The organism is Bradyrhizobium sp. LTSPM299 (genome assembly GCF_000938235.1).
Classification (GTDB): domain Bacteria; phylum Pseudomonadota; class Alphaproteobacteria; order Rhizobiales; family Xanthobacteraceae; genus Bradyrhizobium.
Map to the genome: position 1 here is coordinate 57,672 of NZ_JYMU01000072.1, position 57,671 is coordinate 115,342.

A 57,671-nucleotide genomic window follows, 5' to 3' on the forward strand; every position below is an offset into this window, starting at 1 on the left:
GAAAACGAGCGTGATCACCGTGAGCGTTCGCAACGTCTCGGTGTCGAGGCCGAGCACGAATTTGCCGACTGCAAGGCAGCTGACGCAGAATATCAGATCGACCAGGCCGAGAACGATGCCCGCTATCGTAAGATTGCGAATCCGCCAAGTATCCGGCTTCGGGGATGGTCTGACATTATCGGTCGATGAAGACATGGCCAGGAAATCGCCTGTCACCATCATTAGCACCATCAGCGTCGGCGTCAGGATGGCGTGACCGGTTACAACCAGTCCAACTCCCAGAAAGAGCAGTTGCATGATTTTGTGCGCGATCGATCGAAGCGTATAGGTCAGGATGCGCTGGAAAGTCCGGCGCCCCTCCTTGATCGACGTGACGATGCCGCCAAGGCCCGGCTCGGTCAGAACAATTCCGGCGGCTGATTTGGCGACGTCGGTCGCGGTGAACACCGCGATTCCCATCTGCGCCTGGCGCAGCGCCGGCGCATCGTTCGCACCGTCGCCGCACATCCCGACCAAATGCCCGTTCTTCTGCAGCGCCTTGACCAGGCGATATTTGTCCTCCGGCAGGACCCCGGCGAAGATCGAATAATCGCCGGTCCGCAGATCTTCCGGAAGCGGACTTGCCGCCCATGCTTTCCCCGAAATTCCGACCAAGCCGGCGACGACTTCCGCCGTTACCCGGGCGTCACCCGTGACCATCACGGTACGCACCCCCAAGCCTTGCAGCTCGGCCACCAACGCAGCCGAATCCTTGCGCGGTGGATCACTGAGGGCTATGAGCCCCATCATTTTCAAAGCCCCTTCGGGCCCTGCGGCCACTGCGAGGACCCTGAACCCCTTCGCCTGCAATTCGTCGACCATTGCCGTCGCTTCCTGAGGCGATTGCGAAAGACCGGCTATGACGGCGAACGCGCCCTTGAGTATCCTTATGGTCTCTCCGTTGCCCTGTCGTGCTGTCGCCTCGGATCGCTTCATCGCGGGATCGAACGGCACGAACCTCACGAGGTCCAATTTATCGCGAGCCGGCAATCGCAAGGCCGCGCCGCGAATGGCAGCGTCCACGGGATCCTGGCCACCATCGGAGCTCGCCAACGCCGCCAGCGCCAACACGCGGCTTTCGTCGAACGTCGGCATCGGGCGAACCGACATCACGGCAAGCTCATTGCGCGTCAACGTCCCGGTTTTATCCGCACACAGGATGTCGATACCGGCAGCCTCGTCTACCGCCGAGAGACTGGTCGGCAATACACCCCTCCGTGACAGAGATCGGGCGCCTACCGCCGCCGCCAGCGTAAACATCGACGGCAGCGCCACGGGAATCGAGGAAAGAACAGCCACGAGTAAAAGCGGCACGATCTCGGACAGTGGCATGGCAAGCCACATGGCGTAACTGGCGAGCAGGACGGTAACGGCCCCGTTGAAGATCACCAGGTTCCGGACGACGCGCAGAACGGTTTTCTGCTGCGAACTCTCCACCATCGCCGTACGGACAAGCTCCGCGGTACGCCCGAACTTGGTACGCGCACCCGTCGCGGTGACTTCCGCTATGGCTTCGCCTCGGCGCACCAGCGCACCGGCGTAGGCTTCGGTTCCGGGTACCGCATCGACCGGGCGCGACTCGCCGGTAAGCATGGATTGGTCGATCAGGATCGTTCCCTCGATCAAGCGCATGTCCGCCGCAACAACCGCCCCCAACGACAGCTTGACGATATCGCCGGGAACTAATTCGGCGGCTTGCACGGCCGTCCATTTTCCATCGCGCCGTGCCGGTGCGACAAGCGCCAACCTCGACTTCAGCGCATCCAGCGTCGCTTGCGCACGGCCCTCCTGAAAATACCCCAAGCCCGCATTGAACAGCAGCAAAAGGGCGACCACTGCGGCCTGGACGTAATCTCCAAGTCCGAGTTGGAGCAGAATCGCGGCTTCGAGCATCCAGGGCACAGGCGCCCACAGCTTGTTGATGGCGCGTCGAACAGGGTGCTGAGCGACATCAGCGACGGCGTTCGGACCGTCATGCGCAAGGCGCCGGCGAGCTTCACTGCTCGTCAGGCCGACAAGCGAATTGGCTGACGTCACGGCCGTTATTCCGGTATGCTGCGTTTCCGATGTTGTATACCGAGCCGTGGCGTTCGATGTCACAGATTGACACCCTTTCCCGGCTCCATCACGTGCAACGCCGGCTCGGCAATTACACCGAACCGGATCAGGGCCATATGCCGCTCATGTCCGTTGTCGTAAGGGACATCAGCTCCTTGATCTTGAGACGCTGATCTGCCTTGTCACCGGCGGCGATCGCATGTTCCACGCAGTGGGCGACATGATCCCGCAACAATTCGTTTCTGACGCGCTGCAGACCATCACGCACGGCCGATATCTGCTTCACGATGTCGATGCCGTAGCGATCCTCATCCACCATCCGCGACAGGCTGCACATCTCATCCTTGATCGTACCGAGGTGCTTTTGGCAGGATGCCTTGGTGCTTTTTTGCATTTCACAACGTTTCGCCGAGCCTAGGTCGAACCTCATTCGCACGGTTCCGTTACCTTGCGTTACGTGCAGATTTAACTGGCGTTGGGCGCGCCGGAAGGCTCGGAAAATACTCAGTGCCCCTGTCGTTTATCCCGGTTTCAAATCGAAGCCGTACCCACGCCTAGGTAGTTTCCGATCCTTCGAACGCCGGTTCACCGCGGCTATGGTGATAGAAGCGGGCTGGGCCGTTCAGGACCACAGGAGCGGGAATGACCGCACGTTTACCAGGAAGTCAGCGCAGATCATGGTCGGCGCGCTCGATACGCCAAGTCCGCTCGTTCCTTCCGTCGATCCTCACACTCTGCTTGATGGCCATCTCTGGAATCGGCTTGGCTCACGCGCAAGGAATAGGTGACCCTGCCGACGGACGGCGCATCGCAGCGAGCACATGCAGCAGCTGCCACCAGATCGACATTCAGTCGCGCGATTCGAAAAACGACCCGGTTCCGAGCTTCCAGGCCATCGCCGCCATGCCGTCAACGACGATGCTCTCGATCAACGTTTTCCTGCGCACGTCGCATAATGTCATGCCGAATATCCAGCTCAGCGAAACGCAGATCACGGATATCGGCGCATACATCCTCAGCCTGCGCGAGCAGTCGCCGAAATAGATTGGCGCATCGCGATCATGAACATAGCCAATCATGTCGAACTGCTGGTGAACCGCACCTACGATGAGCTGTCGATTGGCGAAACGGCATCGCTGGTTCGCCTCGTCAGGGCAGACGATGTCAAATTGTTTGCCGCGGAATCCGGTGACGTTAATCCAGCGCATCTAGACCCGCACTATGCGGCAACCGCTATTTTCGGCCACATCGTCATCCACGGGATGTGGACCGCCGGATTGATCTCGACCCTGCTCGGCACCAAACTGCCGGGCCCTGGAACGATCTATCTCGACCAGAACCTGCATTTCCGCAAGCCGGTCGCTCCCGGCGACACCATCACCGCGAATGTGACGGTGCGGGAGAAACGTTCGGAAAATGGCATCATTCTTTTCGATACGTGCTGCACAAATCAGCGCGGCGAGGAGGTGCTGACCGGGATAGCCACGGTGATCGCTCCGGCAAAGAAGCTCTCTTTGCCGAGAGTTCCGCTACCCGAAGCGATACTCCGCAATCACGATCACTTCGACCGCTTCCTGCGCGAGGCGCGTCTACTGCCACCTATCCTGACTGCGGTTGTTCATCCCTGTAGCCCGGAAGCCATCGGCGCGGCCATGGAAGCCCGCGACGAAGGATTGATCACACCGGTTCTGGTTGGGCCGGAGCACAAGATCCGCGCCGCGGCCGAATTGGCCGCCGTATCTCTCGCCGGCTTGCAGATTGAGGCAACGGAACATAGTCACGCGGCCACGGTACGCGCCGTTGAACTTGCCTCGACTGGCAAGGTTGAGGCCCTGATGAAGGGCAGTCTCCACACCGACGAACTCCTGGGTGCTGTGGTGGCAGGCGGGTCCGGACTTCATACCGACCGGCGGATCAGTCAGGTTTATGTGCTTGATGTGGCGGCCTATTCAAAGCCGATCGTCATTACAGACGCCGCCGTCAACATCGCGCCGACGCTCGAGCAGAAGCGTGACATCTGCCAGAATGCCATCGACTTCCTCCAGCTTCTTGGCGTCGAAAAGCCCCTAGTCGCCATCCTTGCAGCGGTTGAAGTGATCAATCCATCGATGCCGGCAACCCTGGACGCCGCTGCGCTGACGGTCATGGCGATGCGCGGCCAGATCACCGGCGCGGTGGTCGACGGTCCGCTTGCGTTTGACAATGCGATCAGCTTCGATTCGGCCAGGATCAAGGCGATTGTCTCGCCAGTTGCGGGACAGGCCGACATTCTGGTCGTGCCCAATCTCGAAGCGGGCAACATGCTTGCAAAGCAGCTGATCTATCTCGCCGGCGCGGACGCCGCCGGCCTGGTTCTCGGAGCCCGGGTACCGATCATCCTGACCAGCCGGTCGGACGCGCTGAAAGTGCGGCTGGCTTCCGCCGCGCTGGCGAAGCTTGTGGCCGAGCGCGGCAAGGCGAAAATAGCCAAGTTGAAACTGGCCCAATCATGAGCGGATCGATTCTGCTGACGTTCAATCCTGGATCTTCAACGATCAAGCTTGGTCTGTTCGCCATCAAGCAAGGTGTACCTCACCGTCTCGGCACCGGCTCAATCGACCTGCGGCACGTCCCTCTGTCGCTTCACATCGTCGAAGGATCTGCAATCACCGACATCCCGATGAAGGCCGCCATCACTGACGACCTTCACGAGGTGATCGACGAGACCCTTGGCTGGCTGGCGAGCCATTTCCAGCTGGGCGAACTTGCCACCGTCGGTCACAGGGTTGTCCACGGTGGGGACCGCTTCACGGGTCCGACCCTGATCACCGGCGAAACCCTCGCCGCAATCGAGGCCCTCGTGCCACTGGCGCCGATGCATCAACCGCAAAGCGTCAGGCTGATCAAGGCCGTCAGCCATTTGCGTCCCGATCTGCGACAGATCGCATCGTTCGATACGGCTTTCCATCGCACCCAAACAGATATCGTCAGACGATTCGCGCTGCCGCGCGCGCTATTCGACCAAGGCGTCAAACGTTACGGTTTTCACGGCCTTTCATACAAGTTCATCGCGGGTCAACTCGCGCGCGTCGCGCCCAATATCGCGCGCGGCCGAGTGGTGGCGGCGCATTTGGGCAGCGGTGCAAGCCTGTGTGCGCTCGAAGACGGCGTCAGCCGAGACACCACCATGGGTTTCTCGACCATCGACGGCGTTCCAATGGCGACGCGCTGCGGTGCGCTGGATCCCGGTGTCGTTATCCACCTCGTCAAACAGCTCAATTGGCCGATCGAGCAAGTCGAAGACGTGCTCTATCACCAATCAGGCCTGCTCGGGGTTTCGGGAATCAGCGCGGACAGCCGGGATCTTCTCAAGAGCGTAGCGCCCGAGGCTCGCGAGGCGCTCGATCTTTTCGCGTTCCGGATTTCCCGGGAAATAGCGGCACTCGCCAACACGCTGGGCGGGCTCGACGGCATCGTGTTCACCGCTGGGGTCGGCGAGCACCAACCGGAGGTTCGTGCGGCCATCTGTCATTATCTCGGCTGGTTGGGCGTCGCCATCGCTGACCGCGCCAACAGAGCCAATGCGCTGCGGATCGATGCCGGCGGCAAGGTTGTCGTTCTGGTCATCCCCACCGACGAGGAACAGGTCATCGCCGAAGAAGCCTGGTTCATGCTCAGGGCAGGAGCCGACGTCTGATGGTGCCGACCTGAAGCGAAGACGTGACTCTGAAGCAAAGCGTGGCCTCACCGTCGGCAACGCCCGCGCCGACCACGGCTTTCATATCGTCCCATAACCGGAGGAGCGCCGTGAAAGCGATCGACAAGATGATCCCGGAAACACGTGCGACGGATTTGCGGACCTTTTGGACGCTGACGCCCGAGCATATCTATGCCGCGCTCCACTGCGGCAACAGCGGCTTGAATTCGCAAGACGCCGAACTCCGGCTCGCGCAATACGGATCGAACAGCGACGCCCAAGGCAAAACCGACAGCCTCGCGCGCGCGGTTTTCCGCCGGCTGCTTGAGCCCTTGTCATTGATCCTTCTCGCCGCAGGAATCGTCTCGGTCGCAACCGGCGACGCGGTCGGTGGATCAATCATCGTCGCTATCCTGGCGATATCCGTTGGCCTCGATACCTTCCAGGAAGGGCACGCCGTAAAGGCCGCCGAGGCGCTGCGACAATCCGTGGCGCTGAAGGCCGAGGTCAAACGAAGCGGAGCGTTTTGCCAGATCGATGTCGATAAGGTCGTTCCTGGCGACATCCTGCGTATCAGGGCTGGGGACATCATTCCTGCCGATGCGCTAGTCATCGAAAGCACGGCGTTTACCGCCGGTGAAGCCGCCCTCACCGGAGAGCCCTATCCCGTCGAGAAGCGCCCCGGCGTTGTCACGTCCGCAAGCCCGGGTGAGGCATCGAACGCGCTGTTCCGGGGCGCGGTCGCCCAGACCGGAGAAGCGATCGCGCTGGCCGTCAATACTGGCCGGGCGACGGTTTTCGGTGCCGCCGCGTCTGCACTGGCCGAAGCCCAGGCGCCTTCGCCGTTCCAGCGCGACTTGCATGAGTTCGGGCTCGTGATCGCGCGGCTGACGCTGGCTCTCGTGGTCGTCGTTCTCGCAGTTCGGGTTGTTTTCGGAAGGCCGGTGCTGGATTCGTTGATGTTCGCAGTCGCGCTGGCGGTGGGCCTCACACCCGAATTGTTGCCGATGATCACGACGGTGACCTTGTCACGCGGCGCGATCCGCATGGCGCGCCGCAAGGTGATCGTCAAGCGCCTCGCCTCAATCCACGATCTCGGCTCCATGACTGTGCTTTGCACCGACAAGACAGGCACGCTGACGTCGGCCGAGATCAACCTCGCGCGAAGTCTCAATCCCAGCGGAGCCGACGATCCACGCGCCTCGCGACTTGGCGCAATCGCCGCGCAGCTCGGCGGCGATCGCGGCTCGCTCGACGCTGCACTCACCCATTGCGCCGAGAACGCGGCTGAGGGCTGGACGCTCTCCGGCCGGCACGCGTTCGATTTTTCGCGCCGGCTCGGATCGGTGCTCGCAAAAGGACCTGAGGGTCTACTTCTGATCGTCAAGGGCGCGCCGGAGAGTGTCCTTCCCCTCTGTACAATGAGGCGGGACGGTGCAGTAACCTCGCCATTGGGGTCTCAGCAACAGTCTGACGTTTCGGCGCAGATCCGTACGCTTGCCGGGGACGGGCTCCGCTGCATCGCCGTCGCATCGCGTCCGTGGTCGGGTACAACCCACGAGATCGATGTAAAAGATGAAACAGAGCTTGTCTTCGAAGGGCTGTGCGCCTTTGCCGATTCACCCAAGGCGACCGCCGCCGCCGCGATCGCCCGGCTCGCGAATGCGGGAATCCGGCTCAAGATCCTGTCTGGCGACGCCCCCGTTGTCGTGAAGCGGCTCGCCGGACTCGTCGGCTTGAGAGCCGACACGGTTCTTTCCGGTACCGATATTGTCGCGCTGAGCGATGACGCACTTGCTGTCCAGGTGCAGTCTGTAGACGCCTATGGACGTCTGGCGCCGGACCAGAAATCCCGAATTGTGAAGGCCCTGCAGGCCAGAGGCGCGATCGTTGGATTTTTGGGCGACGGCATCAACGATGCTCCCGGGTTGAAGGTTGCGGACATTGGCCTCTCGGTGGATGGTGCGACCGGCGTGGCGCAGGCGGCCGCGGACATGATCCTTCTTGAATCAGACCTGGGGGTTGTCGCCGACGGCGTCGAGGAAGGCCGGCGAACCTTCGCGAACATCCTCAAATATGTTCGCATGGGCGCCAGCTCGAACTTCGGCAACATGCTGTCGATGGCGGTAGCCTCGATCGCGCTGCCGTTCCTGCCCATGTTGCCAACGCAGATCCTGTTGAACAATCTGCTCTATGACCTTTCCGAAATCGGGATTCCGTTCGATGGCGTGCGTCCGGAAGCCACAGCTCGACCGCAGGTCTGGGACATCCGCGGGCTGATTCGTTTCGCGGCGATCATGGGCCCGATGTCGTCCCTGTTCGACTTTCTGACTTTCGCAACCTTGCTGCTTGTGTTCAAGGCAACGCCGGCCGAATTCCAGACCGCATGGTTCCTCGAATCGATGGCGACCCAGATCCTCGTCATCTTCATCATCCGCACCAACGGCCGGCCGTGGCGGGATTTTCCGAATCCTGCCCTCACCGCGTCGTCATTGATCGCATTGGTCGTGGCGATGGCGCTGCCTTTCACTCCCGCCGGACGTTGGTTTGGGTTCGAAACACCGCCTCCCTTGATGCTGGCCGGCATCGGCCTGGTCGTTGTGGCCTATCTCGTATCGGCCGAGCTGCTCAAGCACGTCGCCATAACCCATATCGCAGCCCGCACCGATCAAAGGCCGCGAAGTTGAAATAGCCCGACAGGCCATCTGGATTAGGTCGATTGCGCCGCAACCGCACGAAAGCGCAGAATTGCAAAACCGAAAAACAGGCCGCCCACCACGGCCACCGCCAGGAATTGCGGCCAAACCACGCCGAAGCCAGCACCGCGATAAAGGATCGACTGTGCAAACAGCACGAAGTGGGTGGAAGGCGACACCTGCATCACAGTCGCAAGCCATGGCGGCATGCTTTCAAGCGGCGTGTTGCTTCCGGAGAGCATGTTCATCGGCAGATAGACCAACATGAAAAGCAATCCCATCTGCGGCATCGACCGCGCCACGGTCCCCAGAAAGATGCCGATCGCCGTGGCGAAAAACAGATAAATGACGACGCCAACCATAAACAGCGGGATTGAACCCGCGATCGGTATTGCGAGCATCCAGCGAATGATCACGTAAAGCGAAAGGCCTACCGCCACCGTAATCACCAATCCATTGGCCCATACTTTCGACATTGCGATCTCAAAGGGCGTTAGTGGCATGACGAGGAGATGATCCATGGTGCCGTGTTCGCGCTCCCGGATAATCGCCGCACCGGCGAGAATGATCGCCAGCATGGTCACATTATTGATGATACCCATCACGGTCGTGAACCATGCCGTGGTGATGTTCGGGTTGAACGCAATCCGGACGTCGAGATTGACCGGCGACAATGCCTGCCCTTCCGAATGGGAAAGAAAGCTCGCCACCTCGGTTGTGATGATCTGTTGGGCATAGCCCGATCCAAGGCCGGCCTGAACCATCGCGGTAGCATCAACATCGATCTGGATCACGGGCTGTCGTCCGCCCAGCACATACTCCTCAAAGTTCGGCGGAACATCGATGACAAAGGTGTATTTTCCCTTGTTCATCGATGGCACGATATCCTTCTCGACGATCTGCTGCGGCGGCTGGAAGTAAGGCGGCAGGAATGCATGGGCGATGCGGCGTGAAAGCTCGGAATTGTCCTCGTCGACAAAAGCGATCGAGGCATTGTGCAACTCCTGGGAATTGCTCCGCGCCTGCATGATCACCGCAAGTGAGAACGCATAGACCACGAACCCCAAAAGCACGAAATCATGGGTAAAGCTGCGCAGCTCCTTTAGTCCCAGCCAGAATATGTTTCCGAGCTTGCGCAAGATCTAGCGCTCCTGCTTGCGCAGCATGAGCACGCTGAGCAGCGCCAGAACAGGGACGAATATCGCCAGTCCTGCCACGTCGGTCCATAGATCCAGAATTCCTAATCCTTTTGTGAAGGTGCCAACGCTGATCGGAACAAAGTAAGTCATCGGAAATGCGTGGCCCATGATTTGGGCCTCCCTGGCCAGGGAAGAGACTGGCGTCATCATGCCTGCAAACTGGGTCGCTGGTAGAACTGTGAGGATAGCGGTTCCAAAAAGTGCTGCGATCTGCGTGCTTGTGAAAACGGAGATCAGCATGCCGTAGGCCGTCATCGCGGTAACGTAGATCAGCACCCCCAGCAGCAGCGTTGGAAAACTACCTTTCAGAGGAACGTGAAACACAAACAGCGCCATCAGCAGCATCAACGTGAAATTCGCCATGGCCACCGCGATGTAAGGCAGCTGCTTGCCCAGAAGAAACTCGATCCGCGTTACCGGGGTCACGTAAAGGTTGGTGATTGACCCGAGTTCCTTCTCCCGGACGATGGCGAGCGCCATCAGGATCGCTGGAAACAGGCCAAGCAGCAGCGCGATATTCGATGGAACCATCGCAAAGATGCTGTCGAAATCCTGATTGTATTTGAATCTTATCTCGATCCCGGAAGGCGCAGGCGCAACGGCTGTCGATGTCGTGATGGTCGGATCTGCAAGGTACAGTTGATGCATGCCTTGCAGGTAGCCGCGAATGGTTTCCGCCCGGAACGGCATGGCGCCGTCGACCAGCGCGCTGACCCAGGCAGGGTTGCCCCGCTTGATGTCGAGGCCGAAATTGGGAGGAATTTCAATCCCGGCCTTGATATCCCCGCTCTTGAGACGGCCGATCAGTTCCGTTTCGCTGCCGATCGTGGCCTTTTCGACGAAGTAGGTCGAGCCCCTGAGTTCCTCGAGGTACGCACGGCTTTCGGGGCTCTGATCCTGATCCAGTACCGCGAAGGACAGATTGTTGACGTCCGTCGAGACCCCAAAGCCGAACACCAGCATCAGCAAGGTCGTTCCGAACAGGCTGAAGCCGAGTCGGATCGGGTCGCGCAGAAGTTCGAGAGCTTCACGGATCGTATAGGCGAGCAGCCGCTGCGGGCTGAACCAGGCCCCCCGAGCCGGCGTCGACGTCACGTGCTCCACGGCCCTGACCGGCATCGCGAGCGCTCTCGTTGCCGCAGACCGTTCCCGGCTTGCCTCTTCAAGATAGTTGACAAAGGCGTCCTCGAGGGTCGCCACGCCCCGGGCTTTCACCAGGCCGGCTGGCGTATCGGTCGCCAGCACACGCCCGGAATCCATCAGCGATATCCGATCGCAGCGTTCCGCCTCGTTCATGAAATGCGTGGAGACGAAAATCGTCACGTCCTGGTTACGCGACAGATCGATCAGAATCTCCCAAAAGCGATCTCGCGCCAGCGGGTCGACACCCGAAGTCGGCTCATCGAGAATGAGGATCTCGGGTTCATGAACGATGGCGACCGCAAGCGATACGCGCTGCCTGATACCAAGGGGCAGATCCAGCGTTCGTTGATCTACGTATTGCTCAAGGCCAAAGCTATCCACCAGTTGCGCGATGCGCGCCCGCGCCTTCCCGGCCGACAGATGGAACAGGTGCGCGTGTAGATCGAGGTTCTGCCGGACGGTAAGTTCCGTATAGAGGGAGAACGACTGTGACATGTACCCCACGCGGTAGCGTGAGCTCATATCACCGGCTTCGAGCGGCTTTCCGAACAGCAGCGCCTCACCATCGCTGGGAGGCTGCAGACCGGTCAGCATTTTCATGGTGGTCGACTTGCCGCAGCCATTCGACCCGACAAATCCGAATATCTCACCACGCTCGATGGTGAAGTTTACCTTGTCGACCGCCGTGAAATCACCGAACCGACACGTGAGATCGCGCGCGACAATGACCGGCTCCGCGTTGATGATGCGGCGCGGTGGGATCTGCAACGCCTTGTGTCCGCGGCGCATGTCTTCAGGAAGCAGCGCGATGAACGCGTCCTCCAGGCTTGACGTTTTGGTCGCAGCCTTCAACTCGGAAGAAGAGCCGGTCCCCAGCACCCTGCCGCCGTTGATGGCCACGAGCCAGTCGAAGCGCTCCGCTTCTTCCATGTAGGCGGTCGCGACCAGCACGCTCATTCCCTCGCGGCGAGAGCGCATCTGGTCGATCAACTCCCAGAACTTGCGACGAGACAGCGGATCGACGCCGGTGGTCGGCTCGTCGAGGATCAACAGATCGGGATCGTGAATCAGGCAGCAGCAGAGCCCGAGCTTCTGGCGCATGCCGCCCGATAGCTTCTTCGCCAGCCGGTCGGAGAACGGCGCCAGGCCGGTGCTCTGCAAAAGCTCGGAAATCATTGCGTCCCGCTTGATTCGGGATTGCCCGAACAGGCGGCCAAAAAACTCGATATTTTCGCGGACGCTGAGATCGGCGTAGAGATTTTTGCCCAGTCCCTGCGGCATATAGGCGATCCGCGGGCAAATAGCGGCCCGGCGCGTCGCATCGGCCATATCGTTATCAAGAACAATGACGCGGCCCGACTGAATCTGGCGGGCGCCCGCGATCATGCTCAGCAGCGACGATTTTCCAACGCCGTCCGGCCCGATAAGCCCGACCATGCAGCCGGCAGGCAATTCGAGCGAGACGTGATCGAGGGCGAGCATCTTCCCATAGCGCTGCGTAACATCGTCAACGATCGCGACCGGGCCTCCGCGAGCGATCATGGACCCGCGCTTCCTTGCAATTTCGCCGGCCACGCGATTTTCGGGTCGAGCAGAAAATAGCTGATACCGGGCAGACCACTTCTCACCCTGTCGGCGTGCGCGCGGAGCCGCTCGGGATCAATCTTTGCCCTGATACGAAACATCAGTGTGTCGCGTTCGCTCTGGGTCTCGACAGTCTTGGGGGTAAACTGCGCCTGGGTCGCGACAAATGACACTTTCGCGGGAATAGCGAGTTGCGGAATGGCATCGAGCACGATGCGCGCGTCGGATCCAATCTTGACCTTTCCCGCTTCGGTCGTGGGCAGATACACGTCCATGTAGACATAGGAGATATCGAGCGTTGTGAAGACCTTGCCGCCCGCCGGCAGCACCTCGCCGATGTTGGCAATTCGGTATTGAATGCGCCCGTCTTTTGGAGCGACGAGTGTATTGTCGGCGATATTGACTTCGTAGAGTTCAACGTCGTGGGTACTGGCCTCCATCGCATGCTCGGACTCGACGACCCTGAATTGCGCGGCTTTAAGCCCAGCCGCTGCCGCGTCCAATGACTGCTGACGCTGGTCAACCACTTCCTGGGTCTGATACCCCTTCTGGACTAGGGTCGTGGCCCGATCCAGTTCCTGCCGGGCCAGCAATGCCATGCTGGTCTGCTGGACTACATTGGCGTTGGCTTCGTCGATCGCCCTCTGCGCTTGCGCGACCGCTGATTGCGACTTCTTGAGCGACGCCGAAAGATCCCTGGTATCCATCCGCGCAACGACCTGCCCGGCTTTCACCATGTCGCCGGCATCGGCTGATATTTCCGAAATGCGCCCCGCGAATTTGGTGTCGATATCGATCTCTTCGGCTTCGATGCGGCCGTTACCGAAAGCGATACCGACCGGCAACACGGGCTGCCGATGCTGCCAATAATAGAGCCCCCCTCCAGCACCGCCGATGACGACAGCCAGAGCCAGCGCGATGCGAAGCCAGCGCCGAGGTGTGGATTTCGGTCTGCTGATCGGCATTACGGCTGGCAATTTGTTTCGTTGCTGATCGGAAGCGAGGTCACGCTTCTCGGATGACGGAAGCGCGGCTCCTTCGGCGGCCCGCAGGGCGGAATTGACCTTATCGTCCATTTGATTTCCGGCGTTGATGGGCAGGCGCTTTATTCACCCAGGAGTGGGCGGACTGGAACAGCGAGACCGCCGCGTGACGCAGCTATCTCCCGGGTCAACCGAAGTGCTGTCCAAGTTACGCTATTCTAGGTCATCAACCCGGCAGTAAGGCACCATCGGAAAGTACTCAGCTGCCGAAAAGAGGAAGCGATCGCGGCAAGTCGGATCCAATTCCGAATCTCATCCCAAAATGCGGACGGCGGTTTCCGCTTCTTTCGGCTTACTATCCGGTGTTTTTCAACCAAAATGCCCATGAATGTAGTGTTGCGTCCGCTTGTCAGCGGGGCTGGTGAACGTCCGGGCAGGCGCGTCGAATTCGATTCGTTCGATTCCCTCTCGGCTGGGCGACATCCTGCTCGGGGAAGGTCCGGTCAGGCGATCACCGAGCTACCCAATGGTCTGCGCGCAGAATAAGGCAGAGCTGGACCATAGCCGAAGCGCATGACGAGGTCCGGCCGCCGTCCCGGTAGGCCGAGGAGGCTGGCGAGCTCCGGCCGAAGGCTCGGAACCTCTATCGGCTGGTTGACGAAGGCGTGTTTGATGCCCAGCGCGGTCGCTTGCAAAGCAAAACGCTGGCAGGCCCGGCCGGCCAATACCCAATGCGCCTTGTCCTCCACCTGAGACACGAAGACCGCTATCCCAGACGAGGAGGCAAGCTGGGGGGCGTATGTGTCGTTTTCCGACTTTGCCGTGACAACCCAGTCGAAGACATGCGGTCCGAGCCAGGCCGGAAGCGTTGGAAGGCCGCTCGATGCGGTGAACAAGCCGTCGCCGGTGGCCAAAGCCTGGAGCGGGCTGAAGCGCAGCCAGTATTTAAGCTCGCGTACGAACGCGGCGTCGTCCATCTGCGCGCTATTGCCCGCAACGACGAGGTCCCGAACGCGGTCGATCTGCGCACGATCCGTGATTAGTACCAGGTCGACCCCAGGGATAGCGGCGCTTTTGGCCAGCAACTGCAACTCCGTCGCGCTGACGGCTCGGCCGTCATAGACGCTGCGCGTCGATTGGCGTTTCGGAATCGCATCGCAGAGATCGATATCGCTGGTACCGCCGTTGCCGAATGTGACCCCGACCGAACCGCCGTTGGCGGGGTCGAAAGCCACTTCGCCCGGCCGCCCTCTGGCCCCGGCGGCGATAGCCAGGGTCTCGGCGCTGCATCCGAGCCCGACGAAAAGATGGTGATCGTCAGGGTCTACCACTGGCGTTCGTCGGGAGATGTCGGGCAGAATATCCACGCCCCCTTCGCCGGGACGAAATTTCCATGGCTGCGTATTGTGCCCGCTCGGCGCGAGCGTGGCGTAGCGGATGAAGTCTCTAATCTCCGGCGTCTGCTTCAACGCGGCACGGGCTGCTGCAACAGCGGCGTTGTATTCCTCCATGGAGCCCATATTTCGCACGGCGAGGTAGCTCGCGCCCACGCTAGCAACCGCCAAGCCGCCACCGGCGGCCAATAGGCTGCGCCTGTTCATGATTTACACCGACTTGCATTGGTCGCGGGCGCCATCTCGACATAAGCCCGCGCCGGCCAACCCGATTCAACGGATTAGCGGGCGCGGCTTCCGTTCAGCTCACGCGGAGGTCGTTCTCGACGGACGTCGTCCCGGGAGCCGCCCAAGCGGTCGAAGCGGCTGTCTGCCGATCAGACCATGAGTCTACGGTGCCGGTCAGACGAACCTTGCCGCCTTCCGCGCTCACCTTGATGTTGTTCTCGTCGAAGAACCATGAACGGTGAAGGGCATGCGTGATGTCGTCGCTGATCGTCGCCGTGTTTGGCCGCACCTTGATCGAAAGCTGGTTTGAGACGCCGGTCACGCCACCCAGTGAACGGATCATGGAAGCGGCCGATTGCAGCTGATAGTACCAATCGACTTGGCCGGTCAGCGTCACATATCCCTTTTCGACCTTGACCTTTACGGTATCCGTGGGAATCGAACTGTCCCAGAAAAGGCGGCTCAGCGCAGCCGCCGCGATCTCATCGTCCGCCCGCTTAAAATGAATGGGCAGACGGATTTCGATCTCCTCGGCCAGGGCTTTAACACCCTGCACGCGACCGGCGGCGGCTTCGGCGGCGTGCTTTTGCCAGTAGGTGTTTACATGGCCGGTCAGCGTGACGACACCATCTTTTGCCGTAACACCGATGTGATCGGCAGTCACGCTCGGCTCCCAAGCCAACTCAGCAAGGACGTCGGTCTTCAGTTTGTGGTCGTTATTCATGATCTTCTCCTGAGTGGCTGGGATGAGTTGCCACGCTGATTTCGGGAACGACTGGATCGAACCGTGCAGTCGTATTGCAGCATCCGACCGACCGCATGGGGTTCTGACTTTTTCGCCTGCCCTTTGAAGGGTAAGCTCCGCCGCAACGACTGTAAGGATCGGAAACTACCCAGATGGGTTCGCTGGCATAGCGCCTGTCGTCGATTTCTTCCCGCACCGCCGCCTAACCAACGACGATCATGGGACTATAGCGTAGGCATGGTGCTCATCTGCACCTGCCGCTTTTTCACTGAACGATGGAGCGACACGGAAACGTGCCATTCGCTGGCTTGGGACAAGGTGGCGACGGGGCGCCGGGCAAAGGCCGCATCTTGAAAACCGGCCGGAACAATTCAGCTTAGCGCAGCTTGTTGATGCAATGCGGATGTCAGCGCTGTCCCTCGGTGGCGTCCGACGACTCTGGACGGCCTCGGTGTCCCCCGCACAGGGGCCGCCTTCTTAGCTTGGCAGGGTCTCTTAAGTCACAATTGAAGCGTGGCAGCGGAAAACCTCTAATTTCCGACGTGCGGCAGCGTACCATGAAGAGTCGGCTTGATTTCTCCCCAGGGTCACGTTCAATTTTCACTTTCGCAGAAGCGATGTTTTTCAGCCAAACCGCCCATGAATGTAGTCGTGGGTCCGCTTATCCCGGGGATTTGTGAACATCTGGGCGGACGCATCGAATTCGATGAGTTCGCCGAGATACACAAAGGCGGTGAAATCGGATACGCGCGCCGCCTCCTGGATATTATGAGTCACGATCGCCATCGTATGGTCAACCTTGAGATCCTCGATCAATTCCTCGATCTTGGCGGACGATGTCGGGTCAAGCGCCGAGCAGGGCTCGTCGAACAGAATGATCTCTGGCTTGATCGCCAACGCGCGGGCGATGCAAAGCCGCTGCTGCTGTCCGCCTGAAAGGTCTAATGCGCTCGAGGCCAGAATATCCTTGACCTCATTCCAGATAGCGGCGCGCTTCAGCGCGCCTTCGACTTGCGCGTCGAGATCGGAGCGATGCAAGTTCTCGTACTGCTTGATCGCAAGAGCGATGTTGTCATAGATCGACATTGGAAATGGGGTCGATTCCTGAAACACCATGCCGATGCGCGCCCGCAGTTCGTTAATGTCCTGCCCAGGACCTAGAATATTCTTGCCATCCAGCAATACCTCGCCGTCCGCCCGCTGCTCGGGATAGAGTTTGTAGATTCGGTTCAGTACCCTGAGCAGAGTTGATTTTCCGCAGCCCGATGGCCCGATTATGGCCGTGACCTTGTTGGCATAAAGCGTCAGAGAAACGTCTTTCAAGGCCTGGGTCTGACCGTAGTAAAAGTTCAAGTGACGAATGCATACCTTCTGAGCCAGACCGGTTGTTGCGATTACCCCGTGCATGACGTTGGGCACGGTGATCCTGACAAGGCTGGTCATGGCTCTCTATCCCGCGCACGCGCTTGAAAGCCCGCAGCCCCGTTTGAAGGCTGCCAGCGCGAGTCTTCACAACTGCCCCACGATAGCTCGCGACCGTCTTGCTCCAGAGGGTCGGAAACTACCTAAGCGCCGCTTGAGAAGCGTCACGCCTACACCATCGCCCGCGCCACCTTTATGTCGGAAATATTACGGCTGCGCCGATGAGTAGATTCCGAGCCTAGATCATCGAGCGTCACGCCACCTACATTCGAGTCGTCAGCGATCGACGCTACATGCCGCGTTCACGCAGGCCGTTGAAAGGCAAGACAACATGCCAGACCAATCGGCAAGACCCAGTTCCGAATTCCATTGGCCCTTCATCGCGGCATGGGCCTTCTGCGTCGTTTTCTATTTCCTGCAATACGCCTTGCGCTCGGCGCCCGGCGTCATGATCCCCGAACTGACGTCATCGTTCGGACTTACAGCCTTGGGCGTAAGCGCGCTGATCGGACTGTACTATTATACATATTCAACATTCGCGATCGTATCGGGAGCGTGTTTCGATCGCTACGGTGCCAAATATGTCGTTCCCGTTGGCCTCGCGTTGCTTGCGATCGGCGCCATTCTGTTCGGCATGGGCTTAGCGGCGGCTGCCGATGCTGGTCGACTCTTCCAGGGAGCCGGCTCTGCTTTTGCCTTCACGGGAGCGGTCTACCTGGCATCCCACGGGTTTCCGGGGCGCTATCTGGCGACAGCCATCGGCTTCACCCAATGTTTCGGGATGCTCGGAGGCTCGGCCGGGCAGTTTGCCGTCGCGCCGTTGATCCACGGCGTGCTGCCGTGGCAGCAATTCTGGATCTATGGCGGCCTGGCGGCAGCAGCCCTCGCGCTCATAGCGCTCATCGTCACGCCCGGCGGTCATGCCGAGCGCACGCCGGCCCAGCTCTCGATCTGGTCGATGTTTACGCCCTACAAGTCCGTGCTCAGCAACCCTCAATCCTATCTCTGTGGCTTTGCCGCCGGGCTGCTGTTCCTGCCAACAACGGTCGGCGACATGATCTGGGGCGTGTCCTTCCTGCGGGAGGGCTGGCATATCGGCTATGCCGAGGCCGTCAACCGCGCCGCCATGGTGCCGCTGGGCTGGGTCATCGGCTGTCCGTTGCTTGGATATATCGCCGACCGCTTCGGACGCCGCAAGCCGGTGTTGATCGGCGGCGCGACGTTAATGCTGATCGTCGCGCTGACCATCTTGTACATGCCGCATGACATCATTCCCCCCTATCTCGAAGGGCTGCTGCTCGGCATCGGGTCTGGCGCTGCGATGATCCCCTATACGATCATCAAGGAAGTCAACGCGGACGAAGTAAAGGGCAGCGCCACCGGCGCAATCAATTTCCTGGTCTTCACGCTGAGCGCCCTGATGGCTCCAATCTATGGCTGGGTGCTGGTCAAGGTCTCAAATGGTGGCCCGCTGGATCTGCCGGTGTTCCAACAGGCGGGACTTATCGGCGTCGGCGGCATCGCGCTCGCCATCGTGCTGTCCTTCTTCATCCGCGAGACGGGTTCGGCGGCGCAGGCCAGCAAGCCCAAAACCCTTTTGCCGCTCAAGCCCGCACTCGGAGGTGCCCTGTGAACATCGTCGCCCGCGACATGACTCCCAGGGTCGATCTGACCCAGCGGCACGGAACCGGAGCGGTCCGCGATCAACACCCGGTGTATGTCGATCTGCTGCCACCCTGCAATTCGGCCTGCCCGGCCGGCGAGGACATCCAGAAATGGCTCGGGCTGGCGCAGGCAGGCCAATTCAAGGCAGCGTGGGAAGCGCTGATATCGGACAATCCGATGCCGGCGGTGCATGGCCGGGTCTGCTATCACCCCTGTGAAACCAGTTGCAATCGCAAGGATCTCGACAGTTCCGTCAGCATCCACGCGGTCGAACGCTTCCTCGGCGATCAGGCAACCGTGCAGGGCTGGAAAATTCCGTCTGCGGCGGCCTCCAGCGGCAAGCGCGTGCTGGTGGTCGGCGCTGGCCCGAGCGGATTGTCAGCAGCCTATCACCTCGCGCGACTTGGCCATCAGGTAGAGATCCATGACGCCGGACCATTGCCGGGCGGCATGTTGCACTTTGGCATTCCCGCCTATCGCCTGCCGCGCCAGGATCTGATGAAGGAGATTGCGCGGATCGAGCAGATAGGGGTCAAGTTCGTCGCCAATCACCGTGTTGATGACGTGTTAGCCGAGCAGAAAGCTGGCTCGTTCGACGCCGTGTTTATCGCGATCGGCGCTCAGCTCTCCAAACATGTCGATATTCCCGCGCGCGACGCCATCAAGGTTTTGGACGCGGTATCCTTGCTTCACGATGTGGAAGCCGACGCCGCACCCCGGCTCGGACGCCGCGTGGTGGTTTATGGCGGTGGCAATACCGCGATGGACGTCGCCCGGACGGTCCGCCGGCTCGGCGCCGACGAGGCGATGATCGTTTATCGTCGGGATCGGGCTCACATGCCCGCTCATGATTTCGAAGCCGGAGAAGCCCTCGCCGAGGGCGTGAAGATCAAATGGATGACTTCGATCAAGGCCATCGAAGGCGCCGATCTCACGATTGAGGTGATGCGCATCGACGAGGCCGGTCACGCACAGCCCACCGGCCAATTTGAAACGCTGAAGGCCGACACGGTGGTGCTGGCACTAGGCCAAGACGCCGATAGCGGTTTTCTCAAAACGATTCCCGAAATCGCGTTCGACAAGGACGGCTCCGTGATCGTGGCCCCCAACATGATGACCGGGCGTCCCGGCATCTTTGCCGGCGGCGATATGGTGCCGAGCCAACGCTCGGTGACGATCGCCACCGGACATGGTAAGAAAGCCGCGCGCCATATCGATGCCTGGCTTCGCGGCAGCGAATTGCGTCATGCCGAGAAGCATCCGGGAATCACATTCGCCGGTCTCAACCTGCCGATCTATGCGGACGCGGCTCCGTCGGTGCAGCACGAACTCGCGTTGAGCGCACGCGCAAAAGGCTTCGATGAGGTCGTCGATGGATTGAGCGAGGCGCAGGCGCTGCACGAGGCCAAGCGATGTCTGTCCTGCGGCAATTGCTTCGAATGCGACAATTGTTATGCCGCCTGTCCGGAGGACGCGATCATCAAGCTCGGGCCGACCAATGGCTATGAGATCAAACTCGATCTCTGCACGGGGTGCCAGGTGTGCGTCGAGCAATGCCCCTGCCACGCCATGGAGATGGTTCCCGAGGCGACTGAGGTCCGGACATGAACGCCTTGATCAAGCTGAACGCGAGCGACGCCCCAAAGCCGACGACAGCGTCCATCGCCAAAAAGACTGTCAGAACCACGATGGACGGCAATACGGCCGTCGCCCATGTCGCCTATCGGGTCAACGAGGTCTGTGCGATCTACCCCATCACCCCCTCTTCCACAATGGCCGAACTGGCGGACCAGTGGTCGGCCAAGGGTATACCTAATATCTGGGGCAACGTGCCGGTCGTGCAGGAGATGCAGAGCGAAGGCGGCGCGGCGGGCGCCGTGCACGGCGCACTGCAATCGGGTGCCATGACGACGACCTTCACGTCATCGCAGGGCCTGATGTTGATGCTGCCCAATCTGTTCAAGATCGCGGGCGAATTGAACGCCACGGTCTTTCATGTCGCGTCGCGCTCGCTCGCGACGTCGGCGCTCTCTATCTTTGGCGACCATTCCGACATTCTCGCCTGCCGCACCACGGGTTTCGCGCTGTTGTCATCCGCCAATGTGCAGGAGGCGCACGACACTGCACTGATCGCCGAGGCGGCGACGCTGCGCGCGCGGGTGCCTTTCATTCATTTCTTCGACGGCTTCCGTACCTCGCACGAGCTGAACACGCTCGACCTTGTCGATGACGATACGATGCGGGCGATGATCTCGAATGATCTGGTGCGCGCGCACCGCGACCGCGGGCTGAACCCCGAACATCCCTTTATCCGCGGCACGGCGCAGAACCCCGACACGTTCTTTCAGGCACGCGAGGCCGTCAGCCCTTATCACGCCGCGGTTCCCGGCATTCTGGCGGCGGCAATGGATCGCTTCGCCGAATTGACCGGACGACGCTATAAACTATTCGAGTATGAGGGCGCGCCGGATGCGACCCGCGTCCTGATCCTGATGGGAACAGGCGCGGAAACTGCGCGCCAAACGGTCAAGGCGCTGGTCGCCGCCGGCCAAAAGGTCGGTGTTGTGCAGGTTCGGCTCTACCGCCCGTTTTCAGCGGCCGATCTCCTCGCGGCGATCCCCGCATCCGTCTCCGCCATCGCTGTGCTCGAGCAGGCCAAGGAGCCGGGCAGCACGGGCGAGCCCCTCTATCTCGACGTCATCGCAACCCTGGCACAGAGCTTCGCAGCGGGCACGCGCACCGCAATGCCGCGCGTAATTGGCGGTCGTTACGGTTTGTCCTCGAAGGATTTCACGCCCGCGATGGCAAAGGCCGCCCTGGACGAGCTGGGCAAAATCGGCGCCAAGGGCGAATTCGCGGGGCGCAACGGATTTACGCTCGGCATTAATGACGACGTCTCGCATACCAGCCTGACGATTGATCCGGAGTTCTCGATCGAGGATGCGAACACGACCCGTGCCGTCTTCTACGGCCTCGGTGCGGACGGTACGGTCGGCGCCAACAAGAACAGCGTCAAGATCATTGCTGAGGACGCCGGACGCTACGCACAGGGCTACTTCGTCTACGATTCGCACAAATCGGGCGCCCAGACCGTATCGCACCTTCGCTTCGGACCCGATCCGATCCGGGCCCCCTACCTGATCGCATCCGCAGGATTCGTCGCATGCCACCAGTTTGCATTCCTCGAACGCCAGGATCCGCTGCGGATCGCGGCTCCCGGCGGGGTTTTCTTGCTCAATAGCCCTTACGGCAAGGACGATACCTGGGCTGAACTGCCGCGTTCGGTGCAACAAAAGATCATCGACAAGAAGCTACGCTTTTTCGTCATCGATGCTTCGAAGGTCGCTCGCGATGTCGGGCTCGGCGTTCGCACGAACACGGTGCTCCAGACCTGCTTTTTTGCAATATCGGGCGTGCTGCCCCGCGAGCAGGCGCTGAACCACATTAAAGAGTCGATCCGCAAGACCTACGGCCGCAAGGGCGAGGATGTGGTGAAGATGAACTTTGAGGCCGTGGACGGTACCCTCAAGCAGTTGTTCGAGATCAAGGTTCCCGCTACCGCAACAAACCCGCACGACCTGATACCCCTCGTCGGTGACGACGCACCCGACTTCGTCAAGCACGTGACCGCACCGATGCTGGTCGGGCGTGGCGACGACATTCCGGTCAGCTTGATCCCGGCGGACGGTACCTTTCCGTCCGGTACCGGCGCCTACGAAAAGCGCAATATCGCCGAAGCGGTCCCGGTATGGGAAGAGGATCTCTGCATCCAGTGCGGCCAGTGCAGTTTCGTCTGCCCCCACAGCGTGATCCGTTCGCGAACCTATGACGAAAGCGCGCTGGCCGGCGCGCCCGCGTCGTTCAAGTCCGCGCCCGTGAACGCGCGCGGCTATCCGGAAGAGCGATTCACCCTGCAGTTCTATGTCGAGGATTGCACGGGCTGCGGGCTCTGCATCGAGGCCTGCCCGTCGATTAGCCCACGCGAGCCGGGCAAGAAAGCGATCAATCTGGCCGAGAAAGCTCCGCTGCTGGAGACTGAGCGAACCAGCCTGGCATTCTTCGAAAAACTCCCGGTCAATGATCGCTCCCGGGTCGATTTCGCCAATGTACGGGGCGTCCAGCTCCTCGAACCGCTGTTCGAATTCTCCGGCGCCTGCGCCGGCTGTGGCGAGACGCCCTATCTCAAGCTTTTGTCTCAACTGTTCGGCGATCGTGCCCAGATCGCCAACGCGACAGGCTGTTCCTCCATCTATGGCGGCAGCCTGCCCGTGACGCCTTGGACGAAAAATCATGAAGGTCGCGGTCCTGCCTGGTCGAACTCGCTGTTCGAGGACAACGCCGAGTTCGGCATGGGCTTCCGGATCGCCGCCGACAAGCACGTCGCGATGGCACATGCGCTCTTGCAGAGGCTGGCACCGATCGTTGGCGACAGTCTTGTGCAGGACCTGTTGAACGCACCGCAAATTCAGGAATTCGAGTTGCGTGCGCAACGTAACCGGGTTGCCGAACTGAAAACACGCCTGCTGACGCTGCAAACAGACGACGCGCGGGATCTTTTGTCGGTGGTTGATCATCTGGTCCGGCGCAGCATCTGGATCGTCGGCGGTGACGGCTGGGCCTTCGATATCGGCTACGGCGGCCTCGATCATGTTCTGGCAAGCGGGCGCAATGTCAACGTGCTCGTATTGAACACAGAACTCTATTCCAACACAGGCGGTCAGGCTTCGAAGGCAACGCCACTCGCCGCGGTCGCGAAATTCGCTGCTGCCGGAAAGCGGGTGCCCCGTAAAGACCTCGCGTTACTCGCCATCGCCTACGGCAATGTCTACGTGGCGCAGGTCGCGATGGGCGCCAACGCCCAGCAGACGCTGGACGCCTTCCGCGAAGCGGAGGCCTATGACGGTCCCTCCATCATCATCGCTTACAGCCAATGTATCGCCCACGGCATCGACATGCGCTTTGGCATGAAGCAGCAGGACCTCGCGGTTGCCTGCGGCTACTGGCCGCTCATCCGGTTTAACCCGGCCATGCGGACGGTAGGACGCAGCCCGTTCCAGCTCGACTCGCCGCGCCCCACCATTCCGTTCAAGGACTATGCCTATAACGAGGTTCGTTACTCCTCGCTGGCCCGTTCGTTGCCCGAAGACGCGGCCGCACTGCTCGTCGAAGCGCAGGCGGGGATCACCGCGAAATATCGAAAATACGAACAACTCGCGGCCCTCGATGGCGGCAAGTTCGTGCCCGGCACCGCCATTCTCACGGCAGGAGATAATTGATGGATCTCGCGACACGCTATATGGGGCTTCAACTCAAGAACCCGCTGGTGGCGTCCGCGTCGCCGCTGACCGGTGAACTTGACTCGCTGCGGCAGATCGAAGACGCCGGCGCTGCGGCCGTGGTCCTGCCATCGCTTTTCCAGGAAGAGATCGAAGCGGAAACAGCGCGCCACGATCATCTGACCAGTGCCCATAACGATAGTTGGCCGGAGGGGTTGAGTAATTTTCCAACTCTCGCGGGTACCCAACATGGGCCGCATCGATATCTTGAACTGATCCGTCGCGCAAGCGAGGCCCTCGAAGTGCCGGTGATCGCCAGCCTGAACGGGATTTCCAGCGAAGGCTGGACCTCCTACGCCAGACAGATCGAGCAGGCCGGTGCGGATGGGCTCGAACTCAACATCTATTTCATCGCGTCCGATTTCGGGGCGGCGGGCGAGGAGGTCGAACGCCGATACCTGGATATTCTGCGGGCCGTGCGGGACGCAACATCGATACCGTTGGCGATCAAGCTCAGCCCGTATTTCAGTTCAGCCGGCCATATGGCCCTTAAACTCCAGGAAGCAGGCGCCGACGCCTTGGTCCTTTTCAACCGGTTCTACCAGCCCGATATCGATCCGGTGCGATTGCAAGTTCTTAACGACCTCAAGCTCAGCGATCCGAGCGAGATTCGCCTGCCTTTGCTATGGATCGCCATTCTCGCTGGTCAAACAAAAGCTTCGCTTGCCGCAAGTTCCGGGGTCGCCGGCACCGACGAGGTGGTGAAGTATCTTCTGGCAGGGGCCGATGTCGTCATGACAACGTCGGCGTTGCTGCGCAATGGACCCGGTCATATCGGAACAATGCTTGCCGGACTGCATGCGTGGCTCGACGCGAGGAAGTTCACATCTCTCGAGCACGTCAGGGGGATCATGAACCAACGTAATCTTTGGGACACTCAAGCGTTCGAGCGCGCCAACTACGTCAAGATACTGCAGGGATACCATCCCCCGGAGTTGTCAATCATCGGGCGCAACGAGCATTCCAAAAAAATGAACCACAATGGAGCTGGCCGACCTCCGTGTTGAACGTGACGGTTTCTATACAGGATCGTTCGGGGCTGTCGAGGTTCCAGAACTTCTCTTCACTCGGTAGCTTCCGTACGCCTTGGTAGGATCATGAAAACACAGATCTTGGAAACGATGGGAGAAGAAGGGCTGGCGTTACCCTCCCAAATCGAAGCAGGTCTCGCCGCCAACGATCGGCTCAAATATTACTTCTCGCTGCTGCAGGTTTCCCGCAGTCATGCCGACAACCCTGATCAAACCTCGCCATCGCTCAGGCAGGAGCGGCTCGTCGCCGGGATTGCCAAGAGTGCTCTGGATCAAACGGTTGCAGGCGCCCGCAAGGAAGGAACGTCGTACCGACTGTCCGGATGCCGCGAACTGCTGGCCGCGATCGCAAGCGATGCGCGCGTCATGACGGCGCCGGCTGATACAGTGGCAAAGCAGCGCCTCGAACTCCTGCTCAAGCAATTGCCCAAGTCCGAAGGCGACACGATTGAGGGCCGCATCATCGATCAAATCACGCGTGCCAACCGTAGCAAGGCCGACAGCCTGCACCGGTTGGTGATGGACTTGCACAAGCAACTCAACGCGCTGCAAGTGGGACTGGCGGAAGAACTGATCGACGGCGCCGCAACCTACGGACTTGGCAAGGGCGACGACGCTCTGGTGCACGCCTTTATGGCAGGGCTCAACCGCACCGCCCCGCTTAAGTTCAACCATCCCGGCCTCGGCACCACCGCGACCAGATCCGGCCACAGACTGATTATCCAAAACGACATCGGAACCACGGATGCCCACGTGATTGTCGTCCATGTCGAAGCCAAACGCGTCACCCTCACCTACAGCGACGTGCATCTCGAGCGATTGCAATTCTTCTGCGCGCTGTTTGCCCGCTTCGCCGTGACATGGTCGAATCCGAACAGTAGTCACAGCGCGGCCCTGGCGGACGACGCGCCATTCTTCCTCACGACCGGTGCCTTCGAGGCCAAGGATCACAAGCAGCTGCTCGCCTATCTCGATCATCTCGGCTCCCGGCTGGTGTTCCTGATCGACTGGAACCGGGCCCGCAAGCAGCTTCGCGGATTTATGAAGCGTCAACAACGACTTTTGTTGCTGCGCTGGGCCGCCGACGCTGACATTGGTCATCGCGGATTTCTTGAGCTCGGCGGCGCCCAACTGATCTGGGACGCGGTCGAGACCACGGCGCCCACGACCATACGCCTTGGCGATCGCCTCTGCGACGTGCTCGGCGAGGACAAGGCTTTCGCCTTCATTCAGTTCACGTTCAAGACCGCGACCGAGGGTCTGCTCGCTCGCCAGTCGGACGGCCTCATCCGCGATCGCGTTCGCGCCGAACTGCTGGATCATCTGACCACGGTGGGTACGCGGTTCCTCGGGACCGCTACCGCGCATGCAGGCCTGGTTTTCGAAATCGCAACTGCGATCCGCGATCACCTTTTCGGACCGCACGATGATCCTGTCGGGCTTAAAAAATTGGCCAAGCGGGCTCGGCACTGGGAACATGACGCCGACCAATTGGTGAGCGAGATCGCGTTGTCGGTTCGACATCGCCCGGAATTGGTACCGTTCCAGCAATTGATGGCCGCGGCGGATGACGCCGCCGATGAAATGGAGGAGGCGGCCTTTCTGCTCGGCCTTCTCGGCAGCTCAGCCAAGCATAACGCCTGGGAATCGCTGCAGCCGCTGGCGAGCATCCTGGCGGAAGCCTCCCAGCAATGGGTGAAGGCACTCGCGAATGCGCAGCATGTCCACCGGCACGGGGCGCGCGACGACGTCGACGATTTCCTCACCTCAATCGATCGGCTGGCCTCTCTGGAACATGACGCCGATAACGAGGAGCGGGCCGTGACCGTCGCCGCGCTCTCAAAGGCAACAGACTTTCGCGAACTTCACCTGATTTCAGAGATTCGGCAGAGACTGGGCAACGCCTCGGATAGCCTGAAGCGCGCAAGCCTCATCCTCCGCGACCAGATGGTGAGCGATGTCCTTGCACCCTAAGCGCGCGCCCTCGCGGCGCCTCCTCTACGCTATTTCGCGAGATGGGCTACTGCCGCCTGGCGAAGCCGAAGAGGTCGGAAATAAGGCCTGGAATCTGATGCGGATGGCGGCCGCCGGATTGCCGGTGCCATCCGGCTTCGTTTGCCGACGACGTGGAGCCAAACACTCCGTACGCCGCAGACGACCGAGGCGGCGCAATGCGACGCGCTCCGTGAGGGAATTGCGCAGCTTGAGGCTGCGACCGGGCTGGGCTTCGGGTCCTCGAGGAAGCCGCTACTGGTTTCGGTACGCTCAGGTGCTGCAATCTCGATGCCGGGAATGATGGAAACCGTGCTCGACATAGGCGTCAACGACGAAACCACCGGCGGATTGATGCGTTTGACCGGCAATCCTCGCCTCGCCTGGGACAGCTACCGACGGCTGATTCAAGGGTTCGCCGAGGTCGTTCAGGGGTTGCCGACCGAACCGTTCGATACCCTCACGCAGGAAGCGATCGCGGTCGAAGGCGTCGAGAACGAACGCCAGCTCGATCATCGCGCATTGCAGCGACTCGTCCTCGCGATGTTGGCTCGCTTCCACGAATTGAGCGGTCTTCTGTTCCCGCAATCGCCCATCGACCAGCTTGAGCAGGCAACGAAGGCCGTTTTTCGATCCTGGGAGGCACCGAAAGCGGCGGAATATCGACGCCTCAATCATATCGACGATCGTATCGGCACTGCGGTGACGGTGCAGACGATGGTGTTCGGCAACGCTGGAGGAACGTCAGGCGCCGGCGTCGGCTTCACCCGCAATCCCGCAAGCGGTGAAAACCAGCTTTATCTTGATTTTCAGTTCAACGGCCAGGGCGAAGACGTCGTCGCTGGGCGATTGGCCATCCGCGACACCAATAGATTGCAATCGACGCTACCCACGGCCTGGAAACAGCTCGAGAAAGTCCGGCGCCAACTCGAAGCCATGTTCGCCGACGTTCAAGACTTCGAGTTCACGATTCAGACTGGTCAACTCTATTTGCTGCAAACCCGCACCGCGAAGCGGACGCCTTGGGCAGCCCTGAAGATTGCCTGCGATCTCGTGGAAGAAGGGCTTATTCAGCCCAAGCAGGCTTTGAGCCGCCTTGATGCCATCAATCTCGATACGGTTGCGCGAAGCCATCTGTCGGGAAAGCAGAACGTGCAACTGGCTCAAGCGACGATTGCCGGCATCGGCGTTGCTGCTGGGCGGATCGCGCTGGATGGCGAGGCCGCCAAGCGCCTCACCGACAACGGCGAGGCAGCCATTCTGGTACGACGGGAAACGACAACCGCAGACATCACGGGCATGGCGAATGCGGCGGGAATACTTACCGCGCTCGGCGGGCGCACGTCGCACGCGGCCGTCGTTGCGCGCCAACTTGGGAAGGTCTGCCTGGTCGGTTGTGCGGAACTTTCGGTCGATACAGGAAACCGAACCTGCCGAATAGCCTCGCAGGATTTCGCGGAAGGCGACTGGCTAACGCTCGATGGAAATTCCGGCGCCGTCTATGGAGGGCGCTTCGAGGTGACCTTGGAGCGTCCCGAGATCACACTGGCTACTATCGCACGCTGGCGCGCGACCAGCTGCGCCAATCCGACCAAGGCACGTTTACACATCTAGCCGGTATCGCGGAGGGAGCTACGAGATTTCCGGAACATTCGAAGTCGCGGCGACTTCGTTCAATCGATACTCCCCTCACCACGCGGATATCTTGAAAGGATAACGCCATGCGAAAATCTCTGATCTTTCTCACGAGCGCAGCACTGCTGACCGGCTCTGCACTATCAGGCTCCGCCGTCGCGCGTGATCGCTCGGAGCATACCGAGTTGACCGCCAGCCAAATAGTCGATCGCGCGGATGCGCGGACCGCCAAGATGAAAGTCGATCTAAACCTTACCGCGGACCAGGAAAAGAACTGGTCGGGTTTTGCCAGCGCCATGCAGGATATGAGCAAGAAGCGGGCCGATCGGCGGATTGCGGTACGGGATGCTCTCGCCCAGCAACACGGCACGTTCGATGCGCTAGATGAAATGCGCAAGAGCGCCGATGCACAGATCGAGCGTTCCAATGATCGAAAGAAACTCGCCGACGCCGCCCAGCCATTATATACGAGCCTCACTGAACAGCAGAAAATCCGCTTTGCCGAGATTCTGTTTGGCGGCGAACGTGAGCGCGACACTTATTAGGCCGATCGAACTGGCGATAATAAGCGTCGGAAGATACCTGGTTCGTCACTTTTCTCTCAAGGCCGCTCGACTTGCTTGCGGCTATCCGCGACGGGAGAGCCGCGGACGACCGGTTACTCCGATCCCTGCCACGTGGCGGCTAGCGCCAATCTTGCCAACGCCGGCAAAGACCTCGAACCTGTCTTCTTCATGATAGAGGCGCGATGATTTTCGACGGTGCGCTGGCTGATGCCGAGATCCGCCGCGATGTTCTTGCTCGGATGCCCGGCAAGAACCATGTCCATGATCTGATGCTGCCGGCGGGTAAGACCAGCGATGTGATGAGCGGCGTCTTCACGCCAGGCCACCAGCTTACTGGAATCACGAGATTGCTCCAATGCGCGCGCAACACCCGCGAGTAGCTCACTGGCGTGAATCGGCTTTTCGACAAAATCCGAGGCGCCCGCCTTCATGGCTTGAACTGCCATTGGAACATCGCTGTGGCCCGTGATCATGATGGCAGGCAGATGATGACCTGCATTCTTCAGAAAATTGAGCAACTCTATGCCACTTATTCCCGGCAAGTTCGCATCGATAAGAAGGCAGGCCTCGCGCCCTGGCCGGTAGGCCGCGAGGAATGCTTCTCCATCTTCATAATCCTCGACGATCTGACCATCGTCCTCCAGCACGCTGCGTATCGCATCGCGGACCTGGTTGTCGTCGTCGACGATGAAAACAACGGGCGCGGCAGCTATCCCGTTGGTCTGAGCCGGCGGAGTGACATCTCCCGGGATCGCTTTCGGCACGAGAAGGCGCCTGATAACGGCGGTCAACTGACCAAGGCTCGCCGGCTTGTTGAGATGCACGCATTTTTGTTGCGCGATATCCCGCAAGGCTTCGGTCGATATATCGCCGGTAAGAATAATGACCGGCACAGGTCCACCCAGTTTTTCCTGCAGTTTTGCGGCAACTTGCAGTCCATTCATCTCGTTCGGCAAATTGTAGTCGGACAGGATCAGGTCGGGTCGGAGCACGCCGTCTTCGATCATACTTAGCGCTGTTGGGCCATCGCATGCCCCCGCGACTCTATATCCTTCGACATTTAGGCCGATCTCGAGAACACTCCTTACTTCCGAATCGTCTTCGACAATCAGGACAGTAACGGCGCTAGCCATATTCCCGTGAACCAGTGCCTGTACGCCGAATATCTGCTCGAGAGATTGCCTGACCTCAATCGAAAAGACCGAGCCCTTGCCGAGCTGCGAGCGCACACTTACCGGGTGATCAAGCAATGCGCCAAGCTGCTTTACAATCGAGAGCCCCAACCCAAGGCCGAGACTCCGATTGCGGGCAGCATTGTCGAGCTGGCGGTATTCCTCAAAGATTTCCTGAAACTTATCAGCGGGAATACCGACGCCACTGTCCCATACTTCGATTCTCAACATTCCCTTGTGGCGACGACATCCAAGCAACACCCGTCCCTTCTTGGTATACTTCAAAGCGTTCGCAAGCAGATTGCGGATCATCTGCTCCAGTAACCGCGGATCGCTCCGAACCGAAAGGCTGCAAGGCACCACATGCAAGGCAATCCCTTGCGCTTCGGCCTGATAGCCGAGCTCCGCCTTTAGCCGCTCAAGCACAGCATCGATTCGAAAACTGATCATTTCCGCCCGAACGGTGCCAGCCTCGATCTTGTTGATGTCGAGCAATGCGTTGAGCATTCCCGACATACCGCTCACAGTCTGCTCGACGCGCGTGACCAGCTTTTTTGCCTTGTCGCCTTCGACCACCTTGGCGAGAAGTTCCTGAAGCAGCACGAGCGTCTGCAGCGGCTGGCGAAGGTCGTGGCTCGCTGCGGCGAGGAATCTCGACTTCGCAGCGTTGGCTGCATCGGCCTCCATCCTCGCTCCACTCAATGCGTCGGCCGCCTCCTTCCGATGCGTAATATCCGCAAAGGTGATTACGACACCTTCGATCTCACCCGCCTGAGTGCGGTAGGGCAAGATGCGACGGAGATACCAGGCTCCGCTTCGAGCTTCGATCTCCCGCTCGACCGGTTCGAGAGCCTGCAACACCTTTTTGGCGTCTGCTAAAAGCGTCTCATCAACGGCCAGACAGGTCATGTCCGAGAGCGGCCGACCAATATCGATCGGACGCACATTGAACAAAAGCCTGGTCGCAGGCGTGAAAAAACGAATGTTAAGGTCGACATCAAGGAAGATGGTCGCAACATTGGTGCTGTACAGCACGTTCTGGAGATCGTTGGACGTTGCACGCTGCCGCTCGAGCGTTTCTTCCAGTTCTCCGTTGAGGGTGGTGAGCTCTTCGTTGATGGACTGCATCTCCTTCTTCGACCTCAAGAGTTTTCCGTTGGTCGCAGGATGTTTCCCGTTGGCAGACGGCACTTCTCCGCTGAATGCCTTTTGATCCGCCTTCGAAATTCGCGATCGCGCCGGACGGCTTGGATCGCCGTGTTTGACGACGCCAAGGCCGTCGTTCCCACCAGACTGGGCGGAGGAGCGAGCCCTCGCGAGACGTAATTTCTGCGATGGTGAAAGAGGTCGCATGGCGACGCCTACCTTGGTTCAAAAGGGCGAGGAGTTCTGCGGCGCGATCAGCTCCGGAGCACCGCAACAACGCCTTCGCGGCCCAATGGTCCCACGAACCGGGCGGAAGCGCCAAAATGGTTGGAAGGAACTTTCCGTGCACGAGAAATTCGCGAGCTTCCGGCGGCGCGCTCACAGGGGGCCAACTGGAGGAAACCGGGCAAAATTGCTCAGGCGCGCGGTTCCACCGCGATGGCCCTGAACGGCACCCCCTATTTCCGATTCGCGGTATCGAATAGGCTTGGGTTGAAAGACTTTGCTGCGGATTTTCAGGTCGTAGCCAGAATCCCTAGAGATTTGCCCCAGTCAGCGCAACATCGTGCGGTACGGGAACTTTTATGGTCCAGACCGTGCCGTCATCCGAGTCCACCATAGCAGTCCCACGCACCTGTTGGACAAGTCGCCGTACCAAGCCTAGCCCATGCCGTCTGCTGCCAAGCTTGGGCTTGAACCCGTCCCCGTTGTCACTGATGGTCATCGTTGCCATATCGACGTCGCCGGCCAGTCTGTGCACCGATACGACGATCGCTCCCTTCCCGTTGGGAAACGCATGGTCATAGCTGTTGGTGACCACCTCGGCGACGACGATCCCCAGTGCCGTCACCACATCTAGATCGAGGATTAGCGGCTCGCTATCACAGCTCATCGTAACACCACCTGGCGCTCCCTGTAGCTCAGCTAGATTGGCGCACAGCGATCGCACATAGCTGCCGAAATCGGTGGTTCGCGTCATCTCGTTGCCGAGCAAGTGGTCGTACACCTGTGCCAGCGTGGAAACCCGACGCGCGATCGCCTTGATGCCCCGTTGCCCGGTCTTGTCCACGGTGTCGTCCAGCTGTTTACTGAGCATACCGTAGACAAGTTGCAGGTTGTTGCGAACACGATGCTGGAGCTCTTCTGCCAGGATCTTCTTCTGGTCCAACAGGCGATCCTTCTCTTCGACCAGCCCCTTCATCCGCTCGATGGTGGCTTGCAGCGTCGCGGTCCGCGCCGAAGTCGCGACCGCCTCCGAAAGAACGTTGGCGAATCCGGTGAGAAAATCTATGTCGTGCTGGTCGTAATCGTGCTGCCTGTCACTATCGATCTCGAGCACACCGTAGGGGCGATCGCCGCCTTTTATGATGACGTCGATCGTCGAGACGATGCCGTGCGCGGCATAGAAGGGCGGCAATACGAAATTATTGTCCGACCGCAAATCATTGCAGATCGAGGGTTCGCCGGTAGCGAACGCGCGCCCCTGGGGCGAACTCACGTCGGCGCGCGATACGACGTGACCGACGACGCCCTGCTGCCAGCCATACCCGGCCTCGATCAGAAGATCATTCTCCCCCGCACGGTATCGGCACACTTTCGAGAAAGGCACTTCCAGGCCTTCAGCACAGACACGCGCCGCTTCCGTCAACACTTTCAGCAGATCGCTTTCGCGAAGGGCGTAGCTGCCAAAGGTGGCAATCGCAGCCTGCTGACGCAGAAGCTTGCGGACCTTGGCAGCATCTTCAGTCATGCCGGGACGGCCAATTGCGGAGGACTAGCCGGATGCAGGATTTGCAACCCGGGAGGCAACGGTAATCGCGTCACGCCGGTTGCGACGATCTCGACCACGATTTCCAGGCTGCGCAACAGGTCGGCGGAGCGATAGGGCTTGGAAAGGCATGCAGTGCCGTCAACGTCTGTAAGAACGACTTGCGAGATGTTGGCCGTGGCATAGAGAATACCTAGTCCGTCAAAAGGACGTAACTGCGCTGCGATCTCGGTACCGAGCCCGCCGTCGGCCAGCCTCAGATCGAGGATTGCGAGGTCAGGACGATGGTGCCGGGCGAGTGTTACCGCTTCAACGACGGTGCGGGCGATGCCGCACACCTCATATCCGTGCTCGACGAGAACCTCTTCGGCCAAATCGGCGATCATCAGGTCGTCCTCGGCAATCAAGACCTTCAGCACATGCAATCCTCCCGCGGCAGAAGAGATGGGCGCCTATTCGGTCGCGGCGCGTACGGCGGGCGCTGGATGCGATCCGATCAGGTTCAAATTAGATCATAGCTGAAGGGCGATTGCTGTTAGCAGCGTCGGAAACTACTTAGAACGGGATCGTGTTCAGAAGCAGCTTTGGCGAAATCGCGGAACTCTGCGTCCAGACCACGCGTCCGCACACTGCAAAACAACCTTTCTAACTAACTCCCTGAAACGGCTCAGCCTGGTGGGTACAGATCGGATGTAATCCACTTACTGGTTTCATGGGACGCTGAGTGGTCAACCGTGGCTTGCTGGGCTTTGTAGACGCGCTCACAATCGACACATCGACGCGAGAGGATGTCGTCACAGTTAGCGCAATCAAAAGGTAGCAGTGGCGAGGTCGGCTTGGTTCCCGGCATGAAGGTTCCCCTGCAATCGGCGGGAGCACGAAACTCTCAGTCACCGATAGATGCCGAGGGCGGCGGTGATGAAAGACCGTAAACCTATTTGTGGATTCAAGACGACCTAAATCGGCAGCGGCGAAGGCCCGAGGGATTCGGAAACTACCTTGGTCTGAACGCTCAACGTGGCTGTCACGCATGAGTAATTTCCGCCCCTGTTTCGCTCGCATCGGAAGCTCTAGGCTTAAGCCGTTGGCGTGATCCACCGTGCCGGAGATTGTCATTACGCTGTGCAGGAGGCTTCCATGACACTACCGAACAAGACTGAGCGCCGGACCATCGTCGATACCCACCGGCACCCGTGGGGGAAAAAAATGCAATCCAAGATGGAGGAGCAGGGCCTGCTTGACCCGAAACAGGGATTCCCGCAGACCAACGCTCAGGACCTGATGGCCTATCGTGAGGTTTTCGATCTGGACTACGCCATGCCAATCCAGCGCGCGGGCGGCGTCACCCTCAGCCTCATGACCAACGGCGGTGAGGTGCCCTGGATTGCAAATGATCTGCTCAAAGTCAGCACGGTCGAGGGTCTCAAGTACTTGAACGACGAATATGTGGAAATCATGAATCGCTATCCCGGCGAGTTCGTACCGACGGCCAACGCACACGCGCTCGAAGAGGCCTGTCGACCCGTTGTTGAAGAGATGATCCGCAACGGCGGCGCCAAGGCAATTTCAGTGGCATCCAGCTATGGGGACGGCGCGGATCGCATCTTCCTCGACAGCCCCAAAGCCGAGTGGCTGTGGGAGTTTGCGGAAGCGAATGATATCGTGGTGCACATCCATCCGCCGATGCAGTCGATCGGGCACGAGGCGCTGATGCAATATCGCCTCAACGAGGCGGTTGGCCGCCCCTTCGACTCGACCGTTAACGGCGCCCGGATGATCGCCTCCGGTGTGTTCGATCACCACCCAAAACTGCAGGTGCTGATCGTCCACATGGGCGGCGGACTCGCGTCGATTGTTGGACGCCTCGAATTTTGTTGGCACCTCAATTACGACGGGATCAAGAATCCGCCGGCCGGCAGGCCTTACACAAACAAGCGGTCGCCAATCGACTATTTCAAGACCAACATCCTGGTCGATACCATGGGGTTCAACGCAATTGGGGTACGCGCCGCGATTGAAATGTGCGGTGTGGACCGAGTGGTGTTCGGCTCCGATTTCGGTCCGGTGCCATACGGGATCAAGGAGCAGGTGCAGATCGTCGAGGACGTGCTTCCGAATTCAGCCGAGCGTCAACAGGTGCTCTGGAAGACAAGCAACAAAGTATTCCGCTTGGGCCTGGTCGATACCGATATCATCACACGCGCTGCGTGATGGCTAACTCGCCGCCCAAACCCAACGACGCCTTTGTCGAAATCCACGTCTTTGGCGATGGCGAGAATCTGGTGTCGCTGAAGCTGCACTATCCTATTTTTACGCCATCGTACTCCAACTGCTGTTACTCTCTGGCACATATCAGTCGCGTTAAAGGTCAAGCCGGGCGCCTTGTTTGAGGTGCCCCCGGCAGTGCCAAGAAAGAAGGTTGGTCGTCCTCGAAAGGCCTAATAATCGTCCGACCGCATGATGGTGATCACTGTTGGCGCTATCGCGAGAAGCAGACGATCCATGCCGGTGGTTCGAAGGGCGCTCCCATTCGTACGGGACGCCGACCGTTACGCAAGTAACGGTCGAAATATTCAACAAAAACAATGGAGTTCGCGCGTCATAGACCACCTTTATCGTTGTTTGTTCATAGGGTTTCGGTGGTCAACCGGTGGTCAGTGCCGCCTATGCCTTAAACAAGGCAGCATACCCTCAGTCGGTCCAGTCCATCGTGGGGAAGTTTGAACTAGGTCCAGCCGGATCTAGCATCGGGCGTCAAAGTCCGCTTTGCGTCAACCTGCCACACGTGCGCTCTGTGCGAAGCTAAGGCCAGGCGTCCTCGAACACTACGGCGCCCTCCTGAAGGAGGAAATCGACGTGATCGTCGGTCAGTAGGAAGAGTCAGGGGCGCTAGGCACGGCTCGAAACAGGCTAGCGGATCTCGTTCACGTAGTGATGATGCGCAGTCGTGGCGCGGTGGTCGCTTAGGATCGCAAGCGCACCGGCTTGATCGTACGCTTCCTCGCGGATCACCAGAACGGCGTTCGGCGAAGCTAGCGCGAGTAGACGCCGATCCTCCTTGTCGGCGAGTTCCGCCAAGAGCTTCTCGCGTATCGCTGCAATACGAATGCCGTAGGCGTCGAGCAGATGGAGATAGAGCAGCGCAGGCACATTCGTGGCCTTGCGCGGGAAATCAGGCACGCGGCGCGCGATGATCCGTATTCGCGAATGCATCACCGGCACGCGGCCAACACGCCGGATGCGGTGAAGACAAAGCAGCGGCTCACCAATGGCTTCCGTGAAGAGCACCGCCTCCCCCGCATCTGCCGGCCGCAGCACCACGGACAAGACTTCGGGCACGGAACGCTGGAGGCCGCCGTCTTCGCCATGAAGTCGGAAATACTGGAAGAAAAAGCGCAGACTGTGTTGAGGTGCGCGGCCTGTCACGACCGTCCCGGTCTTGCGCCGACGCACCAGCATGCCGTCGGCGGTCAGGTCCGCGAGCGCCCGGCGGATGGTGCCGACCGCAACTCCGTATCGCGCAGCAAGCGCAACTTCACCGGGAAGCACCGTGCCCGGAGACAGTTCGCCCACCAAGATCGCCTCGGCGATCTGCCGTTTGACGTGCTCGTACAACGGAACCGGCAGGCCGGATGAGCCGCTCGCCGCTGCTTTTGCCTGTTTACCGGTCACGCCTGCCTCATTCTTTGGAATTGACAGCAATCGGCTTCGTCTATTTCTTTATAGAATATAGAAATGAGCCGCCGCAAATGATTTCTCCACCGCCCGGCCCAGGACAGGCCAGCCCGACGCTGGCCCACGGTTTCGCCGAGATCGAGCGCACAGCCGAACGTGCGATCGACGATCTTGCGCGGATGGTGGCAATCGACACGACTTTCCCGCCCGGCGCGGGATACGAAGCGTTTGCCGGCTTGATGGAGAGCGCTGTTGCAGAGCTCGGCCTGGACTGCCAACGCGTCGATGTCCCCGAACATTTGTGGCGCGTGGCGGGTGGCCCGGCGCAAGGGCGCAGAACCAATCTCATCGCGCGCCGCCGCTCCGGCCGGCCGGTCCTGGGGTTATACTTCCACGTCGATACCGTACCGGCTGCACCGGGCTGGGAAACCGATCCCCTGTTGCTGACACGCGATGGTGACCGACTGATCGGCCTCGGCGCCGCCGACATGAAGGGCACCATCGCAGCCGTGCTCTTGGCGCTGCGAGCCGCCGACACAATCGGCCTGCCGCTCGGCTACGATCCCATGCTGCTGCACTGCACCGACGAGGAAGGCGGGCTCTACCCTGGCATACGCTATCTCGCCGAACAGGACTTGCTGGAAGGTCACATCCTCAACTTCAACGGTGCGGCAGCGCCACGTATCTGGGCCGGCTGCTTTGGCCTCTTCACGCTTCTGGTGCGGGTCCACGGCAGGACGCTTCATGCGAGCGAGGCTGCGAGCGCAGGAAGCGGTGCCAACGCCATCGAGGCCGCACTGCCGATCCTCAATGCGCTCGCGGCGCTGAAGCCAAAGATCGCGGAGCGCACGTCCGTCCTGCCCGCGCCGCCGCACGCAACGCATCAGCTCGCTGCACAGCTCGATATTTCCGCCGCCCATGGCGGTCAATGCGGCGGACAGATTCCCTCGCGGTTTGAGATCCTCATCTGCCGCCGCTACGCGCCGGAGGAGGACTTCCTCGCCACGCGCAGCGAAATCGAGCTCGCCGTCCGCGAGGCCGCGCCCCACGCCGAGATCGAGATGGTCCTCACCGGTCACCTCATGCCGACGTCCGATCCGACTGGTCCACACTGGCCGCGTTGGCAGGAGGCGCTCTCGGTCGGGTTCGGATACGCACCCGAGGAATTCGCAAAATGGGGCGCGACGAGCTGTTCCGATTTCGGCTGGGTGCAAAAAACCGGAATGCAGGAGATCCTGCTGACCGGCCTCGGCCGGCCGGAAAGCCGCGTTCACGCGCCCGGCGAATTCACCACGCTCGCCGACATCGTCGCGCTGGCGAAATCGGTCCTTGCCTATCTGTCCGCCGAATTCCGTCCCGATCTTTCTCCCGAAGCAGCCGCCGGCCGCTAACGCAAGGAGCCGCATCTATGCTGTCCGTCACGCGCCGTCTTTTCCTCGCCGGAACTGCAATCAGCCTCGCAGGCCTGCCCAAACTCACCCTCGCCGAAGCGCCGAAGCGCGGCGGCGTGCTCCGGATGTCGGTCGACCAGGCGGCATCGGTTATCCATCCGATGCAGGCGCGCGTGAACCCGGAATATCTCGTCACCGAACTGCTCTACTCCAACCTCACTCGGCTGAAGCCGGATATGACCGTCGAGCCGGACCTTGCTATCTCGTGGGAGCCGAACGCGACCCTGACGGAGTGGACCTTCAAGCTGCGTTCGGGCGTGACATTCCACGACGGTTCGCCGCTGACCGCCGACGATGTCGTCGCGACCATCAATGCCATCCTAGATCCCAAGACCGCTTCTCCCGGCCGCACCAATGTCGGCCCGATCAAGGAAGTCGCCGCGGTCGATCCGCTGACCGTCAAGTTCGCGCTCACCGGCGCCTATGCCGACCTGCCAGTGGCACTCACCTATCTCAACGCGCGCATCGTTCCGGCCAAGGTCATCGCCGGCGACCTCGCGAGCCTTTCGACCACCGCCAACGGCACCGGCCCATTCAAGCTGGCAGCCTACGAGCCCGATCGCCGGATCATCGTCGAACGTAACCCCGCCTATTATGATCCGACGCGGCCCTACCTCGACCGCATCGAGCTGCTCATCTATCCTGACCGCACCGCTGAAGCGTCCGCGATGATCTCCGGTGAGATCGATTTACTGCTCACGACCACGCCGGGTGAATATGAGCGCCTCGTCAAGGCGGATGGCGTCAAGGCCCTGCGTACCCCATCCGGCCAGTTCCTGAATATCAATCTCGGATGCGATCAGAAGCCGTTCAACGACGTGCGCGTTCGCCAGGCCCTGGCATTGGCGGTCGATCGCGAGGCAACCGTCGGCTTCGTCGCCGGCGGCTACGGCACGCCTGGCAACGATACGCCGCTAAGCTCCGCCTACCACTTCTACAAGGACATTCCGCTGAAGAAGCCCGACATCGCCATGGCGAAGAAGCTGCTGGCCGATGCAGGCTATCCCAACGGCATCGATTTAACGCTGGTTGCATCCGACAAGCCGTCGACCCGCACACAGCTCGGCGTCGCGGTTCGCGAGATGGCGGCCGCAGCCGGCTTTCGCATCAACGTGCAGACCATGCCGCATGCCACCTATCTCGATCAGGTCTGGAAGAAAGGCAATTTCTACGTCGGCTTCTACAACATGCAGCCGACCGCCGACGCCATCTTCAACCTGCTCTACACGTCGAACGCGGCCTGGAACGAGACACATTGGAACAACGCGGACTTCGACGCCGTCATCAATGCGGCCCGAGTCGAGGCCGATGACGCGAAACGCACGGCTCTCTACGCCAAGGCACAGGACATGATGAACGCCGAAGTACCATCGGTGATTCCGGCATTCTTCGACCTGCTCGCGGCGCAACGTTCATACGTCGACGGCTACGTGCTGCACCCGCGCGGATCGGTCTTCCGCCTCGACCTGGTCTCGCTCGGCGCCGGCGCGCCGAAGCGCACCTGAGACCGGAGGCGCTCAGTGACGCTGGCCTGGTTCGCGCGCCGTCTGATGCTGATGGTCTACACCGTCATCGTGGTCTCGATGCTGGTGTTCGCCATCACGCAGATCCTGCCGGCGGACGCCGCCCAGTCGCTGCTCGGGGAAAACGCGACGCCCGACGCGCTAGCCGCGCTCAGGACGAAGCTCGGGCTCGGCGATCCGGCCTGGCTGCAATATGGGCGCTGGGCTCGCCACGTCTTCACCGGCGATTTCGGCATCTCGATGCGCACGAGCCAGCCGGTCGGCCCGGAAATGCTGGCGGCGCTGTCGCGCTCACTGCTGCTTGCCGTATCGGCCATCCTGGTCACGCTGGCCGTTGCCGTGCCGCTCGGCGTGGTAGCGGCGCTGCGGCAAGGCAGGCTCACCGACACGGGCGTCAGCCTGATTGCCTATCTTGGGATATCCCTGCCGGAATTCGTCACCGCGACGCTGCTTGCCCTTCTGCTGTCCGATACGTTGCATTGGCTGCCCGCGACCGGCTACGTCTCCCCACTGGAGGATTTCGGCGGCGGCATCCGTCATCTGGCGCTGCCGGTGCTCACCGTCTCGGTGATCCTTGTCGCGCACGTCATGCGCATGATGCGCTCCGAGACGCTCGACGTGCTGAAATCGGACTATATCCGCGCCGCGCGCTTGAAGGGCCTGCCGGAACGCACCGTGCTGTTTCGCCATGCCCTGCGCAACGCGCTGTTGCCGGTCGTCACCATCATCGCGCTCGACGTCGGCTACCTGCTCGGCGGTATCATCGTGATCGAGGAGATCTTTGCCATTCCCGGCATCGGACGGGCGCTGATGGTCGCCATCACCACGCGCGACCTGCCGTCGATCCAGGCGGGCGCATTGATCATGGCGGCGACCTATGCCGTCACCAACACACTCGCCGACATGGCCTATGCGATTCTCGACCCGCGGATCCGCTATGACTGAGCTGTTTATCCGCCTGATCCGAAAGCCGCAGGGCCTTGTCGGCGTCGTGGCGCTAGTGCTTGTCGCTGCTGCTTGCCTGTTCGGACCGGCATTGGCGCCCTATGCACCTGAGAAGATGGATTTTCTCGGCAGATTCCGTGCGCCCGGCTCGCAGAACTGGCTCGGCGCTGATCAATTCGGTCGCGACATCCTGAGCCGACTGATGGTCGGCGCACGTTCGACCGTGCCGATGGCGCTCATCGCTACCTTGGTCGGCAGCGCGGTCGGCGCGATCATTGGCGTCGGCTCGGCCTATCTCGGCGGACGCACCGACGAAGCGATCATGCGCACCAACGACGCCGTGATGGCGATCCCGGGTCTTCTGATGGCCCTGTTGCTGGTCTCAACGCTCGGCAACGGCGCCGGCAACGCCGTCATTGCCATCGCGGTGGCCTTTGCACCGGGCATGGCGCGGGTGACCCGCTCAGCCGCACTCAACGTACGCAATCAGGACTATGTCAAAGCTGCCATCGCGCGTGGCGAGGGAGCGCCCTGGATCATCTTCCGCGAGATGTTGCCGAATGTCATGGCGCCGATCGTGATCGAATCCACCATCCGCGTATCTTTCGCCGTGATGCTGTTCGCAACGCTGAGCTTTCTCGGCGTCGGCGCCCAGCCGCCTGCATCCGAATGGGGACTCATGGTGGCCGATGCGCGCCAATACATGCATCAGGCGCCATGGGGATTGATCGCGCCCTCGGCTGCGATCGCACTCACCGCCATCGCCTTCAACCTGATCGGCGATGGTCTTCGCGATGCACTCAATCCGAAGGACGATCGGTGACCCCCCTGCTTTCGATCGAGAATTATACGCTCGACTACATTACGTCCGCCGGGACGGTACGCGTGCTGCACGACATTTCGCTGGAGATCAAGCCGGGCGAGGTGCTGGGACTCGTCGGGGAATCCGGCTCCGGCAAGAGCTCGCTCGCCTGGGCGTTGATGCGTCATCTCCCGGGCAACGCCCGCGAAGTCGCTGGCTCCTTGCGTCTCGGCGACATCGACCTGCAACGATTGAGCCCGCGCGAGCTCACAAAGATACGCGGACGCCGGCTCGGCATGGTGTTTCAAGATCCCTCGACCTCACTCAACCCGACACTCACCATCGGTCAGCAGATCACGGAAGCCCTGATCCAGCACCGCGGCCTCAAGCGGCGCGAGGCTGACGCGCTCGCCGTCGATCTGCTTGGCCATGTTGATCTCAACAATCCTGCCGCAATCATGCGGCGCTACCCTCACGAAATCTCCGGCGGGGAAAAACAGCGCGTCATCATTGCTACCGCCTTCGGCTGCCGACCCGACGTCATCCTGTTCGACGAGCCGACCACGGCACTCGACGTGATCACTGGCGCGCGCATCCTCGAACTGTTCGCGCGACTACGCCGCGAGACGGGCGTTGCCGCGCTCTATATTTCCCACGACCTTGCACTTGTGACGCGCGTCGCCGACCGAGTCGCGGTCCTGGAGCGCGGCCGCCTGGTCGAGCAGGCGCCGGCCACCGACATCTTCCGCGCGCCGCGCCATGCCAACACGCGCGCACTTGTAGACGCCGTGCCCAGACCGGAGCGCCGTCTCGTCCATGACAAGCCGCGTGACCAGGTCCTTCTCGCCGCCTCCGACATCGAAGTCCATTATGGCAGCGGCGGGCTGTTCCGCGAAGCTCCACCGCCGGCCACGAAAAAGATCGGGCTTGAGATTCGTGGCGGCGAAATCCTCGGTCTCGTCGGCGAGTCCGGCTCGGGCAAGTCTTCGATGGCGCGCGCCCTTACCGGGCTTGCACGCTTCTCGGGCAAGATCTCCTTCGACGAGCGCGAGATCCACGGCATGCGCGACATGAACGCCGCGTACCGCCGCGACGTGCAGATCATCTTCCAGCATCCGGATTCCTCGCTCAATCCGCGTCAGAGGATCGACGAGATCCTGTCGCGTCCCCTCAAGCTCTACGGCGGCCATCTCGGGGATATTTCCGGCCTGCTCGACCAAGTTCGCTTACCCGCATCCTACGCCAACCGCTGGCCACATCAGCTTTCAGGCGGCGAGAAGCAGCGCATCGCCATCGCGCGTGCCTTCGCCGCACGGCCGAAACTCGTGATCTGCGACGAGATCACCGCGCCGCTGGACGTCTCCGTGCAGGCTCAGATCATCGAATTGCTGCTGGCGCTGCGCGAGGAAACTGGAACCGCCTTTCTCTTCATCACCCACGATCTCAACCTCATCCGTCAGATCGCCCACCGCATCGCCGTGATGCGCCGAGGCGAAGTGGTCGACCTTTTGCCCGTCGAGGATTTCGACGCAGACCACCTCCATCCCTATACCCGCGAACTGATGGCCGCCTCCCCCGTGCCGGTCGGCTGACGACAAGGATTTCCCCCATGGATCACAACACCAAAGCACTTCTCGCCGGCATCGACGTCCCCGCCGCCCTCGATTTCCTGTCACGCATGGTGCAGCACAAGAGTTACTCCAGGACAGACGGCGAAAAGCAGCTCGCGGCCTTCATGGCCGACCGCATGCGCGAGATCGGCCTCGAGACCGAGCTCGCCCCCTTCGGCAGTGAGGGGCGGGTCAACGCCGTTGGCCGCTGGAAGGGCAGCGGCGGCGGCAAGAGCCTGATGTTCAACGGCCATCTCGACACCAACCCGGTGACCGAGGGCTGGACCGTCGACCCCTGGGCAGGCAAGGTCGACGACGACTTCATCTACGGTATCGGCGTTTCCAACATGAAGGCCGGCGATGCCGCCTACTTCTGCGCGGTCAAGACGCTGATCAACGCCGGGGTCAAACTCAGCGGCGACGTCATCCTCACCTATGTGGTCGGCGAACTGCAAGGCGGCGTCGGCACCTACTCGCTGGTCGAGCAGGGACTTCGCGCCGACTATTTCATCAACTCTGAGCCGACCGATCTGAAGGCCATGACGATGCACGCCGCGGCCTTCATGTTCATCATCGAGTTGACCGGAAATACCCGCCATCTGTCCAAGCGCGAAGAGGCGGTCGATGCCATCACGGCCGCGTGCGACCTCATTCCGCGCCTCAATGCGATGAAATTCTCGGGCGCCCTCTCGCCGGAACATGAGCGGATCAACCGCGTCCATGTCGGAGTTGTCCACGGCGCGCTCGGCCGCGAGCTGCACGAATGGCGCACGCCCCAGGTCGCGGATTTCGTGCGGATCAAGGGCTCGGGCCGCTACGCACCGGGCCAGTCCGAGGCCGGGGCCTTGGCCGACATGCGTGGCGAGCTCGACGCGCTCCAGGCACGGTTTCCTGGCCTCAAGGCTCAGATCATGTCGGAGGACCGCGCCGGCGTGCCGACCATGCCGCCGTTCGAAGTGGCGCCCACGAGCCCAATCGTCGAGGCAATCAACCGCGCCTATCGCACGGTGCGCGGAGAACAGCAGCCGACGGGAGCCGTTACCCCGAGTTGCTTCTATGGGACCGACGCTGGTCATCTGCACTATTTTGGCGGGATGCAAGGCATCGTCTGCGGCCCTGGCGGTCGCTACAACACCATGCCCGATGAGCGCGTCGACATCGTCGATTTCATCGACATGATCCGCATCTACATGCTAGCCATTCTGGATATCTGCGCCTGAGAACGCCGCCGGGATCCGGTCTAGGCCCGCATCTCGCATCGCTCCTGGGAGACCTCATGCCGCGCATTACCATCATCGAAGGGGAATTGGTTCGCCCGCGTGTCGATCGCGATCGGGCACGTCGGCCCTTTGCCTCGTGGCCGCCAACCCGCTCTCGGCGCGCGCCTGATCCCACTCATGATCCTGCGCGCCGTAGTCGACAAGCTCCCGTACCCTGCGAAAATCTATGACGTGCGCGCCCCGACACGGGGCGGCTCCTACCCACTTCAGAAGGCCTGCTCACATTGGCTGTGATGAGATTTTTCGTGATCTCCCGGTGCACACATCGTGCACACGAAGCCTTCTAAATAGCTGAGAAATCTAAACTCTCGTTCCACTCCATCATGTGCAGTTTGAGCTAGGTCCAGTCAAGAAAAGCCAGCGAGGTCTAAGTCGCACATCCCAATGACCGCTTTGCGCCAGCGGTCGCTCCGCGCGCTCGCGCAAGAACGCCTTTCGGCATTACAGCCTTGATGAGTGCCGCATGATCGTAGATCGGGAAAGGCGGCGACTACGCCGCCGCCTGGACTCGTTCCTGGAAGCCAATCAGCAGCTGGGCGATCTCGCTAGCCGGCACGGGCCTGCTGTAGAAGTATCCCTGCACCTCGCTACACCCCTCCGCGCGCATCTGATCCAATTGCTCCTGGGTTTCGACGCCTTCTGCTGTCGTGGTCATGCCGAAGCTTTGGCCAAGCCCTGCGACCGCGCGAATGATTGCGATAGAGTCGGGTCTTTCGGAGAGGTCCCGAACGAAACTCTGATCGATCTTTATTTTATCGAACGGGAAGCTGCGGAGGTAACTTAACGACGAGTATCCGGTCCCGAAGTCGTCCATCGATATCCTGACGCCCAGGGCTCGCAACTGGTGCAGTGCCGCCAACGTTGCCTCGTTGTTGTTCATCAATACGGTCTCGGTGATCTCGAGCTCCAATAGATCTGGGCGCAATCCCGAGGCCGCCAAAGCGGACACAACAGCAAGGACCAACGTTTTGTTACGGAATTGCACTGGTGAGACATTGACCGCCACCCTCGTATCGGACGGCCATCTCCTCGCCTCGGCACAAGCCTGCCGGATCACCCACTCGCCGATCGCACCAATTAGCCCTGTTTCCTCAGCCAACGGAATGAAGTCATTTGGCGCGACCCTTCCGCGGGTTGGATGGTTCCAGCGCAGCAGTGCTTCAAATCCGGTAATCCTGTTTTCCGCGAGATTGACAATAGGCTGGTAAAATACTTCGAACTCTCCCGCAGCGATCGCACTGCGAAGATCGAGCTCGAGAACGCGCCGGGTCTGGGCCTTGATGTCCATTTCAGGTTCAAAGAAATGGAACCTTCCGCGCCCTTCTTCCTTGGAACGATACAATGCCATGTCGGCATTCTTCAAAAGCTGGTCCGCGCTGTCGCCGTCGTCAGGTGCAATTGCAATTCCAACGCTCGCGCCAATGACAACGTGATGATCGCCGAGCTCAAATGGCGCGCTCAGAGCCTCGACGATGCGGGTAGCCAGCGCAGCAGAGGCTTCCATCGGCGGCTCCGTGCCGAATTGCACGATCGAAAACTCGTCGCCACCGGTCCGGGAGACCAGATCTCTGTCGCGCACCAGATCGCGCACTCGCTTGGAAACCGCACACAGCAATGCGTCCCCAACGGAGTGACCGAGCGTGTCATTGATGATCTTGAAGTTGTCGAGATCCAGACAGAGGACGGACGCCGTTCCGCCACGCCTGACTTTTTCCAGAATCTTGTCGATATGTTCGCGCAATTGAACGCGGTTTGCCAATCCGGTCAGCGCGTCGTGATGTGCCAGGAACGCAATCTGCTTCTCTGAATTTCGTTTTTCGGTCACATCCATGTGGATGGTAACCGCACCACCGGTGCTCAGAGGCGCCTTGGTCAATGCAATCGTGCGTCCATCCTGCAGTTGATGCTCCAAAGCGATGGCCGTCGGTTGGGACGCCGACGCCAATTCCTCTTCTACAAAATTCTCGGCGTTGATCGCGGCCGTTCCATTCTCCATCCGGTGTTCCAGAATGGCTCGAAGCGGGGTGCCGGGCTCAATCAGCCCGGCACGGAGTCCATACATCGCACCAAATTCTGCGTTGCAGATGATCAGGCGCTGCTTATCGTCGAACATGCTGAGACCTTGCGGCATGCCTTCCAGAGCCGCGTAAAGACGGTCACTCGATCGCTGATTCAACGATCGGATCATGCGATGGGTCACCAGCAGGACCAGCCCCGCCAACATAATGCTGGTGAGGGTTGAAGCCAGCAGCAGCAAATCGGACCTGTAGGAAAACGCTTCGATGTCGTCTCGCGCCTGCAGGCCAATGGCTGAATTGTTCTGATGCAGCCGCTCCAATTTTTGTTGAACATCGTCCGTCAGACTCCGTAACTCCGGGGAGTCGCCCCCAAGCTTGAGGAGCTCGGAAATATTCGTCCTGAGTTCTAGTCCTTCGGTGCGCGTAAGGTGCGAGCTCGACCTTTCGATGGCAACGTCGATATCGTCGAGCACAGTTTCGAGAAGTTCGTTGGCCTTGGACGCCTGGTCCGGTCCTATGGCACGGGACTGTTCGTCGACATAATGCTGAAACGCGATCTGCGCGAGACTGACATAGTTGGTGGAGATAAAGGCGGTGTCATATACATTGACGGCATAATCGATGATTGCGCGTTGCTGGTGGCGCGCGAAGAGTCCGATCATGAGATTGACCGCCAGCAGGCAGACCGTGACGACCAGGAATTGCCGACGAAACGAGATGGCGTATCGGTCGCCTAGCCGGCCAGAATGCCGGTCGGGATGATCCGGGGCCTGTCCCGCTCCCACATCAATTTCAGCCGACGCCACTTGATCGCTCCCCCAGCCGTATTGGCCCGAACCGGGAGACGCTAAGCCCCTTGAGTTAAAGTGAGGTGGACGATCGGCCAATGGGCCAAAATTCCAATCCGTTCCGATCCGTTTAGCCGGCTAACGATCGCTGCGGACGCCCTGCCGTTCGTTGTCATTTGAGGCTCCAGAGCTTCATTTGACGGACCATTAACCATATTCGGATTTACTGGCTTCGCGGGTTGGTACTCAGATCTTGAGATGCGGAACATGTTTTTGGACTTGTTGCGCAGGACCATAGCGCGCCAATCAAAACCCTGGATGGGCAAGCCGGTCGCGCCGACAAATCGCCGGCGTTTAAGTTCCCTCGATCTTTTCGGGCGGGGTTTGCGTATCCTGGCTCCCATGACGGTGCTTGCGGTCCTGATGATGGCGGGACCGGCGTTCGCGGTACCTTCCTTTGCGATCCAGACTGGCCAACCTTGCGCCGCCTGCCATATCGGGGCATTCGGTCCGCAGCTGACTCCTTATGGCCGGGACTTCAAGCTGCATGGCTATACCGCCAATGATGGCAAGGACCATGGGCTACCGCTGGCGATGACGACACAATCCTCCTTCACTCACACGATGCAGCCGCAGCCCGGCGGGGCCGCGCCCGGATTCAGGGACAACGACAACTTCGCGTTCGATCAATTGTCGCTCTACTACGCGGGACAAATTGCGCCCAAGGTCGGCGGCTTCATCGAACTGAACTACGATGGCGTGGCCCAGAAGGCTGCGCTGAACAATGTCGATATTCGCCACGTGAGCGAGGGTCAGCTGTTCGGCCAGGACGTACTTATAGGCATCACGGCCAACAACAACCCGACTGTGCAGGACCCCTGGAACTCGACCCCGGCCTGGGGATTCCCGTACAACCAATCGGCGCTGGCGCCGACACCGACGGCTTCGACCCTGGTCGACGGCGGTCTCGGCCAACGGGTTGCAGGCGTGGGCGCCTACACGATGTGGAATGATTTCCTTTACCTGGAAGGCGATGTCTACAAGGGCCTCAACGCCCGCACGCTTACGGCGCTGGGCCAAGTGCCCGACGACGGCGACCAGACCACGTCCTTTCTCCCGTATGCACGCGTAGCCATGATCAAGGATTGGGGAGACAAGATGCATCACGCGGAGATCGGCGCCTATGCCCTGTCAGCCAATGTCGTTCCTGGTGGCGGCCAGACCCTCGGATTCAATGTCCACAAAACCGATATCGCGGTCGATGCGACGTATCAGTTCATCTCCGATCCCGCCAAGGTGACCAGCGACAGATTGTCGGCCCACGCGACCTATATTCACGAGACCGCGAAACTGGCGTGGGGCGACGCGCTGGCGCTGGGGGCGTTCTCGGATCATTGGCTCGACACGATGCGCTTCGATGTCTCCTACAGCATCGCGGCCACGGTCACGCCTTCGATGCAGTATTTCCGCACCATTGGCATGGCCGACGCCGCTTACTGGGCCACGCCGAACGGCAGCCCCAACTCGGACGGCATGATCGTCGAAGTCGCCTACGTACCCTGGGGCAAGCCCGATTCGCCGTTTCAGAACATGAATGTGCGGCTGGCCGTGCAGTACGTGAAGTACTTCAGCTTTGACGGCAGCTACGCGAATGCCAACAGAAACGATCACTTCTACTTCAGTCTCTGGACCGCGGTGAAATTCTAGCCGCGCCAGCCTTCAAAGGAGTCAATATGCCCATTCGCCTCGCAATCGCCATCGCCATTTTGATGGGACTGGTCGTTGCCGTACCGGCGGCGACCACAATTACGGTGATCCAGCGTGGGCTGGCCTTGAACATGGCGTCGGTGTCGCTGACCAAGGGTGACCGACTAAACTTCACCAACGATGACGACGTCATACACAACATTCATATCTTCGGGCCCGGAACCGACGAGAACATGGATCTGGGCCTGCAAAAGCCGGGCAAGCTGCTTAGCTACAAGTTCGACAAGGCCGGCGCTTACAGGGTCCGGTGTAACATCCATCCGTCGGTGAAAATGGCGGTAACCGTGAAGTAAAAGAATTGGCTTGTTGCTTTGCGAGGCAAGTCAGCTTGTGCCGGTAAGCCGGCGTGAACGCTTCGCCTAAATGGCCGCTTCGCGCCAGAAGCCGCCGGTCGCGAGAGCGCCAGCCTGGTCACTCGGCACAAAGTGATACGCTCGCGATAGAGCGACGCGAAGGAGCATCGTTCCGGCAACGGGGCGCCAGATAAGGCCGATTTAACCTGTTAAGTGGTCGCGGGAGAGTCGGTAGTTCACATCCCGACGCCACAATCAGTGATATATGAAGATATCTGGCGCACTTCGGGAGAATAGTGTGCGATGCCGAAGAATATTCTGATCTTTTCCGATGGCACGGGCCAGGCCGGCGGCATCAACTTCGATGAAGCCCGGACCAACGTCTACAAGCTCTACCGGGCCTGCCGCGTCGGTCCCGACACCCAGATCGAACCATCCGAGCAGGTAGCCTTCTACGATGCCGGCCTCGGTTCGGCGTCCGACGGCGGCCACTTCGCGATCGGCTGGATGCGCTGGCTCTACAATCTGGCCAGCATGGCGACGGGCCTCGGCATCACGCGCAATATCGTGGATTGCTATGCGGCGATCATCCGCCTCTATGAGGAAGGCGACCGGATCTTCCTGGTCGGCTTCAGCCGGGGCGCCTACACGGTGCGGTCCGTCGCCGGGGTGATGAGCTCGTGCGGCGTGCCGCGGCATATGCCGGACGGCTCTCCCCTGCGCCGCGATCCGAAGAGCATCCACAAGCTCGCCGAACACGCGGTCAAGGATGTCTACCAGTTCTGTCCATCCTATTCCCGCAAGATCACCGGATACAGCCAGTTCCTGCTGGAGACCCGCGATGCCATCTCCGCGCAATTCAGGCAGCAGTACGGCAGCTCTGTCGTGGTCGAGGGCGTCGAACGCGCAAATGTCTTTCCCTATTTCATCGGCGTCTTCGACACGGTGGCAGCGCTCGGCCACAAATATCTCGGTCCGGCCCTGGTGGCGTTCGGCATCGCGCTGCTGTTTGGGCTCCATTGGCTCGGGAATGTCCTCGAACCGGTGTTTCCGTGGGCCGGATGGGCGGCATGGATCCTGAGCTATCTCGGCGTCGCCACCGCGGCAATCGTCTTTCTGATCAACTACCTCAAGATTGCCCCGCGCCTGCCGGGCTACAGCTGCTTCAAGCACCTGAAGACGCTGCACTTCGCGCCGCCCAAGCACAAATTCTATGACACCACACTCAACCCGAATGTCGGCTACGCCAAGCACGCGATCTCGATCGATGAAAATCGCGCGGACTTTAAGCGCGTCTCGTGGTCGCCGACGGCGGCGAAGGCGGGCGCTCGCGACCGATACGGAAATCTCTATTTCGAGCAGGTTTGGTTTCCGGGTGTTCACGCCGACATCGGCGGCGGGTACATGGAAAACGAGGCGCGCCTGTCGGATGTGGCCCTCGGCTGGATGGTCGCCGGCGCGTCGATCATTCCGGATGGCCTGAAACACGATGGCAGTGTCTTGCGGCTCCGACCCAATCCGACCGGTCCGCAGCACAACGAGCAAGCTACCGGCTTTCTCAAGCTGGGCGTCCGCGACCTTCCGATCGACCCCGATAGTGAACAATCAATGGCGCCGATACACCAATCAGTCTACCACCGCTTCGAAGGCAGTCAGGTACTACTTTACGACCGCATGGCCTCATACCGCCCGGACAACATGCGGGTGCATGTCGATTTCAACCACTACTTCGACGATGGCGAACCGCGTGCACCTCAATGCATCGCAGACGATATTGAATTGAAGTGGAAAAATAGCGGCTATCCGGGCCGTCTTTGAGGAATCTTTTCGAACGCTGCGCGGGAGCGATGATGATCCGGACGGCTGAGAACCTGGAACAGGTTGACTGACAAGCTTTCTCTCAAGACCGGTAAGGTTTGTGTAATTTTCCTATCAGTCCTTTGCCATTTAGAACTGATAAGGAAGGTTAGAAGCCAACGACGTCAGTCACTAGAGCGACTAACGGCACTTAAAACCTATAGCGTTTTGCTAAAGCCAAACGATAGAGTGACTAACGCAACATCGCAAGCCGCCAACGTTCCGTCCATCCGACTGTAGGGTAAGGTATCGAGGTCAAGCGGGCTGGCTAGACTGAAGCATGTCCCGAGAATTCATTCAGTGGGTCATATTTCATTGGATTACAGCAAAACCGCCCTCGAATGTCTCCGAGAGCGGTTTGTGCGTATTTTAAAGCGACTGCGGAGCTATTAGCGCTTCGACTTCTTCTTGGCTTTCTTCGCCTTCTTCGGCATCAGCTTTTTGACGGCCTTCTTGGCCTTTTTAACAGCCGACTTCGCAGCTCCTACAACGCGCTTGGTAACTGACTTCTTCTTCGCCTTCTTAGCCATGCTAACTCCTTAGCGTTTGGACTTCTTCGACTTCTTTTTTGCGGACTTCTTCGGTGCGGCCTTTTTCGCTTTCTTCACCGTCTTCTTGGCAGTTTTCTTTGGAGCCTTGGCAGCTTTCGCAACCGCCTTTGCAGCTCTCTTGACACGAGACGGAGTGTTCCTGACCACAGCCTTCTTGGCCCGCTTGGCAACGGCCTTCACGGCGGTCTTCGCCAGTTCACCAGCCGCGTCCGCAACCACGTCGGTCATCTGATCGACCAACGGTTTGTCTTTCTCGTCCTTTACGTCGTCCATCTCTTCTTCCTTCGCAGGTTGAGGCACTGTGACAAGTGGGGTCAAAAGCGGGTCGGGATAGTCGAGCGGAACCCCGGCCATCAGCTTCGCTGCATCAATGGCAACACTCGCCAATGTCGTTGCTAGATTGACAGTTTTTTTGTTGTCGTTATCCGGCTTCAATGAGGACACTCTAAATTGTGGTATTAGCGTAGCTGATTCGCAAATGGCAGCGACGGTGTTTATCGTTTAAGCGCGTCGGACACGTCCGAGATCGCCGAGTTGTAGGTATCGGTGGCGTCGCCGCAATTTGCCATGGCCGGCGTGATTGTCGTGCTTAGTGCCACTGCGGTGGCCATCATCAATGCAACTCGGATCATCTGCTATTCCCCCAGTAGGCGTGATCCAACCGCAACCGCTGCGCGAGCGCAAGGGTCAGCATATCCCTTTGTTGAAGTTGATCAGATCGCTCCAGTCGAGCCAAATGCGGCTCACTCTAGAACCTCGTATTCGAACGCCACGCCCTCGGGATCATTCTCCGCGAACCAAGTCTCCGCGGCATCGCCGCTGGCGAACACCTTGATGTGGTCCTTGTCGCCGACTTGCTTGCGGGTGTTGACGTAGACGAAGACGGTCATGCGTGATCCCTCAGTTGCTCGAATAGCTCCTTGACCTCGGTCACCCGCAGCTTGGTGCCGCTGGGCATGTGGCCCAAGAGCATATGACGCGCGCCGGCAGCGATCTCGTCTCGGCGATTGGTGTCGTACTCGGCGTGATAGGCCTGCATGTCGGCCACGAATTGCCGTGCATCTTCGGGCGGGATCTCGAGGGCCTTCCTCCGGATGGGCATGACCGGAAGATAAGTATCGCGAGGGGAATCACGAGTCAGAGCCCGGAACGGTCATAGCCAGAACAGCCATCGCGCAACTTGGAAGACGCCCCAGAAAATCGCGATGGTCCAGCCTATCATGGCTGTCGCACTTAAGAGGATCCAAGCGATCTTGACCAAGTAAAGTCTCCTCGCACTGCCCCGATAAACCTCCCGTTTACGGAGCAAAAAAGGGGCCCCAGCGCGGGGGGCTGCGCCGAGGCCTGAAGGTCCAATTTCCAAACCAATTTAACAACCGAGCACAGCTCGCGTGGTTCCTATGCGCCGCGCGCGCAAACGACCCCCAGCGCTGGGATAGAAAGCGCCGAAGGGCCGCCAACCTGTTTTTTGGGCAGGTTTTCGCCCAGTTTGGCTTGGACGGATTGGGGTTACCGAGAGCAGGGATTCGACGCTGAGGGGGCGCCAATGTTGCAAACCGCCCGACGGTGTCAGGCGAACAGGTCCGCGCCGGCCGGCGTGAACTTCACGAAGGTTCCGCTCTCGTGATACTCGAGCCAGCCGCGCGCGATCGCGAATTGAAGACCGTCCCAATATTCCGCAGCCGTAGCCTTGTCCCCGAACAGCATCTTGCCATTGATGATCTCGATGTAGATTCGGCCGTACTGAATCGGCTCGAAGGCGTTGGCGTGTTCTAGTAATCGGCGGGCGGCTTTCTCCGGATCGGCGTAGGGGCGGGGCTCGGCATACTTCATCCTCCACCGATACTGTGATTCTGCGCGTGGAGCGAACGGCGATCACCCGTCAGCTTCTCGACATAGTCGTCGATTGCGTCGATGAGCTGCCGGCCGGCGAGGGGAGCGACGCGGCTGGAGAGCAGGTATTTCCGCAGCCTGGCCAGCTCGGCCAAATCTGCGTTGATGCGTTCAGCGCGAATGGCCTCGTCCAGCTCGCGCATTTTCTGTTGCTGGTAGGCTCTCCCCGCCGCTCGGTTTTCTGCTTTGGTCATGCCCCCATGACAGCGACATCGCTGCGGAGATGCAAATTATCAATCCGTTGCGGCTTGGAACAGCAGCAAGCTACTGCGCGTCGTGGGTGTGGAAAAGGCTGCCGTCGAGTCGGGTGAAGCAGTGCCCCTGAACGAAATGTCAGTCGTTACTGACTAGGGTTGTGGAGACGAAGCAACCTGTTAGAGTGACAAGATCAATTTTAGATCAAGTGGTTGCTTATCCATTCGATAGAAAACAAAGGGCTTGCCATGCCCACGACGGAAGAATTCCGCGAAGAGGTTGAGGCTCAAATATCTCGGGCGTCCAAGCAGGGGCGCCTCCATGTGGAAATCAACGCTGGGGAGATTCACCGGATCATCAGCCCCGACCAGAACCGGCACGCAATGGCGTGCGACGCGATACGCCAGCTTATGGGGCCCTCTGACAGGGTAATTCACGCTCCGCCAGCCGGAGACGGTCCTTCATTCACCGTTCGATACGCGCTACCTCGGTGACCGTGGCTCCCGCTTTGTGGTCTGCGTTGCTGCCATGGCCTCGACCGTTTCAACGATGCGCAGCCGGGCGGCCCGGTCCAAGATCGAAAAGCGCGGAACAGCTAGAATGCGTCCGCCGCGTCTCTAGTGTGCTTTTCCTTCGCCAAGACCGCCCCCGCATGATCCGCCGAAACTCAGCGTGAACCGATTTTTTAGCCAAATCAGTGCGCGCCGTCGCCCCACGCACGCAAGCAAATGAGGGCCGCGGGCATCACGCCGCATGGCCCTCATCGCGACTGACGAGTTCGTCGGTGCCGTCGCCCAACTCAGCTAGGAATGCCGTAATAGTCGTTGACAGAGCGACCCGCCGCGGGGTCGTTCCAATTCCAGCCGGCTTGGTCGCGATATTTCGGGGCGGCTTGAAGCTGCTTCTCGGTGATCCCCGTGACGTACCCGCCAAGGTTGGTGTCGTACTTCAACGAGTGCCACGGGAGAGGATAGTGGTCGTCGCCGATACCAAGAAAGCCTCCGAAGCTGAGAACTGCATACGAAACCTTGCCGCTCGTCTTATCGATCATCAAGCGTTCAACGCTGCCTATCTTATTGCTGTCGGCACCGTAAACGGCCGTCCCTTCGACCTTGTCGCTTCCGATCAGATTGCCCGTCTCTTTTGTTTCCAGTGCCACGATTGGTTCTCCTTTAAAAAGCTTGTCGAGATCAATTGCGCTGACTGTTGAACGTTCCTGAGGTTGAGGCGCTTCAATCTGTCACGCGGCTGGAACCGCTCCTTGCTCGGAACGTTCGTTGGTTACGGCACCAAGACCATCAGGGCGAGCCTGTTCGATGACGCCGATCCGTGGCAACGACCGACCCGGCCTCAAATATCACTTGAAAGTTCATTCGTTCCGGACGCTGACCGTTATTGCCGCATGGGCGCTGATCGTCGCGGCGTTCGCTGATCGTCGCGGCGTTCTACGAAAAGCCGGAGTTGCTGACCGGAGCTCAGCGCTCTCTACAGCGTGGTATTGAGGCGTTCGGCGACTCCATTCCACCGCCTTGGGGCCCTCGCATCGAATTCGTTTTCCGAGAGATCGGCGGCTTGATCTGGCTCCAAATCACCCTGGTCGTGCTTGCCCTCCGTGTCGGACTCTCAACGATAGCCGGACTTTGGCGGTTGGCCGCTCGATGGGACCGGCCGCCGTATCGCGATCCGTCGGTCTGAGGCGTTTCGGCACGGCATCTGCATGGTGCAGCCGACCGCGGAAATGGAGGTACCCGATGGAACTCGCGACGCTACCAGCCACAGCCTTTAAATCGCCGCCCATCAGCCTAACCGGGGTGGTCGACTACGCCATGTATACGAACTTCAGGTCGCAGTTCGACAATGCGTCCGACAAGGACCTTGTCGTCATCGAAATGTCGACGCTAGGCGGCGATCCAGAGGTCGCGAGAATGATGGGCGAAGATGTTCGGTTCGCGAGCGAGATGGAACCACAACGACGGTTTGTGTTTCTCGGAAAGGCCGTGATCTATTCGGCCGGCGTTACGTTCATGAGCTTCTTCGCACGGCCGAACCGCTATCTTGCCCGCGGCACTCGGCTGATGATCCATGAGCGGAAGCTCTCGAAGAGCCTGGTAATCGACGGCCCGCTAACAACCTGCATCGCCGTCGTGAGGGCGACGCTCAACGAGATCGAATGTTCGATCACGATGCAAAACGAAGGCTTTCAAAATCTCGTTGTCGGATCGAGCGTAACGCTCGACGAGGTTAAAGAGAAGGCGCCGTCGAACTGGTACCTTGAAGCACAGGAAGCCAAGAAATTGGGTCTGATCGAGGCGGTTCTTTAGTCCTTCGAGGTAGAGGCGACTGCGACGATGGTAGCCATCGCCTCGATTGCCAGACGGCGTTACTTTCGGCCGCAGGAGGGCATGGGATGTCGGACGTCGAGAACGGCTTGTATTCGATCCGGATCGCGATGGGGGACGGATCGGGCGCCCATGCCAGCGGGGTCATTATTCTTCTCGACGGCCGCGTCTTCGGCGGGGACAGTCACTTCTATTACTCTGGCTCGTACACGTTCAGGAACGGGAAGTGGCGCGGAGAACTGACGACGAGCCAACACACCGATGCTGTCGGTGTAACGTTCCTGTTCGGTGGCCGGGAAGTAACGTGCGGCTTCACAGGCACGTATGGCGACGGTTCGGCAACGGTCGACGGAACAGCGCTTGTTGGAAAGAAGAGTGTGCCCTTTCGCGCCACGCTCAATCTTAAGGCTGGACTTGGCTGAGCGCGTCGGCGCTCAGCCGCCATCGGAAGGAACCGCGCAGCCACGCCCAAACTCGTGGCTAGGCCGAGGCGCAGCAGGCAGCCGAACGCCGGTTCGCGCCGCACAACATCAAGTGCACGCATCCCCAAGCCCTACCACCACGCTGATGTTGAGACACACCTTCGGGAGTTGACGGCGAGGGACTAACGGTTTCTTCAATGGTTGCGACGACACTGCGGCCGGGTTGCGTATCATACCCGCGTGCGCCCCAGTGTAAGAAACCGCTGCGCCGATCCTCAACCCGGCGGAGCGGCTTTTATTTACAACGCACTCAAATCATCAGGCACGTCGCCAAACTTCCTGATCACCTCGGCATCGCCGAAATTGCTGGTGGCAGGATCACCCGTGCGGCTGAAGGCGACCGCGCCTACGTGACCTTCTTTGCGCGATAGCGCCTCAGCTCGCATTACACGGCCGTGGGATTGAAGCACTCGGCCGGCTCGCCTGCACGATACCGTCGTCACTGGCGACAAATGGGTGCGACGTAATAGGTCACTTCGGTCATGTTTCCCTCCTATCGACCGAAACTTTGCTGGATAGCTCCCCGTTTTCGTGCGCGACCTTGCTGGCGAGACCAATGAAAATTGGAATAGCGAGGACTAATAGCAAGCCCATCACCAAACGAGTGCGGCTCACAGGTCGCTTGGGTCGCTTGATGTAATGGACCTTTGAACGATCGTTGGTCTCATCGTTTTCCATCGCTTCAGCTCGTGTAAGTCTTGATCCATCCGAGGGCGATGCCGGT

45 protein-coding genes and 2 pseudogenes (2 of these 47 cut by a window edge) are annotated in these 57,671 nt (G+C 60.1%); 25 read left to right on the top strand and 22 right to left on the bottom strand.

The window, feature by feature from the left end:
- Positions 1 to 2,076: the 5' portion of an HAD-IC family P-type ATPase gene (locus UP10_RS33420; RefSeq protein ID WP_245322058.1), read on the bottom strand. Its footprint begins 246 nt before the window's first position; only the first 2,076 of its 2,322 coding nucleotides appear in the window; its start codon is at positions 2,074 to 2,076; the stop codon falls past the left edge of the window.
- A gap of 127 nt (positions 2,077 to 2,203) precedes the next feature.
- Positions 2,204 to 2,491 carry a metal-sensitive transcriptional regulator gene (locus UP10_RS33425; protein WP_044591447.1) on the bottom strand — a complete coding sequence of 96 codons (288 nt, stop codon included), beginning with the start codon at positions 2,489 to 2,491 and terminating at the stop codon, positions 2,204 to 2,206.
- Positions 2,492 to 2,739: 248 nt separating this feature from the next.
- On the opposite strand from UP10_RS33425, the gene UP10_RS33430 reads away from it, so the two are divergent.
- The 4 genes from UP10_RS33430 to mgtA all read left to right on the top strand — a co-directional run bounded on the left by UP10_RS33430 (position 2,740) and on the right by mgtA (position 8,460).
- The gene (locus UP10_RS33430) at positions 2,740 to 3,141 is read left to right on the top strand and encodes a c-type cytochrome (protein WP_156180484.1); all 402 of its coding nucleotides are present in this window, start codon (positions 2,740 to 2,742) and stop codon (positions 3,139 to 3,141) included.
- A 17-nt stretch (positions 3,142 to 3,158) separates the two neighbouring features.
- Positions 3,159 to 4,589, top strand: coding sequence for a bifunctional enoyl-CoA hydratase/phosphate acetyltransferase (locus tag UP10_RS33435; RefSeq protein WP_044591448.1), 1,431 nt, complete (start codon positions 3,159 to 3,161; stop codon positions 4,587 to 4,589).
- Positions 4,583 to 5,773: an acetate/propionate family kinase gene (locus tag UP10_RS33440; protein WP_197086963.1), complete on the top strand. Its 1,191-nt coding sequence runs from the start codon at positions 4,583 to 4,585 to the stop codon at positions 5,771 to 5,773. Before UP10_RS33435 ends, UP10_RS33440 begins: the two co-directional genes overlap by 7 nt.
- 128 nt (positions 5,774 to 5,901) lie before the next feature.
- Positions 5,902 to 8,460, top strand: a complete 2,559-nt coding sequence (mgtA, locus tag UP10_RS33445) for a magnesium-translocating P-type ATPase (protein WP_044591500.1) — start codon at positions 5,902 to 5,904, stop codon at positions 8,458 to 8,460.
- Between the two features lie 23 nt (positions 8,461 to 8,483).
- Here the strand turns inward: mgtA and UP10_RS33450 are convergent, their stop codons facing one another.
- From UP10_RS33450 to pstB, 6 genes are all read right to left on the bottom strand, one after another.
- On the bottom strand, positions 8,484 to 9,608 hold the full coding sequence (locus tag UP10_RS33450) for an ABC transporter permease (protein ID WP_044591450.1): 1,125 nt from the start codon (positions 9,606 to 9,608) through the stop codon (positions 8,484 to 8,486).
- Between the two features lie 3 nt (positions 9,609 to 9,611).
- Entirely contained in the window at positions 9,612 to 12,353 is a 2,742-nt protein-coding gene (rbbA, locus tag UP10_RS33455; protein ID WP_044591451.1) for a ribosome-associated ATPase/putative transporter RbbA, read from the bottom strand.
- Positions 12,350 to 13,471: an HlyD family efflux transporter periplasmic adaptor subunit gene (locus UP10_RS33460; protein ID WP_044591452.1), complete on the bottom strand. Its 1,122-nt coding sequence runs from the start codon at positions 13,469 to 13,471 to the stop codon at positions 12,350 to 12,352. The genes rbbA and UP10_RS33460 overlap by 4 nt, the downstream gene beginning before the upstream one ends.
- A 410-nt stretch (positions 13,472 to 13,881) precedes the next feature.
- A complete protein-coding gene (locus tag UP10_RS33465; protein ID WP_044591453.1) occupies positions 13,882 to 14,979 on the bottom strand; it encodes an Acg family FMN-binding oxidoreductase in 1,098 nt (365 codons plus the stop codon).
- A gap of 94 nt (positions 14,980 to 15,073) precedes the next feature.
- Positions 15,074 to 15,724, bottom strand: coding sequence for a BON domain-containing protein (locus UP10_RS33470; protein ID WP_044591454.1), 651 nt, complete (start codon positions 15,722 to 15,724; stop codon positions 15,074 to 15,076).
- A 645-nt stretch (positions 15,725 to 16,369) separates the two neighbouring features.
- Positions 16,370 to 17,152: a phosphate ABC transporter ATP-binding protein PstB gene (gene pstB / locus UP10_RS33475; protein WP_044591501.1), complete on the bottom strand. Its 783-nt coding sequence runs from the start codon at positions 17,150 to 17,152 to the stop codon at positions 16,370 to 16,372.
- Between the two features lie 346 nt (positions 17,153 to 17,498).
- Here pstB and UP10_RS33480 point away from each other — a divergent pair, with 346 nt between their 5' ends.
- From UP10_RS33480 to UP10_RS33510, 7 genes are all read left to right on the top strand, one after another.
- Entirely contained in the window at positions 17,499 to 18,800 is a 1,302-nt protein-coding gene (locus UP10_RS33480) for an MFS transporter (protein WP_044591455.1), read from the top strand.
- Positions 18,797 to 20,440, top strand: coding sequence for an NAD(P)-binding protein (locus UP10_RS33485; protein ID WP_245322060.1), 1,644 nt, complete (start codon positions 18,797 to 18,799; stop codon positions 20,438 to 20,440). The genes UP10_RS33480 and UP10_RS33485 overlap by 4 nt, the downstream gene beginning before the upstream one ends.
- Entirely contained in the window at positions 20,437 to 24,108 is a 3,672-nt protein-coding gene (gene nifJ, locus UP10_RS33490; RefSeq protein ID WP_245322062.1) for a pyruvate:ferredoxin (flavodoxin) oxidoreductase, read from the top strand. Before UP10_RS33485 ends, nifJ begins: the two co-directional genes overlap by 4 nt.
- Positions 24,108 to 25,175 carry a dihydroorotate dehydrogenase-like protein gene (locus UP10_RS33495; RefSeq protein ID WP_063775418.1) on the top strand — a complete coding sequence of 356 codons (1,068 nt, stop codon included), beginning with the start codon at positions 24,108 to 24,110 and terminating at the stop codon, positions 25,173 to 25,175. Before nifJ ends, UP10_RS33495 begins: the two co-directional genes overlap by 1 nt.
- 90 nt (positions 25,176 to 25,265) lie before the next feature.
- The gene (locus tag UP10_RS33500) at positions 25,266 to 27,173 is read left to right on the top strand and encodes a DUF47 family protein (protein WP_082077384.1); all 1,908 of its coding nucleotides are present in this window, start codon (positions 25,266 to 25,268) and stop codon (positions 27,171 to 27,173) included.
- A gap of 141 nt (positions 27,174 to 27,314) precedes the next feature.
- A complete protein-coding gene (locus UP10_RS33505) occupies positions 27,315 to 28,805 on the top strand; it encodes a PEP/pyruvate-binding domain-containing protein (protein ID WP_082077385.1) in 1,491 nt (496 codons plus the stop codon).
- 107 nt (positions 28,806 to 28,912) lie between these two features.
- On the top strand, positions 28,913 to 29,371 hold the full coding sequence (locus tag UP10_RS33510; protein WP_044591456.1) for a Spy/CpxP family protein refolding chaperone: 459 nt from the start codon (positions 28,913 to 28,915) through the stop codon (positions 29,369 to 29,371).
- 113 nt (positions 29,372 to 29,484) lie between these two features.
- On the opposite strand, the gene UP10_RS33515 is transcribed toward UP10_RS33510, so the two are convergent.
- The 3 genes from UP10_RS33515 to UP10_RS33525 all read right to left on the bottom strand — a co-directional run bounded on the left by UP10_RS33515 (position 29,485) and on the right by UP10_RS33525 (position 33,897).
- Positions 29,485 to 31,692, bottom strand: a complete 2,208-nt coding sequence (locus UP10_RS33515; RefSeq protein WP_044591507.1) for a response regulator — start codon at positions 31,690 to 31,692, stop codon at positions 29,485 to 29,487.
- Between the two features lie 553 nt (positions 31,693 to 32,245).
- Positions 32,246 to 33,460: a sensor histidine kinase gene (locus UP10_RS33520; protein ID WP_044591457.1), complete on the bottom strand. Its 1,215-nt coding sequence runs from the start codon at positions 33,458 to 33,460 to the stop codon at positions 32,246 to 32,248.
- Positions 33,457 to 33,897 (bottom strand): response regulator, encoded by a 441-nt coding sequence (locus UP10_RS33525; RefSeq protein WP_044591458.1) that lies wholly within the window; start codon positions 33,895 to 33,897, stop codon positions 33,457 to 33,459. Before UP10_RS33525 ends, UP10_RS33520 begins: the two co-directional genes overlap by 4 nt.
- A gap of 718 nt (positions 33,898 to 34,615) precedes the next feature.
- On the opposite strand from UP10_RS33525, the gene UP10_RS33530 reads away from it, so the two are divergent.
- Positions 34,616 to 35,689, top strand: coding sequence for an amidohydrolase family protein (locus tag UP10_RS33530; protein WP_082077387.1), 1,074 nt, complete (start codon positions 34,616 to 34,618; stop codon positions 35,687 to 35,689).
- A gap of 699 nt (positions 35,690 to 36,388) precedes the next feature.
- Here UP10_RS33530 and UP10_RS33535 read toward each other — a convergent pair.
- A complete protein-coding gene (locus UP10_RS33535) occupies positions 36,389 to 37,150 on the bottom strand; it encodes a GntR family transcriptional regulator (protein ID WP_044591508.1) in 762 nt (253 codons plus the stop codon).
- 77 nt (positions 37,151 to 37,227) lie between these two features.
- Between UP10_RS33535 and UP10_RS33540 the strand changes: the two genes are divergently transcribed.
- The 6 genes from UP10_RS33540 to UP10_RS33565 are packed head-to-tail and all read left to right on the top strand — an operon-like array spanning position 37,228 to position 44,704.
- Positions 37,228 to 38,544: a M20 family metallopeptidase gene (locus UP10_RS33540; RefSeq protein WP_044591460.1), complete on the top strand. Its 1,317-nt coding sequence runs from the start codon at positions 37,228 to 37,230 to the stop codon at positions 38,542 to 38,544.
- A gap of 17 nt (positions 38,545 to 38,561) precedes the next feature.
- A complete protein-coding gene (locus UP10_RS33545) occupies positions 38,562 to 40,109 on the top strand; it encodes an ABC transporter substrate-binding protein (RefSeq protein ID WP_044591461.1) in 1,548 nt (515 codons plus the stop codon).
- Between the two features lie 15 nt (positions 40,110 to 40,124).
- Complete coding sequence (locus UP10_RS33550; protein ID WP_044591462.1) at positions 40,125 to 41,072, top strand: ABC transporter permease; 948 nt, start codon at positions 40,125 to 40,127, stop codon at positions 41,070 to 41,072.
- A complete protein-coding gene (locus UP10_RS33555) occupies positions 41,065 to 41,895 on the top strand; it encodes an ABC transporter permease (RefSeq protein WP_044591463.1) in 831 nt (276 codons plus the stop codon). The genes UP10_RS33550 and UP10_RS33555 overlap by 8 nt, the downstream gene beginning before the upstream one ends.
- Positions 41,892 to 43,466 carry a nickel ABC transporter ATP-binding protein NikE gene (gene nikE / locus UP10_RS33560; protein ID WP_044591464.1) on the top strand — a complete coding sequence of 525 codons (1,575 nt, stop codon included), beginning with the start codon at positions 41,892 to 41,894 and terminating at the stop codon, positions 43,464 to 43,466. The genes UP10_RS33555 and nikE overlap by 4 nt, the downstream gene beginning before the upstream one ends.
- A gap of 17 nt (positions 43,467 to 43,483) precedes the next feature.
- Positions 43,484 to 44,704 (top strand): M20 family metallopeptidase, encoded by a 1,221-nt coding sequence (locus UP10_RS33565; protein WP_044591465.1) that lies wholly within the window; start codon positions 43,484 to 43,486, stop codon positions 44,702 to 44,704.
- A 550-nt stretch (positions 44,705 to 45,254) separates the two neighbouring features.
- Here the strand turns inward: UP10_RS33565 and UP10_RS33570 are convergent.
- Positions 45,255 to 47,588: a putative bifunctional diguanylate cyclase/phosphodiesterase gene (locus tag UP10_RS33570; protein WP_156180486.1), complete on the bottom strand. Its 2,334-nt coding sequence runs from the start codon at positions 47,586 to 47,588 to the stop codon at positions 45,255 to 45,257.
- A gap of 384 nt (positions 47,589 to 47,972) precedes the next feature.
- Between UP10_RS33570 and UP10_RS33575 the strand changes: the two genes are divergently transcribed.
- The 3 genes from UP10_RS33575 (at position 47,973) to UP10_RS33585 (ending at position 51,448) form a co-directional block, all read left to right on the top strand.
- Positions 47,973 to 49,277: a hypothetical protein gene (locus UP10_RS33575; protein ID WP_044591466.1), complete on the top strand. Its 1,305-nt coding sequence runs from the start codon at positions 47,973 to 47,975 to the stop codon at positions 49,275 to 49,277.
- A 26-nt stretch (positions 49,278 to 49,303) separates the two neighbouring features.
- The gene (locus UP10_RS33580; protein ID WP_044591467.1) at positions 49,304 to 49,630 is read left to right on the top strand and encodes a cupredoxin domain-containing protein; all 327 of its coding nucleotides are present in this window, start codon (positions 49,304 to 49,306) and stop codon (positions 49,628 to 49,630) included.
- Between the two features lie 303 nt (positions 49,631 to 49,933).
- On the top strand, positions 49,934 to 51,448 hold the full coding sequence (locus UP10_RS33585) for a T6SS phospholipase effector Tle1-like catalytic domain-containing protein (RefSeq protein WP_063775419.1): 1,515 nt from the start codon (positions 49,934 to 49,936) through the stop codon (positions 51,446 to 51,448).
- 428 nt (positions 51,449 to 51,876) lie between these two features.
- On the opposite strand, the gene UP10_RS44780 is transcribed toward UP10_RS33585, so the two are convergent.
- From UP10_RS44780 to UP10_RS33615, 8 genes are all read right to left on the bottom strand, one after another.
- Complete coding sequence (locus UP10_RS44780) at positions 51,877 to 52,017, bottom strand: hypothetical protein (protein ID WP_156180488.1); 141 nt, start codon at positions 52,015 to 52,017, stop codon at positions 51,877 to 51,879.
- Positions 52,018 to 52,026: 9 nt separating this feature from the next.
- On the bottom strand, positions 52,027 to 52,473 hold the full coding sequence (locus tag UP10_RS45500) for a hypothetical protein (protein WP_050043918.1): 447 nt from the start codon (positions 52,471 to 52,473) through the stop codon (positions 52,027 to 52,029).
- Positions 52,474 to 52,532: 59 nt separating this feature from the next.
- Positions 52,533 to 52,670, bottom strand: coding sequence for a hypothetical protein (locus UP10_RS44790; RefSeq protein WP_156180490.1), 138 nt, complete (start codon positions 52,668 to 52,670; stop codon positions 52,533 to 52,535).
- 111 nt (positions 52,671 to 52,781) lie between these two features.
- The gene (locus UP10_RS45505) at positions 52,782 to 52,928 is read right to left on the bottom strand and encodes a hypothetical protein (RefSeq protein WP_197086960.1); all 147 of its coding nucleotides are present in this window, start codon (positions 52,926 to 52,928) and stop codon (positions 52,782 to 52,784) included.
- The gene (locus UP10_RS33595; protein ID WP_044591468.1) at positions 52,925 to 53,140 is read right to left on the bottom strand and encodes a hypothetical protein; all 216 of its coding nucleotides are present in this window, start codon (positions 53,138 to 53,140) and stop codon (positions 52,925 to 52,927) included. Before UP10_RS33595 ends, UP10_RS45505 begins: the two co-directional genes overlap by 4 nt.
- A gap of 467 nt (positions 53,141 to 53,607) precedes the next feature.
- Positions 53,608 to 53,871: a hypothetical protein gene (locus UP10_RS33600; protein ID WP_044591469.1), complete on the bottom strand. Its 264-nt coding sequence runs from the start codon at positions 53,869 to 53,871 to the stop codon at positions 53,608 to 53,610.
- Positions 53,868 to 54,125 carry a hypothetical protein gene (locus UP10_RS33605; RefSeq protein ID WP_044591470.1) on the bottom strand — a complete coding sequence of 86 codons (258 nt, stop codon included), beginning with the start codon at positions 54,123 to 54,125 and terminating at the stop codon, positions 53,868 to 53,870. Before UP10_RS33605 ends, UP10_RS33600 begins: the two co-directional genes overlap by 4 nt.
- Positions 54,126 to 54,925: 800 nt before the next feature.
- Entirely contained in the window at positions 54,926 to 55,285 is a 360-nt protein-coding gene (locus tag UP10_RS33615; RefSeq protein WP_082077389.1) for a PRC-barrel domain-containing protein, read from the bottom strand.
- A gap of 157 nt (positions 55,286 to 55,442) precedes the next feature.
- On the opposite strand from UP10_RS33615, the gene UP10_RS44795 reads away from it, so the two are divergent.
- The 3 genes from UP10_RS44795 to UP10_RS33625 all read left to right on the top strand — a co-directional run bounded on the left by UP10_RS44795 (position 55,443) and on the right by UP10_RS33625 (position 56,887).
- Positions 55,443 to 55,628: a hypothetical protein gene (locus UP10_RS44795; protein WP_156180492.1), complete on the top strand. Its 186-nt coding sequence runs from the start codon at positions 55,443 to 55,445 to the stop codon at positions 55,626 to 55,628.
- A gap of 249 nt (positions 55,629 to 55,877) precedes the next feature.
- On the top strand, positions 55,878 to 56,447 hold the full coding sequence (locus UP10_RS33620) for a hypothetical protein (protein WP_044591473.1): 570 nt from the start codon (positions 55,878 to 55,880) through the stop codon (positions 56,445 to 56,447).
- 86 nt (positions 56,448 to 56,533) lie between these two features.
- Complete coding sequence (locus tag UP10_RS33625; protein WP_044591474.1) at positions 56,534 to 56,887, top strand: hypothetical protein; 354 nt, start codon at positions 56,534 to 56,536, stop codon at positions 56,885 to 56,887.
- A 299-nt stretch (positions 56,888 to 57,186) separates the two neighbouring features.
- On the opposite strand, the pseudogene UP10_RS46785 reads toward UP10_RS33625, so the two are convergent.
- Positions 57,187 to 57,431, bottom strand: a pseudogene (locus UP10_RS46785) (hypothetical protein).
- 217 nt (positions 57,432 to 57,648) lie between these two features.
- On the opposite strand from UP10_RS46785, the pseudogene UP10_RS46790 reads away from it, so the two are divergent.
- Positions 57,649 to 57,671 (top strand): annotated as a pseudogene (locus UP10_RS46790) (SOS response-associated peptidase); its annotated part runs 103 nt beyond the window's last position; the annotation flags it as partial.

Excerpts from the sequence above, each read along its gene's own strand:
- UP10_RS33465 (WP_044591453.1), bottom strand. The coding sequence starts at position 14,979 with ATGAACAGGCGCAGCCTATTGGCCGCCGGTGGCGGCTTGGCGGTTGCT.
- pstB (WP_044591501.1), bottom strand. The coding sequence starts at position 17,152 with ATGCACGGGGTAATCGCAACAACCGGTCTGGCTCAGAAGGTATGCATT.
- UP10_RS33515 (WP_044591507.1), bottom strand. The coding sequence starts at position 31,692 with ATGCAGTCCATCAACGAAGAGCTCACCACCCTCAACGGAGAACTGGAA.
- UP10_RS33430 (WP_156180484.1), top strand. The coding sequence starts at position 2,740 with ATGACCGCACGTTTACCAGGAAGTCAGCGCAGATCATGGTCGGCGCGC.
- UP10_RS33520 (WP_044591457.1), bottom strand. The coding sequence starts at position 33,460 with ATGACTGAAGATGCTGCCAAGGTCCGCAAGCTTCTGCGTCAGCAGGCT.
- rbbA (WP_044591451.1), bottom strand. The coding sequence starts at position 12,353 with ATGATCGCTCGCGGAGGCCCGGTCGCGATCGTTGACGATGTTACGCAG.
- UP10_RS33530 (WP_082077387.1), top strand. The coding sequence starts at position 34,616 with ATGACACTACCGAACAAGACTGAGCGCCGGACCATCGTCGATACCCAC.
- UP10_RS33580 (WP_044591467.1), top strand. The coding sequence starts at position 49,304 with ATGCCCATTCGCCTCGCAATCGCCATCGCCATTTTGATGGGACTGGTC.
- UP10_RS33620 (WP_044591473.1), top strand. The coding sequence starts at position 55,878 with ATGGAACTCGCGACGCTACCAGCCACAGCCTTTAAATCGCCGCCCATC.
- UP10_RS33460 (WP_044591452.1), bottom strand. The coding sequence starts at position 13,471 with ATGGACGATAAGGTCAATTCCGCCCTGCGGGCCGCCGAAGGAGCCGCG.
- UP10_RS33425 (WP_044591447.1), bottom strand. The coding sequence starts at position 2,491 with ATGCAAAAAAGCACCAAGGCATCCTGCCAAAAGCACCTCGGTACGATC.
- UP10_RS33470 (WP_044591454.1), bottom strand. The coding sequence starts at position 15,724 with ATGAATAACGACCACAAACTGAAGACCGACGTCCTTGCTGAGTTGGCT.
- UP10_RS44780 (WP_156180488.1), bottom strand. The coding sequence starts at position 52,017 with ATGGCTAAGAAGGCGAAGAAGAAGTCAGTTACCAAGCGCGTTGTAGGA.
- UP10_RS33565 (WP_044591465.1), top strand. The coding sequence starts at position 43,484 with ATGGATCACAACACCAAAGCACTTCTCGCCGGCATCGACGTCCCCGCC.
- UP10_RS33540 (WP_044591460.1), top strand. The coding sequence starts at position 37,228 with ATGATTTCTCCACCGCCCGGCCCAGGACAGGCCAGCCCGACGCTGGCC.
- UP10_RS33595 (WP_044591468.1), bottom strand. The coding sequence starts at position 53,140 with ATGCCCATCCGGAGGAAGGCCCTCGAGATCCCGCCCGAAGATGCACGG.
- UP10_RS33555 (WP_044591463.1), top strand. The coding sequence starts at position 41,065 with ATGACTGAGCTGTTTATCCGCCTGATCCGAAAGCCGCAGGGCCTTGTC.
- nifJ (WP_245322062.1), top strand. The coding sequence starts at position 20,437 with ATGAACGCCTTGATCAAGCTGAACGCGAGCGACGCCCCAAAGCCGACG.
- UP10_RS33600 (WP_044591469.1), bottom strand. The coding sequence starts at position 53,871 with ATGAAGTATGCCGAGCCCCGCCCCTACGCCGATCCGGAGAAAGCCGCC.
- UP10_RS33545 (WP_044591461.1), top strand. The coding sequence starts at position 38,562 with ATGCTGTCCGTCACGCGCCGTCTTTTCCTCGCCGGAACTGCAATCAGC.
- UP10_RS33605 (WP_044591470.1), bottom strand. The coding sequence starts at position 54,125 with ATGACCAAAGCAGAAAACCGAGCGGCGGGGAGAGCCTACCAGCAACAG.
- UP10_RS33510 (WP_044591456.1), top strand. The coding sequence starts at position 28,913 with ATGCGAAAATCTCTGATCTTTCTCACGAGCGCAGCACTGCTGACCGGC.
- UP10_RS44795 (WP_156180492.1), top strand. The coding sequence starts at position 55,443 with ATGACGCCGATCCGTGGCAACGACCGACCCGGCCTCAAATATCACTTG.
- UP10_RS33480 (WP_044591455.1), top strand. The coding sequence starts at position 17,499 with ATGCCAGACCAATCGGCAAGACCCAGTTCCGAATTCCATTGGCCCTTC.
- UP10_RS33575 (WP_044591466.1), top strand. The coding sequence starts at position 47,973 with ATGACGGTGCTTGCGGTCCTGATGATGGCGGGACCGGCGTTCGCGGTA.
- UP10_RS45505 (WP_197086960.1), bottom strand. The coding sequence starts at position 52,928 with ATGACCGTCTTCGTCTACGTCAACACCCGCAAGCAAGTCGGCGACAAG.
- UP10_RS33495 (WP_063775418.1), top strand. The coding sequence starts at position 24,108 with ATGGATCTCGCGACACGCTATATGGGGCTTCAACTCAAGAACCCGCTG.
- mgtA (WP_044591500.1), top strand. The coding sequence starts at position 5,902 with ATGATCCCGGAAACACGTGCGACGGATTTGCGGACCTTTTGGACGCTG.
- UP10_RS33435 (WP_044591448.1), top strand. The coding sequence starts at position 3,159 with ATGAACATAGCCAATCATGTCGAACTGCTGGTGAACCGCACCTACGAT.
- UP10_RS33625 (WP_044591474.1), top strand. The coding sequence starts at position 56,534 with ATGTCGGACGTCGAGAACGGCTTGTATTCGATCCGGATCGCGATGGGG.
- UP10_RS33500 (WP_082077384.1), top strand. The coding sequence starts at position 25,266 with ATGAAAACACAGATCTTGGAAACGATGGGAGAAGAAGGGCTGGCGTTA.
- UP10_RS33585 (WP_063775419.1), top strand. The coding sequence starts at position 49,934 with ATGCCGAAGAATATTCTGATCTTTTCCGATGGCACGGGCCAGGCCGGC.
- UP10_RS44790 (WP_156180490.1), bottom strand. The coding sequence starts at position 52,670 with ATGATCCGAGTTGCATTGATGATGGCCACCGCAGTGGCACTAAGCACG.